The sequence below is a fragment of the Agromyces sp. NPDC127015 genome (assembly GCF_042725165.1).
GTDB classification, from domain to species: domain Bacteria; phylum Actinomycetota; class Actinomycetes; order Actinomycetales; family Microbacteriaceae; genus Agromyces; species Agromyces chromiiresistens.
In genome coordinates this window covers 226,766-280,933 of record NZ_JBHXDI010000005.1, presented here as the reverse complement: position 1 = coordinate 280,933, position 54,168 = coordinate 226,766, and the positions used below count along the sequence as shown (strand labels likewise).

54 protein-coding genes and 1 tRNA gene (2 of these 55 only partly in view) are annotated in these 54,168 nt (G+C 72.3%); 20 read left to right on the top strand and 35 right to left on the bottom strand.

Going from position 1 to position 54,168, the window contains the following annotated elements; genetic code table 11:
* Positions 1 to 1,331, bottom strand: the beginning of a protein-coding gene (gene mfd, locus ACFWGP_RS16080; protein ID WP_275505628.1) for a transcription-repair coupling factor. The gene continues 2,305 nt to the left of window position 1, outside the view; only the first 1,331 of its 3,636 coding nucleotides appear in the window; it begins with the start codon at positions 1,329 to 1,331; its stop codon lies off the left edge, out of view.
* A 79-nt stretch (positions 1,332 to 1,410) separates the two neighbouring features.
* On the opposite strand from mfd, the gene ACFWGP_RS16075 reads away from it, so the two are divergent.
* Positions 1,411 to 2,160 carry an RNase H family protein gene (locus ACFWGP_RS16075; protein ID WP_275505627.1) on the top strand — a complete coding sequence of 250 codons (750 nt, stop codon included), beginning with the start codon at positions 1,411 to 1,413 and terminating at the stop codon, positions 2,158 to 2,160.
* 27 nt (positions 2,161 to 2,187) lie between these two features.
* Here the strand turns inward: ACFWGP_RS16075 and pth are convergent, their stop codons facing one another.
* The 4 genes from pth to ACFWGP_RS16055 form a co-directional block, all read right to left on the bottom strand.
* Positions 2,188 to 2,769 (bottom strand): aminoacyl-tRNA hydrolase, encoded by a 582-nt coding sequence (pth, locus tag ACFWGP_RS16070; protein ID WP_231430360.1) that lies wholly within the window; start codon positions 2,767 to 2,769, stop codon positions 2,188 to 2,190.
* A gap of 98 nt (positions 2,770 to 2,867) precedes the next feature.
* The gene (locus tag ACFWGP_RS16065; RefSeq protein ID WP_376931350.1) at positions 2,868 to 3,632 is read right to left on the bottom strand and encodes a hypothetical protein; all 765 of its coding nucleotides are present in this window, start codon (positions 3,630 to 3,632) and stop codon (positions 2,868 to 2,870) included.
* A complete protein-coding gene (locus ACFWGP_RS16060) occupies positions 3,629 to 4,201 on the bottom strand; it encodes a DUF6114 domain-containing protein (protein WP_376931349.1) in 573 nt (190 codons plus the stop codon). The genes ACFWGP_RS16065 and ACFWGP_RS16060 overlap by 4 nt, the downstream gene beginning before the upstream one ends.
* A gap of 116 nt (positions 4,202 to 4,317) precedes the next feature.
* Positions 4,318 to 4,911 (bottom strand): DUF6230 family protein, encoded by a 594-nt coding sequence (locus ACFWGP_RS16055; RefSeq protein WP_231430357.1) that lies wholly within the window; start codon positions 4,909 to 4,911, stop codon positions 4,318 to 4,320.
* A gap of 158 nt (positions 4,912 to 5,069) precedes the next feature.
* On the opposite strand from ACFWGP_RS16055, the gene ACFWGP_RS16050 reads away from it, so the two are divergent.
* The gene (locus tag ACFWGP_RS16050; protein WP_231430356.1) at positions 5,070 to 5,708 is read left to right on the top strand and encodes a TetR/AcrR family transcriptional regulator; all 639 of its coding nucleotides are present in this window, start codon (positions 5,070 to 5,072) and stop codon (positions 5,706 to 5,708) included.
* A gap of 120 nt (positions 5,709 to 5,828) precedes the next feature.
* Here the strand turns inward: ACFWGP_RS16050 and ACFWGP_RS16045 are convergent, their stop codons facing one another.
* Positions 5,829 to 6,452 (bottom strand): 50S ribosomal protein L25/general stress protein Ctc, encoded by a 624-nt coding sequence (locus tag ACFWGP_RS16045; RefSeq protein ID WP_231430355.1) that lies wholly within the window; start codon positions 6,450 to 6,452, stop codon positions 5,829 to 5,831.
* Between the two features lie 364 nt (positions 6,453 to 6,816).
* On the opposite strand from ACFWGP_RS16045, the gene gndA reads away from it, so the two are divergent.
* From gndA to ACFWGP_RS16025, 4 genes are all read left to right on the top strand, one after another.
* A complete protein-coding gene (gndA, locus tag ACFWGP_RS16040) occupies positions 6,817 to 8,229 on the top strand; it encodes an NADP-dependent phosphogluconate dehydrogenase (protein WP_376931463.1) in 1,413 nt (470 codons plus the stop codon).
* Positions 8,230 to 8,351: 122 nt separating this feature from the next.
* Positions 8,352 to 8,705 carry a YidH family protein gene (locus tag ACFWGP_RS16035; RefSeq protein WP_231430354.1) on the top strand — a complete coding sequence of 118 codons (354 nt, stop codon included), beginning with the start codon at positions 8,352 to 8,354 and terminating at the stop codon, positions 8,703 to 8,705.
* Entirely contained in the window at positions 8,702 to 9,025 is a 324-nt protein-coding gene (locus tag ACFWGP_RS16030) for a DUF202 domain-containing protein (RefSeq protein WP_231430353.1), read from the top strand. Before ACFWGP_RS16035 ends, ACFWGP_RS16030 begins: the two co-directional genes overlap by 4 nt.
* Complete coding sequence (locus tag ACFWGP_RS16025) at positions 9,022 to 9,384, top strand: hypothetical protein (RefSeq protein ID WP_231430352.1); 363 nt, start codon at positions 9,022 to 9,024, stop codon at positions 9,382 to 9,384. The genes ACFWGP_RS16030 and ACFWGP_RS16025 overlap by 4 nt, the downstream gene beginning before the upstream one ends.
* 16 nt (positions 9,385 to 9,400) lie before the next feature.
* Here ACFWGP_RS16025 and ACFWGP_RS16020 read toward each other — a convergent pair whose 3' ends face one another.
* Positions 9,401 to 10,498: a DUF998 domain-containing protein gene (locus ACFWGP_RS16020; protein WP_376931348.1), complete on the bottom strand. Its 1,098-nt coding sequence runs from the start codon at positions 10,496 to 10,498 to the stop codon at positions 9,401 to 9,403.
* Positions 10,499 to 10,697: 199 nt separating this feature from the next.
* Here ACFWGP_RS16020 and ACFWGP_RS16015 point away from each other — a divergent pair, with 199 nt between their 5' ends.
* Complete coding sequence (locus tag ACFWGP_RS16015; protein WP_231430350.1) at positions 10,698 to 11,051, top strand: VOC family protein; 354 nt, start codon at positions 10,698 to 10,700, stop codon at positions 11,049 to 11,051.
* A gap of 21 nt (positions 11,052 to 11,072) precedes the next feature.
* Here the strand turns inward: ACFWGP_RS16015 and ACFWGP_RS16010 are convergent, their stop codons facing one another.
* From ACFWGP_RS16010 to ACFWGP_RS15990, 5 genes are all read right to left on the bottom strand, one after another.
* Positions 11,073 to 11,573 carry a helix-turn-helix domain-containing protein gene (locus ACFWGP_RS16010; RefSeq protein ID WP_231430349.1) on the bottom strand — a complete coding sequence of 167 codons (501 nt, stop codon included), beginning with the start codon at positions 11,571 to 11,573 and terminating at the stop codon, positions 11,073 to 11,075.
* 10 nt (positions 11,574 to 11,583) lie between these two features.
* Entirely contained in the window at positions 11,584 to 13,287 is a 1,704-nt protein-coding gene (locus tag ACFWGP_RS16005) for a long-chain-fatty-acid--CoA ligase (RefSeq protein WP_231430348.1), read from the bottom strand.
* A gap of 2 nt (positions 13,288 to 13,289) precedes the next feature.
* Complete coding sequence (locus ACFWGP_RS16000; protein ID WP_231430347.1) at positions 13,290 to 14,324, bottom strand: ribose-phosphate diphosphokinase; 1,035 nt, start codon at positions 14,322 to 14,324, stop codon at positions 13,290 to 13,292.
* 14 nt (positions 14,325 to 14,338) lie between these two features.
* Positions 14,339 to 15,778 (bottom strand): bifunctional UDP-N-acetylglucosamine diphosphorylase/glucosamine-1-phosphate N-acetyltransferase GlmU, encoded by a 1,440-nt coding sequence (gene glmU, locus ACFWGP_RS15995; protein WP_231430346.1) that lies wholly within the window; start codon positions 15,776 to 15,778, stop codon positions 14,339 to 14,341.
* A gap of 79 nt (positions 15,779 to 15,857) precedes the next feature.
* Positions 15,858 to 15,929, bottom strand: a tRNA-Gln gene (locus ACFWGP_RS15990).
* A gap of 138 nt (positions 15,930 to 16,067) precedes the next feature.
* Between ACFWGP_RS15990 and ACFWGP_RS15985 the strand changes: the two genes are divergently transcribed.
* Positions 16,068 to 16,565, top strand: a complete 498-nt coding sequence (locus ACFWGP_RS15985) for a MarR family winged helix-turn-helix transcriptional regulator (RefSeq protein WP_376931347.1) — start codon at positions 16,068 to 16,070, stop codon at positions 16,563 to 16,565.
* 37 nt (positions 16,566 to 16,602) lie between these two features.
* Here the strand turns inward: ACFWGP_RS15985 and ACFWGP_RS15980 are convergent, their stop codons facing one another.
* Complete coding sequence (locus ACFWGP_RS15980) at positions 16,603 to 17,067, bottom strand: hypothetical protein (RefSeq protein WP_376931346.1); 465 nt, start codon at positions 17,065 to 17,067, stop codon at positions 16,603 to 16,605.
* A 277-nt stretch (positions 17,068 to 17,344) separates the two neighbouring features.
* On the opposite strand from ACFWGP_RS15980, the gene ACFWGP_RS15975 reads away from it, so the two are divergent.
* Positions 17,345 to 18,856: a DUF222 domain-containing protein gene (locus ACFWGP_RS15975; RefSeq protein ID WP_376931345.1), complete on the top strand. Its 1,512-nt coding sequence runs from the start codon at positions 17,345 to 17,347 to the stop codon at positions 18,854 to 18,856.
* 259 nt (positions 18,857 to 19,115) lie between these two features.
* Here ACFWGP_RS15975 and ACFWGP_RS15970 read toward each other — a convergent pair whose 3' ends face one another.
* The 11 genes from ACFWGP_RS15970 to rsmI all read right to left on the bottom strand — a co-directional run bounded on the left by ACFWGP_RS15970 (position 19,116) and on the right by rsmI (position 31,517).
* Positions 19,116 to 19,775 carry a methionine ABC transporter permease gene (locus ACFWGP_RS15970; protein ID WP_231430340.1) on the bottom strand — a complete coding sequence of 220 codons (660 nt, stop codon included), beginning with the start codon at positions 19,773 to 19,775 and terminating at the stop codon, positions 19,116 to 19,118.
* A complete protein-coding gene (locus tag ACFWGP_RS15965) occupies positions 19,775 to 20,803 on the bottom strand; it encodes a methionine ABC transporter ATP-binding protein (protein ID WP_231430339.1) in 1,029 nt (342 codons plus the stop codon). Before ACFWGP_RS15965 ends, ACFWGP_RS15970 begins: the two co-directional genes overlap by 1 nt.
* 121 nt (positions 20,804 to 20,924) lie before the next feature.
* Positions 20,925 to 21,833: a MetQ/NlpA family ABC transporter substrate-binding protein gene (locus ACFWGP_RS15960; RefSeq protein ID WP_275505619.1), complete on the bottom strand. Its 909-nt coding sequence runs from the start codon at positions 21,831 to 21,833 to the stop codon at positions 20,925 to 20,927.
* 183 nt (positions 21,834 to 22,016) lie between these two features.
* Complete coding sequence (locus ACFWGP_RS15955) at positions 22,017 to 23,879, bottom strand: ABC-F family ATP-binding cassette domain-containing protein (RefSeq protein ID WP_231430337.1); 1,863 nt, start codon at positions 23,877 to 23,879, stop codon at positions 22,017 to 22,019.
* 149 nt (positions 23,880 to 24,028) lie between these two features.
* On the bottom strand, positions 24,029 to 24,961 hold the full coding sequence (locus ACFWGP_RS15950; RefSeq protein ID WP_231430336.1) for a 4-(cytidine 5'-diphospho)-2-C-methyl-D-erythritol kinase: 933 nt from the start codon (positions 24,959 to 24,961) through the stop codon (positions 24,029 to 24,031).
* Between the two features lie 49 nt (positions 24,962 to 25,010).
* Positions 25,011 to 25,553, bottom strand: coding sequence for a hypothetical protein (locus ACFWGP_RS15945; protein ID WP_275505617.1), 543 nt, complete (start codon positions 25,551 to 25,553; stop codon positions 25,011 to 25,013).
* Between the two features lie 201 nt (positions 25,554 to 25,754).
* The gene (gene rsmA / locus ACFWGP_RS15940) at positions 25,755 to 26,642 is read right to left on the bottom strand and encodes a 16S rRNA (adenine(1518)-N(6)/adenine(1519)-N(6))-dimethyltransferase RsmA (protein WP_231430334.1); all 888 of its coding nucleotides are present in this window, start codon (positions 26,640 to 26,642) and stop codon (positions 25,755 to 25,757) included.
* Positions 26,623 to 27,519 carry a TatD family hydrolase gene (locus ACFWGP_RS15935; RefSeq protein WP_231430333.1) on the bottom strand — a complete coding sequence of 299 codons (897 nt, stop codon included), beginning with the start codon at positions 27,517 to 27,519 and terminating at the stop codon, positions 26,623 to 26,625. The genes rsmA and ACFWGP_RS15935 overlap by 20 nt, the downstream gene beginning before the upstream one ends.
* 4 nt (positions 27,520 to 27,523) lie before the next feature.
* Positions 27,524 to 29,083: a methionine--tRNA ligase gene (gene metG / locus ACFWGP_RS15930; protein WP_376931344.1), complete on the bottom strand. Its 1,560-nt coding sequence runs from the start codon at positions 29,081 to 29,083 to the stop codon at positions 27,524 to 27,526.
* Between the two features lie 359 nt (positions 29,084 to 29,442).
* Positions 29,443 to 30,582, bottom strand: a complete 1,140-nt coding sequence (locus tag ACFWGP_RS15925; protein WP_231430331.1) for an NADP-dependent oxidoreductase — start codon at positions 30,580 to 30,582, stop codon at positions 29,443 to 29,445.
* Between the two features lie 110 nt (positions 30,583 to 30,692).
* Positions 30,693 to 31,517: a 16S rRNA (cytidine(1402)-2'-O)-methyltransferase gene (gene rsmI / locus ACFWGP_RS15920; protein ID WP_231430330.1), complete on the bottom strand. Its 825-nt coding sequence runs from the start codon at positions 31,515 to 31,517 to the stop codon at positions 30,693 to 30,695.
* A gap of 29 nt (positions 31,518 to 31,546) precedes the next feature.
* On the opposite strand from rsmI, the gene ACFWGP_RS15915 reads away from it, so the two are divergent.
* Entirely contained in the window at positions 31,547 to 33,151 is a 1,605-nt protein-coding gene (locus ACFWGP_RS15915; protein WP_376931343.1) for a dolichyl-phosphate-mannose--protein mannosyltransferase, read from the top strand.
* Positions 33,152 to 33,157: 6 nt separating this feature from the next.
* Here the strand turns inward: ACFWGP_RS15915 and ACFWGP_RS15910 are convergent, their stop codons facing one another.
* On the bottom strand, positions 33,158 to 33,838 hold the full coding sequence (locus ACFWGP_RS15910; RefSeq protein ID WP_376931342.1) for a TetR/AcrR family transcriptional regulator: 681 nt from the start codon (positions 33,836 to 33,838) through the stop codon (positions 33,158 to 33,160).
* Between the two features lie 59 nt (positions 33,839 to 33,897).
* Between ACFWGP_RS15910 and ACFWGP_RS15905 the strand changes: the two genes are divergently transcribed.
* Positions 33,898 to 34,947 (top strand): NAD(P)-dependent alcohol dehydrogenase, encoded by a 1,050-nt coding sequence (locus ACFWGP_RS15905; protein ID WP_376931341.1) that lies wholly within the window; start codon positions 33,898 to 33,900, stop codon positions 34,945 to 34,947.
* A 2-nt stretch (positions 34,948 to 34,949) separates the two neighbouring features.
* Positions 34,950 to 35,327: a hypothetical protein gene (locus ACFWGP_RS15900; RefSeq protein ID WP_275505610.1), complete on the top strand. Its 378-nt coding sequence runs from the start codon at positions 34,950 to 34,952 to the stop codon at positions 35,325 to 35,327.
* Positions 35,328 to 35,342: 15 nt separating this feature from the next.
* Here the strand turns inward: ACFWGP_RS15900 and ACFWGP_RS15895 are convergent, their stop codons facing one another.
* Positions 35,343 to 35,672 (bottom strand): multidrug efflux SMR transporter, encoded by a 330-nt coding sequence (locus ACFWGP_RS15895; protein WP_231430325.1) that lies wholly within the window; start codon positions 35,670 to 35,672, stop codon positions 35,343 to 35,345.
* A gap of 263 nt (positions 35,673 to 35,935) precedes the next feature.
* Between ACFWGP_RS15895 and ACFWGP_RS15890 the strand changes: the two genes are divergently transcribed.
* The 3 genes from ACFWGP_RS15890 (at position 35,936) to ACFWGP_RS15880 (ending at position 38,342) form a co-directional block, all read left to right on the top strand.
* Complete coding sequence (locus ACFWGP_RS15890; RefSeq protein WP_231430324.1) at positions 35,936 to 37,231, top strand: O-acetylhomoserine aminocarboxypropyltransferase/cysteine synthase family protein; 1,296 nt, start codon at positions 35,936 to 35,938, stop codon at positions 37,229 to 37,231.
* Complete coding sequence (locus ACFWGP_RS15885) at positions 37,228 to 37,842, top strand: CoA-binding protein (protein WP_231430323.1); 615 nt, start codon at positions 37,228 to 37,230, stop codon at positions 37,840 to 37,842. The genes ACFWGP_RS15890 and ACFWGP_RS15885 overlap by 4 nt, the downstream gene beginning before the upstream one ends.
* Before the next feature lie 68 nt (positions 37,843 to 37,910).
* Complete coding sequence (locus tag ACFWGP_RS15880) at positions 37,911 to 38,342, top strand: GNAT family N-acetyltransferase (protein ID WP_231430322.1); 432 nt, start codon at positions 37,911 to 37,913, stop codon at positions 38,340 to 38,342.
* A 205-nt stretch (positions 38,343 to 38,547) separates the two neighbouring features.
* Here the strand turns inward: ACFWGP_RS15880 and ACFWGP_RS15875 are convergent, their stop codons facing one another.
* Complete coding sequence (locus ACFWGP_RS15875) at positions 38,548 to 39,582, bottom strand: GNAT family N-acetyltransferase (protein ID WP_231430321.1); 1,035 nt, start codon at positions 39,580 to 39,582, stop codon at positions 38,548 to 38,550.
* A gap of 69 nt (positions 39,583 to 39,651) precedes the next feature.
* On the opposite strand from ACFWGP_RS15875, the gene ACFWGP_RS15870 reads away from it, so the two are divergent.
* The gene (locus tag ACFWGP_RS15870) at positions 39,652 to 43,002 is read left to right on the top strand and encodes a BTAD domain-containing putative transcriptional regulator (RefSeq protein WP_376931340.1); all 3,351 of its coding nucleotides are present in this window, start codon (positions 39,652 to 39,654) and stop codon (positions 43,000 to 43,002) included.
* 63 nt (positions 43,003 to 43,065) lie between these two features.
* On the opposite strand, the gene ACFWGP_RS15865 is transcribed toward ACFWGP_RS15870, so the two are convergent.
* Together ACFWGP_RS15865 and ACFWGP_RS15860 are read right to left on the bottom strand one after the other, a co-directional pair.
* Complete coding sequence (locus ACFWGP_RS15865; RefSeq protein WP_376931339.1) at positions 43,066 to 43,881, bottom strand: ABC transporter permease; 816 nt, start codon at positions 43,879 to 43,881, stop codon at positions 43,066 to 43,068.
* The gene (locus ACFWGP_RS15860) at positions 43,878 to 44,897 is read right to left on the bottom strand and encodes an ATP-binding cassette domain-containing protein (protein WP_376931338.1); all 1,020 of its coding nucleotides are present in this window, start codon (positions 44,895 to 44,897) and stop codon (positions 43,878 to 43,880) included. Before ACFWGP_RS15860 ends, ACFWGP_RS15865 begins: the two co-directional genes overlap by 4 nt.
* A 192-nt stretch (positions 44,898 to 45,089) precedes the next feature.
* On the opposite strand from ACFWGP_RS15860, the gene ACFWGP_RS15855 reads away from it, so the two are divergent.
* The 3 genes from ACFWGP_RS15855 to ACFWGP_RS15845 all read left to right on the top strand — a co-directional run bounded on the left by ACFWGP_RS15855 (position 45,090) and on the right by ACFWGP_RS15845 (position 47,777).
* Positions 45,090 to 46,484: an L-serine ammonia-lyase gene (locus tag ACFWGP_RS15855; protein ID WP_376931337.1), complete on the top strand. Its 1,395-nt coding sequence runs from the start codon at positions 45,090 to 45,092 to the stop codon at positions 46,482 to 46,484.
* Between the two features lie 61 nt (positions 46,485 to 46,545).
* Complete coding sequence (locus ACFWGP_RS15850; protein WP_231430316.1) at positions 46,546 to 46,743, top strand: hypothetical protein; 198 nt, start codon at positions 46,546 to 46,548, stop codon at positions 46,741 to 46,743.
* Positions 46,744 to 46,871: 128 nt separating this feature from the next.
* On the top strand, positions 46,872 to 47,777 hold the full coding sequence (locus ACFWGP_RS15845; RefSeq protein WP_376931336.1) for a sulfurtransferase: 906 nt from the start codon (positions 46,872 to 46,874) through the stop codon (positions 47,775 to 47,777).
* Positions 47,778 to 47,833: 56 nt separating this feature from the next.
* Here the strand turns inward: ACFWGP_RS15845 and ACFWGP_RS15840 are convergent, their stop codons facing one another.
* The 5 genes from ACFWGP_RS15840 to ACFWGP_RS15820 all read right to left on the bottom strand — a co-directional run bounded on the left by ACFWGP_RS15840 (position 47,834) and on the right by ACFWGP_RS15820 (position 53,095).
* A complete protein-coding gene (locus ACFWGP_RS15840; protein WP_231430314.1) occupies positions 47,834 to 48,349 on the bottom strand; it encodes a rhodanese-like domain-containing protein in 516 nt (171 codons plus the stop codon).
* Between the two features lie 86 nt (positions 48,350 to 48,435).
* Positions 48,436 to 49,737 (bottom strand): M18 family aminopeptidase, encoded by a 1,302-nt coding sequence (locus ACFWGP_RS15835; RefSeq protein ID WP_231430313.1) that lies wholly within the window; start codon positions 49,735 to 49,737, stop codon positions 48,436 to 48,438.
* Positions 49,738 to 49,793: 56 nt separating this feature from the next.
* Positions 49,794 to 50,726, bottom strand: coding sequence for a DnaJ domain-containing protein (locus ACFWGP_RS15830; protein ID WP_231430312.1), 933 nt, complete (start codon positions 50,724 to 50,726; stop codon positions 49,794 to 49,796).
* A gap of 133 nt (positions 50,727 to 50,859) precedes the next feature.
* The gene (locus ACFWGP_RS15825; RefSeq protein WP_376931335.1) at positions 50,860 to 52,422 is read right to left on the bottom strand and encodes a methyltransferase; all 1,563 of its coding nucleotides are present in this window, start codon (positions 52,420 to 52,422) and stop codon (positions 50,860 to 50,862) included.
* A 70-nt stretch (positions 52,423 to 52,492) separates the two neighbouring features.
* Positions 52,493 to 53,095: an RBBP9/YdeN family alpha/beta hydrolase gene (locus ACFWGP_RS15820; protein ID WP_376931334.1), complete on the bottom strand. Its 603-nt coding sequence runs from the start codon at positions 53,093 to 53,095 to the stop codon at positions 52,493 to 52,495.
* Positions 53,096 to 53,289: 194 nt separating this feature from the next.
* Here ACFWGP_RS15820 and ACFWGP_RS15815 point away from each other — a divergent pair, with 194 nt between their 5' ends.
* Complete coding sequence (locus ACFWGP_RS15815; RefSeq protein WP_231430309.1) at positions 53,290 to 53,622, top strand: hypothetical protein; 333 nt, start codon at positions 53,290 to 53,292, stop codon at positions 53,620 to 53,622.
* A gap of 23 nt (positions 53,623 to 53,645) precedes the next feature.
* On the opposite strand, the gene pnuC is transcribed toward ACFWGP_RS15815, so the two are convergent.
* Positions 53,646 to 54,168 carry the 3' portion of a nicotinamide riboside transporter PnuC gene (gene pnuC / locus ACFWGP_RS15810; RefSeq protein ID WP_376931333.1) on the bottom strand. It continues 170 nt past the right edge of the window, so the window shows 523 of its 693 coding nt (coding positions 171-693); its start codon lies beyond the right edge, outside the window; the stop codon is at positions 53,646 to 53,648.

The window sequence follows — 54,168 nt, the reverse complement described above, 5'->3', positions numbered from 1 at the left end:
AGCCCGGCGTCGGCGAGCACGTCGCGGGCGCGCTCGACGAGGCCATGACCGGCCGCGGCGACGACGAGCGACCAGCCGTCGCGCAGGCGTTCGGCGACGTGGTCGACGGCGCCCGAGACGTTGCCCTGGAAGCTCGGCATCGCGTTCGCCGCGATGCGCACGTACGAGGCATCCAGCTCGAGGTCTTCGGATGCCTCGCCCGCGTCGAACGCCGAGAGGGTCCACCAGACTCGGCCCGGGTCGGCCTCGCCCGGGGCGCTGAACAGCGTCGCCTCGCGCAGTCGAGCGACCGTCAGGAAGTCGCCGGCGTCGAGGTCGATCGGCGCACCCGCGCCGACGGTCGCGGCGTTCCATGCTGCGGCGAGGAACTCGCGGTTGGTCTCTGCGAGGCTCGTGGCGCGACCGGTGACGCGCTCGGGCGCGATCACCGCGACCGCCGCCTCACGGGGCAGGTAGTCGACGAGCGGCACGAGCCGCTCGGTCAGGGCGGGCGCCAGCGATTCCATGCCCTCGACCGGGATGCCCTCGGCGATCTTCTCGAGCATGGCCGAGAGGCTCGGGAACTCGTGCACCATCTCGCGGGCCCGCTGCCGAACCGCCGGCGTGAGCAGCAGCTCGCGGCTCGGCGAGAGGCTCACGCGTTCGACCGGGTCGGGCAGCGATCGCTGGTCGGCGACCGAGAACGCCCGGAGCTCTTCGACCTCGTCGCCGAAGAACTCGACGCGCACGGGGTGGTCGGCCGTCGGCGGGAAGACGTCGAGGATGCCGCCGCGCACCGCGAACTCGCCGCGCCGCGACACCATGTCGACACGGGCGTACGCGAGGTCGACGAGCCGCAGCGCGATCTGGGACAGGTCGTGGCCGCGGCCGCCCCGGGTGAGCTCGATCGGCTCGATCGCCGCGAGGTTGTCGGCGAGCGGCTGCAGCGCCGCGCGCACCGATGCGACGACCACGAGCGGATGCCTCGGGCCGGCCTCGCCGGCCCACTCGTGCATGCGGCGGAGGGCGTGCAGGCGCCGGCCGACCGTCTCGGCGCTCGGCGACAGGCGCTCGTGCGGCAGGGTCTCCCACGCGGGGAACTCGAGGAGCTCGGCGTCGGGAAGGTACGGCTCGAGCGACGCCCGCAGGGCCTCGCCCTCGCGGCTCGTGGCCGTGACGACGAGCATCGCCGGGGCGAGCCCGGCGGCGGCGCGGCGCTCGAGGAGCGCGGCGAGCATCGGCGCATCGAGGCCCGACGGCGCCGAGAAGTCGGCGTTGCGCTGAGCCTCGGCCAGGGCGCGATCGATCGTGGAGGCGCGCGAAAGCACCGTGTTCAGACCCTTGAGGCTCACCGGAGAAGTCTATGCCGCGCCCCCGACACCTCGGCCCGGGCCGATACGATTGCCCCGCCCCGACGGAAGGACCCACCGCATGATCATCGCCGCCGCAGACGGATCGGCCCTCGGCAATCCCGGCCCCGCCGGGTGGGCCTGGTACGTCGCCGACGACTGCTGGGCGGCCGGCGGGTGGAAGCACAGCACGAACAACGTCGGCGAGCTCACCGCGGTGCTCGAGCTCTTCCGCGCGACCGCCCACCTCGACGACGAGCTGCTCGTGCAGTGCGACAGCCAGTACGTCATCAACTCGGTGACGAAGTGGATGCCGGGGTGGAAGCGCAAGGGCTGGCGCAAGGCCGACGGCAAGCCGGTCATGAACGTCGAGATCCTGAAGGAGATCGACGCCGCCATCGCCGGGCGCCGCTATCGCTTCGAGTGGGTGAAGGGCCATGTCGGCCATCCGATGAACGAGGCCGCCGACGAGCGGGCCCGCGCCGCCGCCGAGGCCTTCCGCAGCGGCCTCCCGGTGCCCGCAGGACCCGGTTGGTCGGGCGCGTGCGAGAGCGATGCCGCGGTCGCGACCGCCGTGGTCGAGGGGCTGCCGGCGGCCGGGGCCGACGACGGATCGGTGGTTCCGGCCCGGGCCGATGCGTCCGCCGCCGTCGAGACCGCGCCGCACGACGACCGGTCGCCGGCCGACGCGACGCTCTTCGACTTCGACGACCCGACCGCCGACTGGCTCACGATGACGCTCGACCTCACGGTCGACGAGCACTCGCGACTCGTCGAGCGCGCCCGAGCCGCGGGCACGAGCCCCGAGGAGTTCCTCCGCGGGCTGATCTGAGCGAACCGGCGCCCGCGCCCGTCGCCCTCAGCTCGGCGAGTGGAACCGCTGCTGCGCGGCGAGCAGCCCGTCGCTCGCGACCGCCTCGACGGCGTCCGCGGCGTCCGAGATCAGGTTCGGCAGCGCCTGCCGCTCGGTGCCGGAGAAGTCCTTGAGCACGAAGTCCGCCGGGTCCTGCCGGCCGGGCGGGCGGCCGATCCCGACCCGCACCCTGACGAACTCGGGCCCCTGCGACTTCGCGATGTCGCGCAGTCCGTTGTGGCCGCCGTGCCCGCCGCCCTGCTTGAGCTTCACCGTGTCGAACGGCAGGTCGAGCTCGTCGTGCACGACGATGATGCGCTCGGGCGGCACCCCGTAGAACTTCACGAGCGCCGACACCGGCCCGCCAGAGGTGTTCATGTACGAGTTGGGCTTGGCCACGACGAGCTTCGGGCCTCCGGGGCGCACGAATCCCTCGGCGACGCGCGAGGGGGTCTTGTGGCTCTTGAACGCCGCGCCGAGGCGCGTCGCGAGCTCGTCGGCGACCATCTGGCCGACGTTGTGGCGGTTGCCGGCGTACTGCGCGCCGGGGTTGCCGAGTCCGACGACGAGCCAGGTGTTCTCGGCCATGCCGTCGTCCTCTCGTGCGCGCGCCCGCCTGAACCACGCCATCCGTGCTCCGCCCGGGTCGAATCAGGGCCGCTCCGGCCCGCAACGAGCGTACCCGCTCAGAACGTCGCCTGATGCGAGTCGTCGTACGTGATGCGGTCGGCGAGCATGCCGCGCAGCGGCAGCCTCAGGCGGGTGAGGCCGGCGAGCCGCTCGGGCGTCGGCGCGGTGAGCGTGTCGATGAGCCGCTCGGTTCCGTCGGCGAGGATGCCGCGGATCGACGGGGTGTAGACGACGACGTTCCCCTCGATCGTGAGGGTCGTCGCGGTGTTGCGGAGGCCGCCGTCGCCGGCCGGCACGTCGAGCTGGAACCCGTCGATCACGATGCGGTCGGCGCTGATCCGGATCGCCCGCTCGGTCGACCCGTCGGCGAGCTTCACCGAGACGATCGCGAGCCCCGAGAGCCCCTCGATCGCGAGGCCGTCGGCCGAGAGGGTCGCCGGGTCGCCGGTGAACACGGGCGCATCCTCGTCGAGGGGTGCGAGCACCGGGGTCTTCGGAGTCGGGGATGCCCCGGGCTCGCCGCCGGGCACGACCGGGCCGGGCGTTGCCGGCGGATCGGTGGGCACGGGCGTGGGCGTCGGTTCGGGAGCCGGGGTCGGCTCGGGGGTGGGCGTCGGCTCGGGGGTGGGCGTCGGCTCGGGCGTCGGGTCGCCGCACTCGCCGAGTCCGAAGAACTGCTCGAGCGGCGTCGGCTCCGGGCAGCCGTCGGTCGCCGAGGCACGCAGGCCGGGCGTCGCCGAGGCGCCCTGCGCGGTACCCGTGACGAGCAGCAGCGCGAGCGCGGCGATCGCGCCCGCGCGCAGGCGGCGCGCGCGGCTCATTCGGCGTCCTCCGAGGCGTCGGCGGGCGAATCGGCGGAGCCGCCGGCGTCCGCGTCGGGGGCCGCGTCCGTCGCTGCCGGGTCGTCCACGCCGTCGACGCGTTCACGCCGCGGCGCCCATGAGACGACCATGATGCCGCCGACGCAGCCGAGGAGGAACCCCACGAAGAAGCCGCCGAGGTTCACCGCGACGAGCGAGTACACCGAGGCGGCGAGCACGATCACGCCGTAGAAGATGCGGTGGGCGGGCATCGCGACGGCGAGCACGCCGGCGAGGGCGACGACGATCGGCAGGATCGTCGCCTGCATGCCCTCGATGCCGACGTGGATCGTGAGGTTGCCGAGGTCGAGCTGGCTCGACAGGAACAGCGCGGCTCCCGCGAGCACCGTGATGATGCCGCCGATGAGCGGGCGGGATCGGTACCACGCGCCGAATCCGCCCGGGCGGGCTGCATCGTCGCGGTCCGATCGGTCGTCGTCGTCGTCGCGCGTCGTCGCTCCGAGGGCGGCGAGCACGTCGGTGCCGGCGGTCTCCTCGAGGTCGGTCTGCTGGTCGTGGGTCGCGGGCATCGGTGACTCCTTCGTCGTGTGCTGGCGCGTCGTGGTGCTGGCTGTGAGGGTCGCGGGGCGGGTGTCGTCGGGTCGCACCCGCCCCGCGGGTCATCCGGCGTCGCGGCCGGCGCGGCTCAGAAGCATTCCTTGCCGTTGGTCAGCTGCAGGTGCAGCCCGTTGAGCGTGAACACCCCCGCCTGCGTGCTCCAGGCGGTCTGCTTGAGCCCGGCGATCTTGATCGTGTCGGCGTCCTGGGCGAAGCCGCCGGCCTCGCCCTTCGCCGGGGTCTTGACCGTCGAGGCATCCACGCCGATGCGGATGTTGCCGAACGTGGCGTCTCCCTGCAGGTCGGTGAGCCCGATCTGCAGGTCGCTCGCGGTGGCGGGCTTGCCGCCGCCGCCCGCCGAGATCAGCATGCCGAGCTTGCCGAGCGGCGTGTCGGTGACGACCGACTGGCAGAGGTCGGAGAGCGAGGCCTCGCCGATGTTCGAGATCGCGACGGGGTGCGGCGTGCCGTTCTTCTCGGCGGCCACACCGGCGTACTGCGAGAACGCGCTGCCGTCGAGCGAGGACGCCGCGATCTTGAACTGGCTGCCCGAGACGGCGAACGAGACCGGCACGGCGCCGTTCGCGACACCGGCCATGACGAGACTGGCTGCGACGCCGACCGGCACCGCGGCGATCGCGACCCGGCCGAGGCGCGAGCCAGTGAGTGAGCGGAACTTCATGGATCCTCCTTGATGCACTGAAGCGGGCGGCGGTTTCGCCGCCACGCCGACTGTACGGAGGCTATTGACTTGTCGTCAACAGTTGTTCACTCGAAGTCAATAACGATCGGGTCACCGACGTCCCGCCCGGTGCGCACCGGCGCCGTTAGGCTCGGAGCATGGCCGCCCGAGTCGACGAGATCCCCGCATCGCGGCGGGCACGGCTCTCGCCCGACGAACGTCGCGCCCAACTCATCGCACTCGGCGTCGCCGCCCTCGCCGAGCACCCGCTCGGCGAGCTCAACATCGAGCGCCTCGCCGCCGATGCGGGCGTCTCGCGGGCGCTCCTGTTCCACTACTTCGGCTCCCGCCACGGCTTCCAGCGCGAGCTCGTGAAGACGGCGCGCGACAGCATGCTGCTCGCCACCGAACCCGACCAGTCGCTCGCCCCCCTCCCCCGGCTCACCGACACCCTGCGCCGCACCGTCGGGTTCGTGCGCGCGCACGGCGGCACGTTCTTCTCGCTCGTGCGCGGCCCCGCGAGCGGCGACCCGCAGATCCGCGAGGTCGTCGAGCAGGCGCGCGTGCTGCAGACCGAGCGCGTCGTCGTGCTATTCCGCGAGCTCGGCGTCGAGCCGTCGTCGAAGCTCCGCATCGGACTGCGCGGCTGGCTCGCGTTCACCGAACAGGCGCTCGTCGACGCGGCGCTCGCCGACGAGCTCGGCGACGACGAGATCGTCGAGCTGCTCGAGCATGCGCTGCGCGGCATCGCCTCGGAGATCGCGCCCGAGGCGTCGCGCGTGCTGTTCGAAGCCTGACCGCGCACCACCCGCCCTTCTCGTCTTCCCGGAGGCGGAGGGCGCCGGGACGACGAAGGCCCGCCGGCGACCTTCCGGTCGCGGGCGGGCCCTCGTGAGCGCGGCGTACGCGCGGCGCGATTACTCGGCGGCAGCCTCTTCGGCGGGCGCCTCGGCCTCGGCCTCCGCCTCGGCGGCGGGAGCGGCCTCTTCACCGAGGTCGACCTTCTGCGGCGTGTGCACGTTGACGACGAGCGCCTCGGCGTCGGTCAGGAGCGTCGCGCCCTTGGGCAGCTCGACGTCCTTCGCGTGGATCTGCGTGCCCTCCTCGAGGCCCTCGACCGAGACGACGACGTTCTCGGGGATGTGGGTCGCCTCGACCTCGAGCGAGAGGGTGTGGTGGTCGAGGTCCGCGACGGTGCCCGCGGCCGACTCGCCCTCGAGGTGCACGGGCACCTCGACCTGGACCTTCTCACCCTTCTTCACGACGATGAGGTCGAGGTGCTCGATGATCTGGTGCACCGGGTCCTTCTGCACGTCCTTGACGAGCACGAGCTGGCTCTTGCCGCCGACCTGCAGGTCGAGCACGGCGTTCGCCTTGCGGATGAGCAGGCCCACCTGGTGCGCGGGCACGGTGACGTGCTGCGGGTCGGTGCCGTGGCCGTAGATGACCGCGGGGATCTTGCCGGCGGCACGGATCTTGCGGGCCGCACCCTTGCCGAAGCTCTCGCGAGCCTCGGCGATGACCTTGTTGTCGTCGTCCATGATGTTCTCCTTGCGGGGCCGGGCGCTTCGCCCTGACGGCCCAGATCGTGTGTCTGTTGTTTTCGACTCGAACGCGCGCAGCGTGCTGCGCAGAGCGTGAGGAAAAGCCGTGGAGCCTGCCCCTACCGCGTCGATCACGGATGCCTCGCCCGCCGTTCGCACGGCGACGCGGCGTCCCTCGCCGAAGTCCAATCGGCAAGTCTACCAGCCCGGACGACGGCCACGAGGCATCCACCTCACCGCAACACCGTGCAACCGTGAGGCCGGCTCACAGTACGCTGGAAGCCGACCCCACACCTTCTCGAGGAGAAACTCCGTGCCTGTCACCCCTTCAGCAAACATCGGCGTCGTCGGACTCGCGGTCATGGGGTCGAACCTCGCCCGCAACCTCGCGAGCCGCGAGGGCAACACGGTCGCCGTGTTCAACCGCTCGCCCGAGCGCACCCGCACGCTCGTCGCCGAGCACCCCGAGGCCGAGTTCGTCGCGAGCGAGTCGTACGACGACTTCGTCGCGTCGCTCGTCAAGCCGCGCACCGCGATCATCATGGTCCAGGCGGGCAAGGGCACCGACGCGGTCATCTCCGAGCTGGCCGCGCGCTTCGAGCCGGGCGACATCATCGTCGACGGCGGCAACGCGAACTTCCACGACACGATCCGCCGCGAGGCGGAGATCTCCCCCACCGGGATCCACTTCGTCGGCACCGGCATCTCGGGCGGCGAGGAGGGCGCGCTCAACGGACCCTCGATCATGCCCGGCGGCACGGCCCAGTCGTACGAGACGCTCGGACCGATCCTCGCGTCGATCGCCGCCCGCGCCCCTGAAGACGGCGCACCCTGCGTCACGCACGTCGGCACCGACGGGGCCGGCCACTTCGTGAAGATGGTGCACAACGGCATCGAGTACGCCGACATGCAGCTCATCGCCGAGGCCTACGACCTCATCCGCCAGGCCACCGGCAAGACGCCCGCGGAGATCGCCGACATCTTCGCCGAGTGGAACGCCGGCGAGCTCGAGAGCTACCTCATCGAGATCACGGCCGAGGTGCTGCGTCAGGTCGACGCCGAGACGGGCGAGCCGCTCGTCGACGTCATCCTCGACTCGGCCGGCGCGAAGGGCACCGGCGCATGGACGGTGCAGAACGCGCTCGACCTCGGCGTGCCCGTCTCCGGCATCGCCGAAGCCGTGTTCGCGCGCAGTCTCTCGTCGCAGCGCGGCCAGCGCGCGGCGGCGACCGACCTGCCCGGCCCGTCGGGCGCGTTCACGGTCGCCGACCCCGACGCGTTCATCGAGGACGTGCGCCAGGCGCTCTACGCCTCGAAGATCATCGCCTACTCGCAGGGCTTCGACGAGATCATCGCCGGTGCCGCGCAGTTCGGCTGGGACGTCAAGAAGGGCGACATCGCCCGCATCTGGCGCGCCGGCTGCATCATCCGCGCCCGCTTCCTCAACCGCATCGCCGACGCCTACGCCGAGAACCCCGAGCTCGTCGCGCTCGTCGTCGCCCCGTACTTCCGCGACGCCGTCACGGGCGCGCAGGAGGCCTGGCGGCGCGTCGTCGTCGCGGCCGCCCAGTCGGGCATCCCGGCGCCCGCGTTCAGCTCGTCGCTCGCGTACTACGACGGCCTGCGCGCCGAGCGCCTGCCCGCCGCGCTCGTGCAGGGCCAGCGCGACTTCTTCGGCGCGCACACCTACCAGCGCGTCGACAAGCCCGGCGTCTTCCACACGCTGTGGTCGGGCGATCGCACCGAGATCGAGACCACGCCCTCGTCGCACTGACGACACGAGGCATCCACGGATGCCTCGGACCCGAGATGCCCGCTCCCGCACGGAAGCGGGCATCTCGCGTCTCATGCGTCCGCCGCTCCTCGGCCCGGCGCAGTCGCGGTTAGGCTCGACGCATGGCCGAACCGAAGTGGCGCAGCGAGGGCCACGACCCCGACTACCGCTTCACGCTCGCGAACGAGCGCACGTTCCTCGCCTGGATCCGCACCGCGCTCGCCCTCATCGCCGGCGGCGTGCTGCTGCACGAGTTCGCGGCGAACGTCGGCCCCGGCCCCGTCATCACGCTGCTCGCCGTCCTGCTCGGCCTCGCGGCGGCGGCCCTCGCACTGCTCTCGTACTTCCGGTGGCGCAGCAACGAGATCGCGATGCGCCACGGCGGCCGCCTCGGCTACAGCTGGGCGCTTCCCGTGCTTGCGGGCGTCTGCCTCATCGCGGCGGTCGTCCTCACCGTCTTCCTGGCCCTGCCATGAGCGACCAGGCCGCCCGCGATCCCGGGCTGCAACCGGAGCGGACCTCGCTGTCGTGGAGCCGCACGGCGCTCATCGTCGCCGTGAACGCCCTGCTCGCCCTCCGAACCGGCTTCGTCGAAGGCGAGGACTGGCTCGTGGTCGCGGGTGTCGTGCTCGTCGGCGCAGCGGCCGCCGTCGCCGCGGTCGGCACGGTCCGGCGGCGGCAGCTCGATGCCGGGCGGTTCGCGCCGCCCGCGTCGCTCATCGTCGCGATCGCGGCCGTGACGGTCGTGGCCGCAGCCGCCGGCATCGGTTCGATCCTCGGCAGGAGCCTGCCATGACCGACGACCACCCCGAGCTCGACGACCGGCCGCACGACGACGGGCCGGTCTACGGCGGGCGCCGGCGCCGGGCGCTGCGCATCACCGTGCTCATCGCGCTCGGCGCCCTCGTGCTGCCCCTCGTGCTCTCGCTCGTCGGCCAGGCGCAGTCGGCCGCGGCCCGCGCCTGCGCCGTCTACGTCGAGCGGTTCGACATCGAGGCCGAGGGCTCGCAGGTGTCGTTCGAGCTGTTCGGCGCGGGCGGGCCCGGTTGGCAGTGCTCCGCCATCGCGCCCGGCGGCGTCGCGACGCCGCTCGCGAATCTCGGGCTGCTGCCGTCGGCACCGACGCCGGTGCAGCCCGACGAGCGCGGGACGTGATCGGGCGCCCCGGTCGTCAGAGCGCGTTCGTCGCGGGATCGGGATCCGGCGAGGGATCGCCCGGGTTGCGGAGGAACACGATCACCCAGCTGAACACGAGCACCGCGACCACGAGCTCGACGGCGGTGAGGTTGTAGTAGCCGTTGATGAAGAACACCGCCATGACCACGATCACGGCGACGTCCACGTAGCCGAGGATCACGAACGGGCGAGGCGCCGACGGCAGCCACCGATGCAGCGCGAGCACGAGCACGGTGAACACGATCGCCATGCCGGTCGCGGCGAGATTGTGCGCATGGAGGTACTCGTCGACCGGGAAGACGCCGACGCACGCGAGCAGGATGCCGAGCAGGGCGAGCAGTGCGGTGACCTTGCGACGCCCCTTCACCTCCTTCGGCGTCACGGCCGTGATCGACGCGACGGCGTAGTGCGCGATCGTGGTGACGAGCACGCCCGCGATGATGAGCGTCAGGTTGAACGCGAGCGCCGAGATGTCGTCGGTCATGCCGAGCGAGCTCAGGTTCATCTTCCACCAGTACGGGTCTGAGGCGCTCAGCATGCTCGCGAGCGCCCCGAGCACGAGGAAGACGGCGAGCACGAGCGACAGCAGCAACGGGTTCATGTGCACCGACGAGAGGAATACCGCATAGGCGGTGAGCGCGACGGCGACGCCAGTGAGCGCCGCAGCCGGCACTGCGAACACGACGGCGTCGACGAAGCTCAGGCTGAGCACGGAGGCCAGGCCGGTCCAGCCGAGCAGCACGACGACGGCGTGCGCGATGGCCAGGGCCGCGACGTCGAACCAGCGCAGGCGCCCGCGCAGCTCGGTCGGGTCGTCGCCGCTCGTCGCTGAGCCCGTCGAGCGGGAGGCGCGGGTCGCGACGACGGCTCGCCCGAAGACGAAGACGGCCGCCGCCACGACGGCCGCGGTGATCGCGATCGCCTGACCGAGCGACCCCGGCCCGGAGATCGGCAGCTCACTGTCGCGGTAGAGCAGCCACGAGACGGGTGCGACGACGACGAACACCGCGCCGGCGATCAGGAGTGCCACGGATTCGAGCGACTGGGTGTTCGCGGCCGGGTGGCGCAGCAACCTGGTGATCGACGTGGACATCGCACTCCCTCACCTCGGCGCCCGGGAGCTCGATCGAGCGATCCGTCCCGGTCGTTCGCGGCGGCCCGCCGTGGGCCTCAGCCGCAACCTAGCACCCCCGCGAACACGTGCCCGAGAGCCCCGATCGAGCGTCGCGAAACGGGCTGGCGTGCGGAGCGTCGTCGAAGTATCTTGATATCAAGATACTTCGGAGGTCGGCATGCTGCATCACGTCCAACTCGCCTGTCCGCCCGACAGCGAGAGGGCGCTCCGCGACTTCTACACCGGCGTGCTCGGCTTCGCCGAGCTCGAGAAACCGGCCGCCCTCGCCGCGCGCGGCGGGTGCTGGTTCCGAGGGCACGGCATCGAGCTGCACCTCGGCGTCGAACCCGAATTCAGGCCCGCGACCAAGGCGCACCCGGGCCTGCTCGTGACCCGCCTCGACGAGTGGGCGGTCCGACTGCAGGGCGCCGGCTGCCCCGTGCGGTTCGACGACGACTTCCCGGGGATGCGCCGCTTCTACAGCGAGGACTGCCACGGCAACCGACTCGAGTTCCTCGAGCCGGTCGGCTGAGCGCCGTCGTCGCCCTCCGCCTCACTCCGCGAGGTCGTCGGGGAAGACCCGCTTGTACTTGCGGCCGTCGGACAGCTCGACGGTGCGCGCCTCGAGCTGTCCGCGGTTCACCCGCTGGTAGATCGCCTGTGCCGTGACCCCGAGCTTCGCCGCCGCCTCGGCGACCGAGAGCCCCGGCAGGTCGGTCGGCACGCTCGACGGTCGCTCGCGCTTACGGCGCCGGCTCGCCTCCTGGCGTTCGGCGATCGCAGCGTCGTCGCCGGCCCAGCGGTACTTGGCGGCCGAGGGACTCAGCCCCGCGGCGTCGGCGATCTCCTCCCACCCGGTGCCGGCGGCGACGGCCTCACGCACGGCAGCCAGCACGGCCGGCTCGGCTTCGAGGGCGGACACGAGCGTGCGGATGCCTCGGAGCCGCTCGAGCGGCGAGGCATCCCCCTCGTCGTCGCCGTCGCCCGTGGTGAGCGCATCGAGGGTCGCGAGCTCGGCGAGCGCCCTCGCGGTCTCGGCGGAGAGGAACGACACGGCGCCCTGCTCAGCCGTTGATGAGGCCGTTGCGCACCTCGCGGCGCAGCACCTTGCCGATGAGCGAGCGCGGCAGGTCGTCGGCCTGCACGATGCGCTTGGGCACCTTGTAGGGCGTCAGCCCGTCGCGCGCGAAGTCGCGGAGCGCGCGCTCGTCGAACACGGCGCCGTCGCGCAGGACGACGACCGCGACGACCTGCTCGCCCGAATGCTCGTCGGGCAGGCCGACGACGGCGGCGTCCTCGACGTCGTCGTGCGCGCGCAGGGCCTCCTCGACCTCGCTCGGCGACACGTTGAAGCCGCCAGTGATGATCAGCTCCTTGATGCGGTCGACGATGCGCACGAAGCCCTCGTCGTCGATCGCGACGATGTCGCCCGTGCGGAACCAGGGCGCACCGCCGGCGGGGTCGTCGACGAACACGGCCTCGGTCTCGTCGGGCTTCAGCCAGTAGCCCGAGAACACCTGCGGGCCGCGCACGACGAGCTCGCCCTCCGCGCCGGGCGCGACGTCGGTCATGGGGTCGTCGGGGTCGACGACGCGGCACTCGGTCGACGGCAGCGGCAGGCCGACCGTTCCGGCCCTGCGGTTCTGCGCGACCGGGTTCGCCATGAGCACCGGCGAGCACTCGGAGAGTCCGTAGCCCTCCACCAGGAAGCCGCCGGTCGCCGCCTCCCAGGGCTCGACGACCTCGGCCGAGAGCGGCATGGCGCCGGAGATCGCGATCTGGATGCCGTCGAGCGACACCCCGGCGGCCGCGGCCGCCTTGGTGAGCCGGTCGTAGATGGGCGGCACCGCGGGCAGGAACGTGGCGGGCCGCTTCTTGACGACCTTGAGCACGAGCTCGGGGTCGAACTTGGGGAACAGCACGAGGCGCGCGCCCATGCTCATCGCGAACGTGAGGCACAGCGTCAGTCCGTAGGCGTGGAACATCGGCAGCACCGCGTAGACGACCGCACTGCCGCGCGGCACGTCGGGCACCCAGGCGCGCGCCTGCGCCGCATTGACCTCGAGGTTGGCGTGCGTGAGGGTCGCGCCCTTCGGGCTGCCGGTCGTGCCGCTCGTGTACTGGATGAGGGCGACGTCGTCGACGCCCGGCGCGATGATGTGCGGGTCGATCGGCGCCGAGGAGGCGAGGTCCTCCCAGCGGATCGCGCCGCGCACCTTCGTCGTGAGCGCCGCACGAGACTCGCGGGCCTTCGCGATCGGCAGGCGCAGCATCGCCCGCATCGCGAACGGCATCGCCCGGGTCACGTCGACCGAGATCAGGTGCGGCACCGCGACGTCGTCGGGGAAGGCCTGGATCGTCTCGACGACGTTGCTCCAGGCGATCGCGACGCGGGCGCCGTGGTCCTCGAACTGATGGCGCAGCTCGCGCGGCGTGTAGAGCGGGTTGTGCTCGACGACGATCGCGCCGAGCCGCAGTACCGCGTAGAACGCGACGATGTGCTGCGGGCAGTTCGGCAACACGATGGCGACCGGGTCGCCCTTCTGCACGCCGAGCAGGCGGAGCCCTTCGGCGACGCGCTCGATCTCATCGCCGAGTTCGCGGTACGTCATCGTGCGCTCGAAGAACTCGAGCGCGACGTGGTCGGGGTACTGCTCGACCGACGCGCGGATCAGGTCGTAGAGCGAGCCCTCGGGCGTCTCGACCTCATCGGGCACGCCGTCGGCATAGCTCGCGACCCACGGCCGGCCGGGAAGGGCCGAGCGCACGATCAGGCCTCGCCGTTGAACATGCTCGTGACCGAGCCGTCTTCGAACACCTCGCGGATCGCGCGGCCGAGCAGCGGTGCGATCGGCAGGATCGTGAGGCCGGCCCAGCGTCGCTCGGGCGGGAGCGGAATCGTGTCGGTCACGACGACCTGGTCGATCGCCGGGTCCTGCAGGCGCTCGGTCGCGGGGTCGCTGAAGATCGGGTGCGTCGCCGCGACGATGACCTTCTCGGCGCCGTTCTCCTTCAGGGCCTGCGCGGCCTTCACGATCGTGCCGCCGGTGTCGATCATGTCGTCGACGAGCAGGCACACGCGGCCCTCGACGTTGCCGACGATCTCGTGGACGGTGACCTGGTTGGCGACCTTCGGGTCGCGGCGCTTGTGGATGATCGCGAGCGGAGCGCCGAGCTCGTCGGCCCACGTGTCGGCGACGCGGACGCGACCCATGTCGGGCGAGACCACCGTGAGCTTGGTGCGGTCGTCGGCCGACAGGCTCTCTTGGAAGTGGCGCAGCAGCACCGGCTTCGCGAAGAGGTGGTCGACGGGGCCGTCGAAGAAGCCCTGGATCTGCGCGGCGTGCAGGTCGACGCTCATGATGCGGTCGGCCCCCGCCGTCTTCAGCAGGTCGGCGACGAGGCGCGCCGAGATCGGCTCGCGGCCGCGACCCTTCTTGTCCTGCCGGGAGTACGGGAAGTACGGGGCGACGACGGTGATGCGCTTCGCCGAGGCGCGCTTCAGCGCGTCGAGCATGATGAGCAGCTCCATGAGCCACTCGTTGACGGGCGGGCCGAACGACTGCACCACGAAGACGTCGCACCCGCGGACCGACACCTCGAAGCGGGTGTAGATCTCACCGCTCGCGAACGTGCGGTGCTCGGTCGGGGCGAGTTCGGTGCCGAGCGTCGCGGCGACCTGTGCGGCGAGCGCGGGATCGCTGCGACCCGACACGACGACGAGACGCTTCTTGGTCTTCGCCTGCAGCCCCGGTGCGATGTTGTTCTCTCGGTCGAGGTCAACGACCTTCTTCTTGCGCCCCATGGTTCGCCTTCTGCTCACTCGCCTCGTTCGACGGACCGCGCCTCGGCGGCGACACGAGCCGCCTCCGTACCGGGCCGATGTTCTTCGACCCACCCCTCGATGTTGCGCTGAGGGGCGACGCTGAGGGCCAGTGCCCCCGCGGGAACGTCCTTCCGGACGATCGCGCCTGCGCCGGTCTTCGCTCCGGGACCAAGCCTAACGGGCGCGACGAGCACGGTGTGCGAACTCGTGTGCACCTCGTCGGCGATCTCGGTGCGGTGCTTGTTGACGTCGTCGTAGTTCGCGGTGATCGTGCCGGCGCCGAGGTTCACGCCGCGGCCGATGGTCGCGTCGCCGACGTACGAGAGGTGCGGCACCTTGCTGCCCTCGCCGATCGTCGTGTTCTTCGACTCGACGAACGCCCCGATCTTGCCGTCGGCGCCGAGCACCGTGCCGGGGCGCAGGTACGACCACGGGCCGACGGTCGCGCCGGCGCCGATCACGGCGAGCGTGGCGTCGGTGCGCTTCACGTGGGCGCCGGCACCGACCTCGCAGTCGACGAGGGTCGAGTCGGGACCCACGATCGCGCCGGTCTCGATGAGGGTCGCCCCCTTGAGCTGGGTGCCGGGGCGGATCGTCACGTCGGGTTCGATCTTCACGGCCAGGTCGATCCACGTCGTCGCGGGGTCGTCGATCGTGACGCCGGCGAGCTGCCAGCCGCGAACGATGAGCGCGTTGAGCCGTGCCGCGGTCTCCGACAGCTGTGCGCGGTCGTTGACGCCCGCGACGAGCCACGGCTCGGACACGGGCACTGCCTCGACTTCCGAGCCCGCCGCGCGGAGCAGCCCGATGACGTCGGTCAGGTACTTCTCGCCCTGCGCGTTGTCGGTCGTGAGGTTCGCGAGCTGGTCGCGCAGCGCCGAGGCGCCGAAGGCGTAGATGCCGGCGTTGATCTCGGCGATCGCCCGCTCGGCCTCGCTGGCGTCCTTCTGCTCCACGATGCGGTCGAAGGCACCCGAGTCGCCGCGCACGATGCGACCGTAGCCCGTGGGGTCGTCGTAGACGGCCGAGAGCACGGACGCGGCGGAGGCCGTGCCGCGGTGCTGCTCGAGGAACCCGGCGAGGGTGTCGGCGTCGAGCAGCGGCACGTCGCCGTTCAGGACGAGCACGTCGCCGTCGAAGTCGTCGGGCAGGGCGGCGACGGCGAGCTCCACGGCGCGGCCGGTACCGTCGACCTCGTCCTGGTCGACGATGACGATGCCCGGGAACTCGGCCTCGACGGCGGCGGCGACGCGGTCGCGCTCGTGCCGCACGACGGCGAGCACGTGCGCCGCGTCGAGCGCCTTCGCCGTGGCGAGCACGTGGCCGACGAGCGGCGTGCCCGCGATCGGGTGCAGCATCTTCGGCAGGGACGACTTCATGCGGGTGCCCTGGCCGGCGGCGAGGACGATGATCGCGAGGTTCTGGTCGGTCATTCGGGCTTCCTGTCGGTTGCTGGCGGATGTCTCGGCGTCGGCCGCGGTGTCACGGGTAACCCGATCGCGGCCGGGCGGGCTCCGCCACCAGGATTCGAACCTGGTCCTCACAGCTCCAAAGGCTGTCGTGCTGCCGTTACACCATGGCGGAACGCGCGGGCGGCTCGGCTCGCGCGACATCAAGTCTGCCATGGCGGCCGGGGCCCGAGCGGCGCCGGCCGCGGCCGTCAGAACGCCCGCCCGAGGCATCCGCACCGGCTGACGCCCCGACCGGCGGGATAATGGCGGGGTGAGAGATGCTGACGAGGTCGACCGGATCGTCGACGACTGGGAGCGGGAGCGCCCCGATCTCAACTTCGCCCCGCTGCAGGTGCTCTCCCGGGTCGCGCGGCTCTCGAAGCACCTCGATCGCGCCCGCCGCCAGGCGTTCGCCCGGTCCGAGCTCGAGGCCAGCGAATTCGACGTGCTCTCGGCGCTGCGCCGTGCCGGGGCGCCGTACCGGCTCTCCCCCAAGCAACTGCTGCAGCAGACGCTCGTGTCGAGCGGCACGATGACGAACCGCATCGACCGGCTCGTCGAGCGCGGGCTGGTCACCCGCCAGACCGACCCCAACGACGGCCGCGGCATCCTCGTCGAGATGAGCCCCGCGGGGCTCACCCGTGTCGACGCCGCGATCACCCGGCTCGTCGACGCCGAGGCCGAGCTGCTGGCGCGACTGCCCGCGGCCGAGCAGAAGCGGCTCGCAGGCCTCCTGCGCAAGCTCAGCCTCGGGTTCGACGCGGGCTGAGCGCAGTCCGCCGGCGCCCTCGCCCGGAGGCACCCGGTCAGGCGTCGTCGTCGCGCGCGAACCAGCGGACGCCGCCGTCGTGCACGATGAACTGCGACCACACCTCGACGTGCTCGTTCCGGCAGGCCGCTGCCAGTCCGCACGCCCATTCGCGGTCGACAGGAGTGCTCTGCTCGGGACCGCGGCGCTCCCAGGCGAAGGCGACCCGCGTCGCCCCGATGAAGTCGCAGACGTACGCCACGCGGTTCGCCAGCAGCTGCGCGGCGGTGCCCTCGGGGGTCGGCCCGTCGGGGGCACCGGGGTAGTCGGCCATCGGCATCATGAGCAACTGGTAGCCCTCGTCATCGAAGAAGAGCGTCCACAATTGACGGCGGAACGCCCGCTGGATGAGCTCCTCGACCCGGTCCTGCAGTGCAGCGTCGGTCATCACGGGCACGTCGGGCAGGTGCGGGTCGGTGCTGCACTGCCTCGTCGGTTCGGTGTCGGCGTCTCGGTCGGTCATGCGTCGATCCTGCGGGCGCGCCGGGGTGGTGCCGCCCGCGACGGCCCGATTCGTGACGGATGCCGCGGAGCAGCGCCTGTGGAGGATGGGTCGTGCGCCCGACTCCTCGGCGCATGCTCGAGGTGCCGTCTGCCGTGTGGGCCCTGGGCGGACCGGCGTCTCGCACCGACGTCCGGCCGCGTCCCGGGCCCGAACGTTCGCATTCGCATCGCGTCGCGGCCGCGCATTCACTCGGCGAAACACTCGAACATTCGTTCGAATCTTGATACGATGGGGCATGGCCTTCGACGAGCACACCACCTCCGTTCCCGGAGGACTCGCGGTGCCCGTCGCGCCGTCACCCGCAGCGTTCCCACCCCCCTCCGAGATGTCCCCGTTCGCTCGTGCGCAAGAGAGCCTCGCCGTCCTCGTCGACGCCGCCGTGCGAGCGCAACGCATCGAGGCGATGCATCGCGCCATGCACATCGACGTGATCGCGATGACCGTCGCCTTCGCACTGCGCCATGCCGGCGCATTCGTGTCGGCGTCGCTGTCGCCCGCGCGTCGCGACGAGATGGCGCGCCGCAGCGTCGTGGCCGAACTCGCGGCCGCGCTGCGAACCCCGGAGCGCACGATGCAGCGCGAGATCGACGAAGCGTGGGTGCTGTCGAACCAGCTGCCGGCCACCCTGTCGGCGCTGCGACGCGGCGAACTCACGATGCAGCACGCTCGGGTCATCGTCGGCGCCGGCTGCGATCTCGCCGACCGGCCGCGCGTGCGTGCCGAGCTCGACGAGCGCCTCGCCGCGCTCGGGGCCGACCTCACTGCGGCGAAACTGCGGGTCAAGGCCCGCCGACTTCGTGAAGAGCTCCTCGCCGAGACGACGTCAGAACGGCATCGGGCCGCCCGCGAGACCCGGCGAGTCGAATTCGAGCCCGCCACCGACGGCATGGCCTGGCTGCACGTGCTCCTGCCGGCGGCCGATGCGTTGAGCATCTTCGTGCGGCTCGACGACACCGCACACACCGCCGCCGGCGCCGACGTCAGGGGCGTGAGCGGTCGGGTTGGCGGCGCCGGCCGCGGTGATGAAGACCGCAACCACGAGCAACTTCGCGCCGACTTCGCCGGCGACCTCCTCCGTTTCGGCCTTCTCCCCGCTGGCGACCGCGGGGCGGAGGCGATCGCGTCGGCGCGTGCGACGGTGCATGTCACCGTTCCGGTTTTCACGCTCATGGGGCTCGACGAGACGCCGGGGCACCTCGACGGCTACGGGCCGATCGACGCCGACACCGCACGACGCCTCACCGCGACCGCTCCCTCGTTCACCCGGTTGCTCACGCACCCCGTGACGGGCGCGGTGCTCGATGTCGACCGTGCGAGCTACCGACCGCCGGCCGACCTGCGCCGCTGGCTGCGGGTGCGAGACGGCACCTGCCGGTTCCCCGGCTGCAACAGGCCGGCGGGTCGCAGCGAGATCGATCACACCCGCGACTACGCCGACGGCAATCCGACCGCGCACGACAACCTCGCGCACCTCTGCGCCGGGCATCATCACCTGAAACACGAGACGGCCTGGTCGGTCGTGCACCGTGGCGGCGGCATCCTCGAGTGGCGCTCGTCTTCGGGGCGGGTCTACGCGACCCATCCGGCCGAACCGATACCGACGACACCACGGCCGGCCGATCACCGCGATCACCGTGATTGCCGCGATCACCGCGAGCCAACCGTGCCGGGTCGGGTTGCCGACGCATCGCGCCGGCCGAACGTCGAGCCGGACGGCGATGAGTACCCACCGAACGCGCCGTTCTGACCAGTCCCATCGACGCCACCGGGCCGATCACCGCACCGGGCCGATAACTACACCGGGCTGAGCACCGCAGGGCGCGCCACAGATCACACTGAACCGATCACCACGAGCCGATCATCACACCGGGCTGATGTCCGCAGAGCGCACCAGAGACCACACCGGGTGAAGACCGCAGAGCGCAGATCACCGCCGAGCGCCGACGAACGGCGCCCACGACCGCCCGCGACCGCTGCGAACGAACGACTCGACGCCGTCCGAGCCGCTACCGGCGCATCACCTTGCGGGCGAGCCAGTTGCCGAGGAACTGCAGCGCCTGCACGAAGACCACGATGAGCAGGAGCGCCGCCCACGTGATCGCCGGCTCGAACTGGCGGTAGCCGTAGACGAGCGCGAAGTTGCCGAGCCCGCCGCCGCCGATGAACCCCGCCATCGCGGTCATGTCGACGATCGCGACGACGATGAACGTGTACCCGAGGATGAGCGGTCCGAGCGCCTCGGGGATGACGACCGTGCGCAGGATCCTGACCGGCCCGGCGCCCATCGCCCGTGCCGCCTCGATGACGCCCGGCGACACGGTGACGAGGTTCTGCTCGACGATGCGCGAGATCGCGAACGATGCCGCGATCGAGAGGGAGAAGATCATGGCGTCGTTGCCGATGCCGATGCCGATCACGTAGCGGGCGAGCGGCTGCACGGCGGCGATGAAGATGATGAACGGGATCGGGCGGAAGAAGTTGATGACGACGTTGAGCACGTTGTAGACGATCGGGTTCGGCATGAGGCCGCCCGCACGCGACGCGTAGAGCACGATGCCGAGCACGAGCCCGATCGCGCCGCCGATGAGCAGCGTCAGTGCGACCATGTACAGCGTCTCGAAGGCGGCGGTCCAGAAATCGGGGCCGAGCTCGAACAGGCGATCCATCAGCGGGCCTCCGTCACTTCCGCGCGCGACGCGATCGAGGCGAGCACGCTGTCGATGGAGGCATCCGCCCCCCTGATCGCGAGCGTCAGGTGGCCGAACGCTCGCCCCTGGATGTCGTTGATGCCGCCGTAGACGAGCTCGAAGTCGAGCCCCGCGTTCGCGAGCTCGACGAAGACCTGTGCCTGCGAGGCGTCGCTGTCGCGGAACGAGATCGTGACGATGCGGCCCTCGTGGCGCTCGCGCAGCACCGCGAGCTCGGCGGGCGACGGCACGCCCTTCACGACCGTCGCAACGAACCGCTGCGACGACGCGTTCCGCGGCCTCGAGAACACGTCGAAGACCTCGCCGTTCTCGATCACGCGGCCGCCGTCCATGACGGCGACCTTCGTCGCGATCGACTGGATGACGTCCATCTCGTGGGTGATCACGATGATCGTGACGCCGAACTCGCGATTGACGCGCTTGAGGAGTTCGAGCACCTCCTGCGTCGTGTCGGGATCGAGTGCGCTCGTCGCCTCGTCGGCGAGCAGCAGCCGTGGCGACGTCGCGAGCGCCCGGGCGATGCCGACGCGCTGCTTCTGGCCGCCCGAGAGCTGGTCGGGGAACGCCTTCGCCTTCTCGGCGAGCCCGACGAACTCGAGCAGTTCGGCGACCCGGGGCTCGATCTCGGCCTTCGACCACCCGGCCACCTTGAGCGGGTAGGCGATGTTGCCGGCGACGGTCTTCGCGCCGAACAGGTTGAACTGCTGGAAGATCATGCCGATGCCGAGGCGGATGCCGCGCAGTTCGCGTTCGGGAAGGCCCACGATCTCGCGGCCGTCGATCTCGATCGATCCGGCGGTGGCGGGCTCGAGCGCGTTCACGAGCCGGAGCAGGGTCGACTTGCCCGCTCCCGAATAGCCGATGATGCCGTAGACGTCGCCCGGCTCGATGTCGAGGGTGACGTCGTCGACGGCGACGATCTCAGCCCCGTCACGACCTTGGGGCGGATACGCCTTGGTGACGTTCTTCAGCGCGACGAGCGCCATGGTGGTTCTCCTCCTGGGCTTGTGGCCCGCATGGAACGCCGCAGGCGGTGGGCACTGATTCGGCGCCCACCGCCCGCGGCGATCGTCGTCCCCGTCGGGAGACGAGCAGACGAGCAGACGATCAGCCCGAGTGCGCCTCGGTGTCGGCCTGGACCTTCGCGAGCGAGTCCTCGAGGTCGGCGACCGGAGTGGTCGCCGGCACACCCGTGCCGCCCGAGGCCTCGATGAGGCCGGCCTGCACGTCGGGGTCGGTCTGGAAGATCTCGACGAGCTTCTTGTACGTCGCGTTGTCCTTGTCCTCGGCGCGGGTCGCGAAGATGTTGACGTAGGGCAGCGCGTTCGGGTCGGTCGGGTCGTCCTTCGCGATCGCGTCCTCGAACTTCAGCCCGGCGTCCTCGACGAAGTCGTTGTTGATGACGGCGGCGGCCACGTCGGGCAGCGAGGTCGGGGTGAGGGCCGCGTCGAGCGCGGTGACCTTCACCTTCGACTTCGCCTCGTCGATGTCGGCGAGATCGCTGAAGATCGTGCCGCCGCTCTTCAGCTCGACGAGGCCGGCCGACTGCAGCACGAGCAGCGCGCGGGCCTGGTTCGACTCGTCGTTCGGCACGGCGACGGTCTCGCCCTTCTCGATGTCGTCGACCGACTCGTATTTCGTCGAGTAGAGGCCGAGCGGGTAGATCGCCGTCGCGCCGATCGGTGCCAGGTCCTCACCGGCCGACACGTTGTAGTCGGCGAGGTAGACGATGTGCTGGAACTGGTTGAGGTCGAGCTCGCCCTCGGTCGTCGCGGGGTTCGGCTGCGCGTAGTCGGTGAAGTTCACGATCTCGATCCTGATGCCCTCGTCGGCCGCGGCCTTCTCGAACGCGTCCCACTGGGGGTCGCCCGCGCCGACCACGCCGATCTTCACGACGTCGTCGGAGCCGGCCTCGGCGCCGGCGGCGCCGTTCGAGGCGCAGGCCGCGAGCGTGGCGACGAGGGGCACCGCGGCGAGCGCGGCGATGACTGAGGTGATGCGGGTACGGCGTGACATGGGGTTCCTCTCTCGGTGGGCGCACGCGAACGAGGGCCTGATCGGCTGGGTGCCGGCATGGCTCCGCCACGGAGGATGTCGGTGGGGGCTTCGATGCCGCGAACGCGGGCGCATCTCCACGTTAGGCGAAGCATCTTCGCCCTGTTGACCACATGGTCACACTGCGTCACAGCTTCTGCGACGTCACCCTTCGAGCAGCTCAGATACTTCGAGCCAACGCGTCTCGAGATCGGCCACGGATGCCTCGAGCTCGCGCAGCTCGTCGCCGAGCGCGCCGAGCCCCACGTAGTCGGACTGGTCATGACGGGCGAGTTGCTCGTGATGCCGGGCGATCTCGCCCTGCAGCTTCTCGAGCCGACGGTCGATCGAGGCGAGCTCCTTCTCGGCGGCCCGGCGATCGGCGCCGGCCAGGGAGGGCGCGCTCCCGGATCCCGTCGCGACCGGCTGGGCCGGTTGCGAAGCGTGCGCCTCGTAACCTCGGCGCTCGGATGCGGACGGCGTCGGCCGCGAGGCATCCGCCGTCTTGCGCAGCTCCAGGTACTGCTCAACTCCGCGCGGCAGGTCGCGCAGGTGACCGTCGATCACCGCGAGCTGCCGGTCGGTGACGCGCTCGATGAGGTAGCGGTCGTGGGAGACCACGAGCAGCGTGCCCGGCCAGGAGTCGAGCAGGTCCTCGATGGCAGCGAGCATGTCGGTGTCGAGGTCGTTGGTGGGCTCGTCGAGGATGAGCACGTTGGGTTCCTGCAGCAGGATCAGCAACAGCTGGAGCCGCCGCTTCTGCCCGCCCGAGAGGTTCTTCACCGGGGTCGACAGCTGCTGGCTCGAGAACCCGAGGCGCTCGAGCAGCTGCCCGGGCGTGAGCTCGACGGCCTTCGAGCCCTGTCCGATCGTGTAGCTCGCCCGTTGCTCGGCCACGACCGCCGACACGCGTTCGTCGCCCCACTCGGCGAGTTCGGCGAGTTCCTGGCTGAGCGTCGCGATCTTGACCGTCTTGCCGCGCTTGACGCGGCCCGAGGTCGGCGTCACCGCGCCGGTGACCAGGCCGAGCAGCGTCGACTTGCCGGCGCCGTTGACGCCGAGGATGCCGGTGCGTTCCCCCGGCGCGATCCGCCACTCGACATCGCGGAGCACCGTGCGCGGCGCCCCGTCGAGTCCGGGGTACTCGACCGTCGCGTCGAGCAGGTCGACCACGTCCTTGCCGAGCCGCGAGACCGCGAGCCGGCTGAGCTCGACGGTGTCGCGCACGGGCGGCTCGTTCTCGATGAGCTGGTTCGCCGCCTCGATCCGGAACTTCGGCTTCGAGGTGCGGGCAGGGGCGCCGCGGCGCAGCCACGCGAGCTCCTTGCGCATGAGGTTCTGGCGCTTCGCCTCGCTCGCCGCGGCCATCCGGTCGCGCTCGACCCGCTGCAGGATGTACGCGGCGTACCCGCCCTCGAAGGGCTCGACGATGCCGTCGTGCACCTCCCAGGTCGCGGTGCAGACCTCGTCGAGGAACCAGCGGTCGTGGGTCACGACGACGACCGCTCCGGCGGTCGCCGTCCAGCGCTGCTTCAGGTGGCGTGCGAGCCAGGCGATGCCCTCGACGTCGAGGTGGTTCGTCGGCTCGTCGAGGAACAGCACGTCCCAATCGCCCACGAGGAGTGCCGCGAGCCCGACCCTGCGCCGCTGCCCGCCCGAGAGGCTTGCGATGGGCGCCTGCCACGGGACATCCGCGAGCAGGCCCGAGATGACGTCGCGCACCTTCGCGTCGCCGGCCCACACGTGCTCGTCGATGCCGCCGACGACTGCCTCGGCCACGGTCTTGCCCGGGTCGACGATGTCGGCCTGGTCGAGCATGCCGATGCGCAGGCCGCGCCGCTGGGTGACGCGGCCGCCGTCGGGTTCGAGGCGCCCGGCGAGCAGCTTCAGGAGCGTCGACTTGCCGTCGCCGTTGCGGCCGACGATGCCGATGCGGTCGCCCTCGTCGATGCCGAGGGTCACCTCGTCGAAGACGGTACGCGTCGGGAACTCGAGATGCAGGCGCTCGGCGCCGAGGAGGTGTGCCATGACCGAACGAGCCTAGCCGCCCGTCGCTCGGGCGGCGACGCACGACGTCTCCGCGGTCGGCGCAGTGGCGACGCGGGCGGCGGGTCGAACCGGCGCCCGGGCGCCGTCTCGAGATGAGCGCACCGGGACCACGGTCCCGATCCGGTTCCCTACCCGGCGACCAGGCGCGCGCCGTGCACGGCGCCGTGCACGTGCACGGCGTTGAGCCGCGCGGCCGACAGCGCGACCTGCAGCTCGATCGCCGAATCGGCGTCCTCGACGAGGAACGCCACCGTCGGGCCGGATCCGGAGACGATCCCGGCCAGTGCTCCGTGCGCCTCGCCGAGCTCGAGGATGCCGCCGAGCCCGGGCGCCAGCCCGAGCGCCGCCGCCTGCAGGTCGTTGTGCAGCGCGTCGGCGAGCATGCGCGCGTCGCCCGCTCGCAGAGCGTGCAGCACCTCCGCGTCGACGGCGGGGGTCACGTCGCCCGGGTCGGTCTCGGGGTGCGCCTCGCGCCGGCGGTCGAGTTCGCGGTAGACCCCCGGCGTCGAGAGGCCGAACTCGGCGACCGCGAGGACCCAGTGGAACGAACCGGTCGCGAGCGCCGGGCTCAGCCGGTCGCCGCGGCCGGTGCCGATGGCCGTGCCGCCGGAGAGGGCGAACGGCACGTCGGCGCCGAGCTTGGCCGCGAGCGCGTGCAGTTCCTCCTTGGTGAGGCCTGTGCCCCAGAGGGCGTCGCACGCGACGAGGGTCGCCGCCGCGTCGGCGCTGCCGCCGCCCATGCCGCCGGCGATCGGCACGTGCTTCTCGATCTCGAGCCGCACGCCGCCCGGCACGCCGACGGTGCGCGCCAGCAGCTTCGCCGCCTTGATCGCGAGGTTCGAGCCGTCGGTCGGGAGGCCGGAGACGTCGATCGAGCCGCCGAACGCGACGCTGAACTCGTCGTCGGGCCAGGCGCGCACGTCCTCGTAGAGCGAGACGGCCTGGTACGCGGTCGCGACATCGTGGTAGCCGTCGGACTGCACCGCGCCGACGCGCATGAACAGATTGATCTTGCCGGGCGCCCGAACGTGCACTGCCTCGTCGGCCCAGGCGATCGTCATGCCCCCACGCTACCCGACGGCGTCCGGGCGCCGACCGCGCGCGCCGCGCTCAGCCGACCTCGGCGAGCCACGCCCGCATGCGCGACTTCACGTCCGCGAGGCGCTCGTCGTCGGGCATGCGACCCCAGGTGAGGCCGATCGAGCTGCGTCCGCCGGCGCGCTCGCTCGCCGAGGCGAGCACGAACTCGCCGCTCTCGAGCGGGAAACGGGCGGTGGGATGCTTCGCACCGAGGTTGAGCGCGAGCGGGGCCACCCCGAGCTCGCGTTCGACGAGCGTCGCGAGCGCACGCAGACCGTCGGCCTTCTCGAGGTCGACGGTGCGGGTGACGCTCGCCTCGTAGGTGCCGTCCTGCCGTTGCCCTGGACGGCGGATGCCGCGGGCCTGCTCGTAGGCCACGGTCACGTTCTGCGCCCACCAGGGGTCGACCCCGTGCAGGGTGGCCAACCGGGTCGCGATCTGCTGGTGCGTCAACTGTTCGGCGCCCGCCTCGTCGAGCACCGCGAACCACTCCTCTCGCGGCCGCCCCGTCGCCGCGCCCACCGCGTCGTCGCCGACGCCATCGGCGTTCGCCCCCACCGTCGTCTTCGCCATGCGACGAGAATAACGGCCGTCTGCGTCACCCGTCCGCGTCGCGCTCACCCCAACCCGGCCGACGGCAGGCGTGTCGGAAGAACCGTGCGATATGCCGCTCGGCGCCCGCTTGCGCCCGGAATCTCCGACATCTCGCCGGGGCGCGCGGCCGCGCGTGCGGACGGCGCCGCCACGTCGAGACCCGACGCAGTCGCCGAGACGTCAGGCGGATGCCGCGGTGCGCGCGACGCGCAGGAAGTCGTCGACGTTCAACTGCTCGCCGCGCGCCTGCGGGTCGACACCGGCCGCCGTCAGCACCTCGGCCGCGGCGGACGAGCTGCCGCCGAGCACGCCGGAGAGCGACTGACGCAGCATCTTGCGCCGCTGCTGGAAGGCGGCGTCGACGAGTGCGAACGTCGCGACGCGCTCGACCTCGGTGCCCGGTTGCTCGGCGCGCTCGAAGCCCACGAGCACCGAATCGACGTTCGGCACGGGCCAGAACACCATGCGCGACACCTGGCCGGCCGTTCGCCAGCGCCCGTACCAGGCGGCCTTGACGCTCGGCGCGCCGTAGACCTTCGACCCGGGCTCGGCCGCGAGCCGGTGACCGACCTCGGCCTGCACCATGACGATGCCCGACACGAGCGACGGGAAGTGCTCGAGCAGGTGCAGCAGCACCGGCACCGAGACGTTGTAGGGCAGGTTCGCGACGAGTCGCACCGGGTCGGCCGGCAGTTCGACGACCTTGAGCGCGTCTTGGTGCACGACGGTGAGCGAGGTGCCCGGCTGCATGATCGCGACGGTGTGCGGCAACTGCTCGGCGAGGCGCCCGTCGATCTCGACGGCGACGACCTCGGCGCCGGCCTCGAGGAGGCCCAGCGTGAGCGAGCCGAGCCCGGGCCCGATCTCGAGCACGGTCTCGCCGCGCTGCACGCCGGCGGTCTGCACGATGCGGCGCACCGTGTTCGCGTCGTGGACGAAGTTCTGCCCGAGCTTCTTCGTGGGCGTGACGTCGAGGAGCTCGGCGAGGTCGCGGATCTCGGCCGGGCCGAGCAGGCGCGGCGTCGCGGCCTCGGCGCCGTCGGCGGGCTCAGCCTCGTGGCGGTGCATGCCGCTCATCCTCCCACGAGCCGTACACCGCGACCGTGTTCGCCGCGAGCTGCGCGCAGAACTCGTCGAGCGGGGCCCCGAGGGTCTCGGCCATGAACCGCACCGTGTGCGGCACGAGATAGGGGGCGTTCGGCCGGCCGCGCAGCGGCACCGGGGTGAGGTAGGGCGCGTCGGTCTCGACGAGGATGCGGTCGCGGGGCACCGCACGCAGCGCGTCGCGCAGGTTCTCGGCGTTCTTGAACGTCACGTTGCCCGCGAACGAGCAGTACCAGCCCTCGTCGGCCGCGAGGCCGGCGAGCTCCTCGCCGCCCGAGAAGCAGTGGAAGACGGTGCGCTCGGGAGCGCCGACCCGGCGCAGCGTTGCGACGACCTCGTCATGCGCGTCTCGATCGTGGATCTGCAGCGCGATGCCGTGCCGCTTCGCGATGTCGATGTGCGCCTCGAACGAGCGGAACTGCGCCGGCCGCCCCTCGTCGCCGGTGCGGAAGAAGTCGAGTCCCGTCTCGCCGACGGCCCGCACTCGCGGCTCCGCCGCCAGCTCGTCGATCACGGCGAGGGCGTCGTCGAGCGTTCCGGATGCCTCGAGCTCGGGCGCCTCGTTGGGGTGCAGCGCCACCGCGGCGAGGAGCCGCGCTTCGCGCGCGGCGGCCGCGGCCGACCAGCGGCTCGTCGCCACATCGGTGCCGACCTGCACGGCCCCGGCGACGCCGACCGCTGCGGCCCGCTCGAGGTGCTCATGCACGTCGAGCAGCGTCTCGGGACGCCCGGGCGGTGCGTCGTCGCTCGGTTCGAGGTGCGTGTGGTTGTCATAGACCGCGACGGGCAGCGGCTCGGGCAGCGGCGGGTAGCCCTGACCGGACGTCTTCGAGGGCGGCACCGACCTACTCCGCGACCTCGACCCGCGGGAACAGCGCCTCGAGCGGGGCGACGCGTTCGCCGAGCTCCGCCTCGTACGCAAGGTCGACGCGCGCGTCCTGCACCGTGCCGGGCGCGCCGAGCGCCGTCCACAGCTTCGCCGTCGCCTTCGGCAGCACCGGCGAGAGCAGCACCGCGAGGGTGCCGAGCCCGCGGTAGGCCGTCGCGAGCACGGTCTCGAGCCGGTCGCGCCGCTCGGGGTCCTTCGCAAGCGCCCAGGGCTCCTCGGCCGTGAGGTAGCCGTTGAGCGCGTCGACGAGCTCCCACGCCGCACCGATCGCCTCATGGATCGCGATGCGGTCGATGGCCTGCCACGAGGCATCCGTCGCCCGTCGTTCGACCGCACCGATCTCGATGTCGGCCGCCTCGAGCGCGCCCTGCCGAGGCACGACGCCGTCGCAGTACCGGTTGATCATCGCGACGACGCGCGAGGCGAGGTTGCCGAAGCCGTTCGCGAGTTCGGCCTGGTAGCGGGCGGCGAGGTCCTCCCAGGAGAACGAGCCGTCCTGGCCGAACGCGATCGCGCGCATGAAGTAGTAGCGGAACGCATCGGAGCCGAAGGTCGACGTGATCTGCTCGGGCGCGATGCCCGTGAGCTTCGACTTCGACATCTTCTCGCCGCCGACGAGCAGCCAGCCGTGGCCGAAGACGCCCTTCGGCACCTCGAGGCCGGCGGCCATCAGCATCGCCGGCCAGATGACGGCGTGGAAGCGCAGGATGTCCTTGCCGACGATGTGCTGCGCGGGCCAGCGCCGCGAGAACTCGTCGTCGTCCTGCCCGTAGCCCACGGCGGTGATGTAGTTGAGCAGGGCGTCGAACCAGACGTAGACGACGTGGGTCTCGTCCCACGGCACCTTGACGCCCCAGTCGAACGTCGACCGCGAGATCGAGAGGTCGGCGAGGCCCGAGCGCACCCAGCCGAGCACCTCGTTGCGCGCCGACTCGGGCTGCACGAAGTCGGGGTGCTCCTCGTAGAGCGCGAGCAGCCGCTCGGCGAACGCCGAGGTGCGGAAGAAGTAGTTCTTCTCGTGCAGCAGCTCGACGGGCTTCGAATGGATGGCGCAGACCTGCTGCCCCTCGTACTCGCCGGTGCCCGCGACGAGGTCGGACTCCTGCTTGTACTCCTCGCAGCCGACGCAGTAGTAGCCCTCGTACTCGCCCGTGTAGATGTGACCGTCGTCGTAGAGCTTCTGCAGGAACTTCTGCACGTTCGCCTCGTGGCGCGCGTCGGTCGTGCGGATGAAGTCGTCGTTCGCGATGTCGACCGTCTCGAGCAGCGGGATCCAGGCGTCGGCGACGAGCTTGTCGGCCCACTCCTGCGGGGTGACGCCGTTCGCGGTCGCGGTGCGCAGGATCTTCTGGCCGTGCTCGTCGGTGCCCGTGAGCATCCACGTGTCGTCGCCCGCCTGCCGGTGCCAGCGCGCGAGCACGTCGGCGGCGACCTCGGTGTACGCGTGCCCGATGTGGGGCACGTCGTTCACGTAGAAAATGGGCGTGGTGATGTAGAACGAGGAGGCTTCGGCCATGCGCTCAATCCTATGGGCGCACGAAGCAGCATTACTGCGGAGGCTTCGGACTCGACCCACAGGGCCGCTCAACCCCATGGGCGCACGACGCAGCATTACTGCGGAGGCCTCGGACTCGACCCACAGGGCCGCTCAATCCCATGGGCGCACGAAGCAGCAGTACTGCGGAGGCCTCGGACTCGACCCACAGGGCCGCTCAACCCCACGGGCGCACGACGCAGCAGTACTGCGGAGGCCTCGGACTCGACCCACAGGGCCGCTCAACCCCATGGGCGCACGGGATGCCTCCACGTCTGCGTTACTCGCCTCCGCTGTTGAGCGGCGACCGGCGAAGGAGGAGGCATCGCGAAACCCCCGCACTACTCGGCCGCCGCCGCCTGCTCCCGCTCGTGCTCCTCGCGGTGACGGCGCCGCACGCTGCCGTCGCCGATCGCGGGCGGGATCGCCTCGGTCACCTCCATGTGGGCGTGCGGGGTCGGCACGCCGAGGGTGACGTCCTGCTCCTTGATCGCGGGTTCGCGCACCTTCTGGCCCGGATAGTCGACCACCCTGAGGCCGAGCACGATCTTGCCCGGCGCGTCGCGCCGGTCGAGCGCCCGGTACGCGTCGACGATGCCGTCGAGCCCGAACACGTCGGCGATCGGCAATCGCACCCGGCGGGCCGCGACGAGCGCGGCCACCCGCCCCATCGCGACGACGTCGCCCGTGCCCGCCGCGACCGCATCGTCGGCTTCGACCGCCTCGTGGTCGAGCACGGTCAGCGTGCGGGAACTCGCCACCCCGAGCTCGGCGGCGGCGTCGGTCTCGCCGCCGAGGAAGTCGAGGAAGGCGCTCACGGGTCGCGCATGCTCGGTCTCCTCGACGATCGCCCGCACCCGCTCGGCGAGCCCCGGTCCGTATCGCGTGGGGATCACGCCGAACTGCCGCAGGAAGTCGAAGCGCTCCTGGGTCGTCGTGCCGATGACGGTCGCGCCGCGCATCCGTGCGAACTGCACGGCGAGGCAGCCCACCCCGCCGGCGGCGGCGGTGACGACGACCGTGTCGTCGGGGCCGAGGGCGAGGCCCTCGACGGCGTTCCATGCGGTCGTGCCGGCGACGTAGAGCGAACCGGCGACCTCCCACGAGAGCCCGGCCGGCTTCGGCAGCAGCTGGCGCTCGGGTACCGCGACGTGCGTGGCCTGCGCGCCGCGCTCGACGAAACCCATGACCTCGTCGCCGCGGCCGAACCGCCCGACGTCGGGGCCGGTCGCGATGACCACCCCGGCAAGGTCGCGCCCCTGCATCGCCGGGAGGGCGATCGGGCCCTGGCCGTCGTGCTCGCCGCGCCTCGTCGCGCTCTCTGCGGGGTTGAGCCCCGCCGCGAAGACCTCGACGAGCACCTCGCCGTCGCCGGGCACCGGCATCGGCACCTCGTCGACGTGCAGCACCTCGGGGCCGCCGAACTCGGCGTATCGCACCGCCCGGGCCGTGAAGGCCCGCGACTCGTCTCTGGTTGCCATCTCGCACCTCCTGGATCGTGCGAACGGTTCCATTGTCCCCCAATCGGGGGCCGACCGACAGGGGTTGCGCGCGGGGTGAGCGTTCTGCGACGGCGGCTGCGGCGCGCGGTTCAGCGCCCGTCGCGGCTCGCGAGCGCGGCCTCGTAGAGCTCGCGCTTGCCGAGGCCGGTCTCAGCGGCGACGAGCGAGGCGGCGTCCTTCAGCCGGGTGCCCGATGCCGCGAGGCCGAGCACCCGTTCGAGCGCGGCATCGGCGTCGACCACGACGTCGCCCGCTCCCCCGACGACGATGACGATCTCGCCGCGCACGCCGTCGGCCGCCCAGGCCGCGAGCTCGCCGAGCGGGCCGCGGCGCACCTCCTCATGGAGCTTCGTGAGTTCTCGGCACACGGCCGCCGGCCGGTCGGCTCCGAAGGCCTCCGCGAGCGCTTCGAGGCTCGCGGCGACCCGCGACGGGCCCTCGAAGAAGACGAGCGTGCGCCGGTCGCCCGCGAGCTCCGCGAGCCGGCGGCCGCGCTCGCCGGCCTTGCGGGGCAGGAAGCCCTCGAACGCGAACCGATCGGTGGGCAGCCCCGAGACGGCGAGTGCCGTGACCACGGCCGAAGGCCCGGGGATCACCGTGACGACGACACCGGCGGCGGCGGCCGCGGCCACGAGCGGGAAGCCGGGGTCGGAGACGGTCGGCATACCGGCGTCGCTCAGCACGAGGAGATCGTCGTCGCGGGCGAGCTCCACGAGTTCGGCCGCCTTCTGCCGCTCGTTGTGCTCGTGCAGGGCGATGAGGCGCGGCCGGTTGTCGATGCCGAGCGCCGCGAGCAGGCGCTGGGTCACGCGGGTGTCCTCCGAGGCGATCACGGTCGCCGTCCCGAGCGCCTCGCGCAGTCGCGTCGACGCATCGCCGAGATTGCCGATGGGGGTCGCCGCGAGGATGATCATGGGTTCCAGTCTGTCCTAGGGTTGGGCGCATGAGTGTCGACGAGACGGTGGAACCCCAGGGGTCCCGACTCGACGACGCCGACGAGGCCGTCGTCGAGCCGCGTGGATCACGGCTCGACGAGTGGTGGGCCGCCGCGACCGCGACGCCGCGTCGTCGCGCACTCTGGACGTGGGGCGGCCCCCTCCTCGTCACGCTCGTCGCCGCAGTGCTGCGCTTCTGGGGGCTCGGCCACCCGCACCAGATCGTCTTCGACGAGACCTACTACGTGAAGGACGCCTGGACCCTCTGGCACAACGGCTACGAGTCGAGCTGGCCCGACGGCGCCGACGCCGATTTCGCCCGCGGCGACCCGAACGTCTACCTCGACGACCCCGCGTACGTCGTGCATCCGCCGCTCGGCAAGTGGCTCATCGGGCTCGGCATGGCCGCGTTCGGCGCGGGCGACGCGTTCTGGTGGCGCGCGACGACGGCGCTGGCCGGCACGATCGCGGTCTTCCTCCTGACGATGGTGGCGCGGCGGCTCTTCGCCTCGACCTCGCTCGCGGTGGTCGCAGGCCTCCTCTTCGCGATCGACGGCAACGCGATCGTGATGTCGCGCGTCGCGCTGCTCGACAACTGGGTCATGCTCTTCTGCCTGCTCGGGTTCTGGTTCGTCCTGATCGATCGCGAGCATGCGGAGCGGGCGCTCGACCGCCGGCTGGCGGCCGAGTGGGGCGCCGGTCGGGATCCGCATTTCGGCCCCGCGCTGTGGGCGAGGCCATGGGTCGTCGCCGCGGGCGCCGCGTTCGGGGCCGCGACGGCGGTGAAGTGGTCGGGACTCTGGTTCCTCGCGGCCTTCGGCGTCTACCTGGTGGTCGTCGACGCCCTCGCCCGCCGCCGTGCTGGCGTACCGTTCTGGGCGAGCGCGGCGCTGCTCAAGCAGGCGCCCGTCACGTTCGTGCTGCTCGTGCCGGTCGCAATGGTCGTCTACTTCGCGTCGTGGACCGGCTGGCTCACGACCGACGGCGGCTACTACCGGCACTGGGCCGACGAGGACGGCAACGCGTGGACCGGCGCGCTCGCCTGGGTGCCGAAGGCGCTGCAGAGCCTCTGGCACTACCATTCCTCGGCCTACCAGTACCACGTCGGCGTGCACAGCGAGCACCCCTGGCAGTCGAATCCGTTGACGTGGCTCTTCATGATCCGACCGACCAACATGTACTACGACGACGCGAACGGGCAGGTCTCGTCGATCATCGAGGTCGGCAACCCGCTCATCTGGTGGGCGGCGGCGCTCGCCGCGTTCTACCTCGTCTACCGCTTCGCGCGGTACCGCGAGTGGCAGGCGGCCGCGATCCTCGTCGGTCTCGCCGCCGGCTACCTGCCGTGGCTCATGTACCTGAACCGCACGGTGTTCCAGTTCTACTCGATCGCGTTCGAGCCCTTCCTCGTGCTCGCGCTCGTCTACGTCATCGGCATCGTCGCGGGCAGGCCGACCGACCCGCGCTGGCGCCGGCAGGGAGGGCTCTGGACGGTCGGGGTCTACCTCGTCGTCGTGATCGCCGTGTCGGCGTTCTTCCTGCCGATCTGGACGGGGATACCGCTCACGCCCATCGTGCGGCAGCTGCACTTCTGGCTGCCGAGCTGGGGCTGAGCGAACTCAGGCCTGGTGAGCCGCGAGCCGCAGCTCGAGCTGGTCGAGCACGAGGTCGAGGCCGTAGCCGAACTCGTCGCCGAAGTCGTAGTCGTGCCCGAGGACCATCTGCTCGAGCATCTCGGCGAGGTGCGGGTACTCGTCGGCGGGCAGTTCGAGCCCTTCGGCGAAGGCGTCGGCGCCGACGTCGGGAGTGAACGGCAGGTTGAGCTCGGTGAGCACGAAGCCGTAGATGTAGGCGTCGAGCACCGAGTAGGCGTGTGCGGCGAGCGCGAGGTCGAAGCCGTCGCGCCGCAGCACTCCGAGCACGCGGTCGTGGTGCCGCATGACGGCCGGTCCGGGATCCGACCGCGACTCGAGGAGGCCGAGCGCCCAGGAGTGCTTCTTGAGCACGGCGCGCATGGTGTCGGCGCGGGCGGTCATCGCGGCGCGCCACGGCGTGCCGATCTCGAGCAGCGGAATCTCGTCGAACGCCGCGTCGGCGAGGAGATCGAGGAGTTCCTCCTTGCCGGAGACGTGGTGGTAGAGCGACATCGCCTCGGCGCCGAGTGCCTTGCCGACGCTGCGCATGCTGACGGCCGCGAGGCCGCCGTCGTCGGCGACCTGCATCGCGGCGGCGATGATGCGCTCGCGGCTGAGCGGGGTGCGCTGGGCCATGCCGACTCCGTTCTCGGGCGATGCTTGCATCCTTACGACTGTAAGGCTATCGTGATCGACACAGGGACTTACAGGTGTAAGGGAGCAACATGCGTGCAGGAGTGGTCGATCGGTACGGTCCGCCGTCGGTCGTACGGGTCGACACGGTGCCCGATCCCGTCGCGGGCCGCGGCGAGGCGCTCGTGCGCGTCATGGCGGCGACCGTCAACTCGGGCGACGCCCGCATCCGCGGCGCCCGGTTCCCGCGCGGCTTCGCCCTGCCGGGCAGGCTCGCGCTCGGGGTGAACGGCCCGCGCGCCAGGGTGCTCGGCGTGGTCTTCGCCGGGGTCGTCGAGACGATCGGTGGTGATGCCACGGGCGGTGCCCCGCACGCGGGCGGCATCGCCTCAGCGGCATCCGGGTTCGCCGTCGGCGACCGCGTCTGCGGCATGACGGGCGCGCGCATGGGCGCGCACGCCGAACTCGTCGCGGTCCCCGCCTCGCGGCTCGCGCGCATCCCCGACGGGGTGTCGTTCGACGACGCGGCCGGGGTGCTGTTCGGCGGCGCGACGGCGCTGCACTACCTGCGCGACAAGGCCGCGGTGCGGCCGGGCGAGCACGTGCTCGTCGTCGGAGCCTCGGGCGCGGTCGGCACGAACGCCGTGCAACTCGCGAAGCACTTCGGGGCGAGGGTCACGGCCGTCACGAGCGCACCGAACGCCGAACTGGTCACCGCGCTCGGCGCCGACCGGGTCGTCGACTACCGCGCGACGCCGCTCGAGTCGCTCGAGTCACGCGGCGAGCGCTTCGACGTCGTGTTCGACACGGTGGGCGTGCTGAGCCCGGCGACCGGGCGACCGCTCCTCGCCGAGGGCGGGCGACTGCTGCTCGCCGTCGCGAGCCTCGGCGAGATGATCACCGCCCACGGTCCGGTGAAGACGGGCACCTCACCCGAGCGACCCGAGGACTTCTCGACCCTGCTCGACCTCGTCGAGGCGGACGCACTGCGGGTCGTCATCGACGAGACGATGCCGCTCGACCGCCTCGCCGAGGCGCACGCCCGCGTCGACTCGGGCCGCAAGGTCGGCAACCTCGTGCTGCATCCGCAGGAGGCCGCGGGCGCGGGCGCGGCGGGCGGGTCGGCCGAGGCGGCGGCTTGACCATGGACCCGACCCGTGTCATCCTCGCCGGCGGCTGGATCTCGCTCATGCTGGTCTACCTGCTCGGCGACGTGCTGCGCATCTTCGCCGGTGATGCCGAGCCGGGCAGGATCGGCGACAGGGCGGCCGCGAGCTGGATGTGGGTGCTGGCCGCACTCATCATGCTCGTGCCGATCGCGATGATCACGATCTCGCTCATGGTGCCGGCGACCCCGCTCAAGTGGATCACCGTCATCGTCTCGGCCGCGCTCGTGCTGTTCAACCTCGCAGCGCTGCCCTACAAGGGCCTCTACGACAACGTGCTCATCGTCGTGGGCTTCGGGTTCAACGCGCTCCTCATCTGGGTCGCGCTCGCCTGGCACCCGGCCCAGGAGGCGTGAGCACCCGGCGCATCGCTAGTGGCCGGCGCCTCCGTCGACGAACTTGAGCCCGATGACGCAGCCGACGAGGCCGGCGATGAGGGCGAGCTTCAGCCACGAGACATCCGAATCGCCCGTGATCATCGCCCAGACGACCGTGAGTGCCGCGCCGATGCCGACCCAGACCGCGTAGGCGGTACCGGTCGAGATGTCTCGCATGGCCCACGCGAGCCCGCCCATGGAGAGGGCGAGGGCGCCGAAGAAGATCACGCTCGGCCAGAGCTTCGTGAAGCCCTCGCTCTTGCCGAGTGCGGTGGCCCAGACGGCTTCGAGCACGCCCGAGACGATGAGGATGACCCATGCCATGACTGTTCACTCCCGACCAGATCGACATCGAGAAGGATGTCGCGTGCCAGTCGTCGTGTCCGGGTACTGGGTGCCCTCGTCCGGTGGCCGCCGGGGTGGGCGACCTGATCACAGGATAGCGAACCGGCCTGATCAACCCCTGTGCACCCTGGCCCGACCGACCCCCTCCGCCGACGGGTGCACGGGGCGGGTGCGAGGCATCCGTTGCCGTAGGTTACGCCGCGGGCGCGAGGCCGACGCCGGGTGCGCGTAGCGTTCTCGGCATGGCAGACCGCGAATACGGCTTCAAGACCCGCGCCATCCACGCGGGCAACATCCCCGACCAGGTGACGGGCGCCCGCGCGCTGCCGATCTACCAGACGAGTGCGTTCGTCTTCGACGACACCGCCGACGCCGCGGCACGGTTCGCCCTCCAGAAGTACGGCAACATCTACTCACGCCTCGCGAACCCGACGGTCGCGAGCTTCGAGGAGCGCATCGCGAGCCTCGAGGGCGGCCTGGGCGCCGTCGCGACCGCCTCCGGACTCGCCGCGCAGTACATCACCTTCGCATCGCTCGCGGGAGCCGGCGACCACATCGTCGCCTCCGCGCAGCTCTACGGCGGCTCGATCACCCAACTCGACGTGACGCTCCGCCGCTTCGGCATCGAGACGACCTTCGTCGCCGGTTCCGACGCCGACGACTACGCCGCGGCCATCCGCGAGAACACGAAGGCCCTCTTCGTCGAGACGATCGCGAACCCCTCGGGCGAGATCGCCGACCTCGAGGCGCTCGCCGACGTCGCCCACGCCCACGGCATCCCGTTCATCGTCGACTCGACGATCGCGACCCCGTACCTCAACCGCCCGATCGAATGGGGCGCCGACATCGTCACCCACTCGGCGACCAAGTTCCTCGGCGGGCACGGCACGACCCTCGGCGGCGTCGTGGTCGAGTCGGGCCGGTTCCACTGGCACTCGGAGAAGTTCCCGCTGTTCGGCCAGCCGGTGCCGAGCTACGGCGGCCTCGAGTGGTCGGGCAACTTCGGCGAGTACGCCTTCTTGACGCGCCTCCGCGCCGAGCAGCTGCGCGACATCGGCCCGACGCTCGCGCCGCACTCGGCGTTCCTCCTCGCGCAGGGCGTCGAGACCCTGCCGTACCGCATCCAGGCGCACGTCGACAATGCCCGCGCCGTCGCCCGGTGGCTCGCCGAGGACCCGCGGGTCGAGCGCGTGTTCTGGGCGGGCCTCGAGGGCCACCCGCACCACGACCGCGCGAAGAAGTACCTGCCGCAAGGCCCGGGCTCGGTGTTCAGCTTCGAGGTGAAGGGCGGCCGGCAGGTGGGCCAGGCGCTCATCGAGAACGTGAACCTCGCGTCGCACCTCGCGAACATCGGCGACGCGAAGACGCTCATCATCCACCCGGCGTCGACCACGCACGCCCAGCTCACCGAGCAGCAGCTCGTCGACGCGGGCGTGCTGCCCGGCGTCGTGCGGCTCTCGATCGGCATCGAGGACGTCGACGACATCATCTACGATCTCGACCAGGCGCTCGCCGCCGCGACAGGAGGCACGCGATGACCGACACCATCACCGGGCAGGCGACGCAGACGGATGCCTCGGCGGCGGCCGAGCTCGAGACCGTGCGCCTCGTCAACGGCCTGAGCTGCGACCTGCCCGCCGACTCGCCGCTCGCGAAGCTGCTGCGCTCGCAGCGCACGTGGACGGGTCCCGACGCGAAGGCTCGCCTGCGCATCCTCGACGCGGCGAAGTCGGTCGCGATCGTCGGCGCCTCGCCGAAGCCGCAGCGCTCGAGCTACTTCGTGGGCACGTACCTGCAGCAGTCGAGCGACTACCGCCTCTACTTCGTGAACCCGATGGAGACCGAGATCCTCGGCCAGCCGGCGTACGCGAGCCTCACGGACCTGCCCGAGGTGCCCGACGTCGTCGTCGTGTTCCGCCGGGGCAGCGACATCCCGAAGGTCGTCGACGAGGTCGTCGCGGCCGGTGCGAAGACCATCTGGGTGCAGCTCGGCATCTGGAACGAGGAGGCCGCGTACTACGGCGAGGAGCAGGGGCTCACCGTCGTCATGGACCGCTGCATCAAGGTGGAGCACGCCCGCTTCCACGGAGGCCTCCACCTGCTCGGATTCGACACGGGTCAGATCACGTCGCGCAAGACCGTGCGCTGACGTGCTCCCGTCGAGCGGATGCCTCGGTGGAGGCATCCGCTCGAACCGCGCCCCGATACGCTGGACCGATGCCCCGCGACCTCGATTTCTCGACCGACCCCGCCCGGCTCGACCGCGAACGCGTGCACCGCTGGCTCTCCGAGCACGCCTACTGGGCGCTCGGCCGACCTCGCGAGACGCAGGATGCGGCGATCGACGGGTCGATGAACTTCGGCGTGTACGACCGCGACTCGGGCGGGCAGCTGGCCTACGCCCGCGTCGTCACCGACGGCGTCACCTTCGCCTGGCTCTGCGATGTCATCGTCGACCCCGAGAGCCGCGGCGAGCGCCTCGGCGTCTCGCTGATGGAGTACGTGCTCGCGACGCTCGACCCGCTGCGCCTGAAGCGCGTGGTGCTCATCACGGGCGACGCCCACGGCCTCTACGAGAAGTTCGGGTTCGCGCCGATCGACCGAGCGGCGGACTGGATGTCGCGGGTCGGGCCCGACCCGATCGTCTGAGCGGGGGCGACCCGGCCACGCTCCCGACCGACCGCGGCAGGGGCGCCGCTTCGCTGCCGTCAGGCGGCGTCGCGTCCATAGGCGAGCATCCGGAAGCCCGACCCACCACCGGGGCGGCGGCGCACGAAGCGGTCACGCGGCGTCGCGTCCACAGGCGAGCATCCGGAACCCCGACCCACCACCGGGGCGGCGGCGCACGAAGCGGTCACGCGGCGTCGCGTCCATAGGCGAGCATCTGGAAGCCCGACCCGTCTGGGCGCACGAAGCGGTACTCGCGCTCGTGCAGGCGGGCGAACCCGAGCCGGTCGTAGAGCCGCTGCGCGTCGAGCATGTCGGGGCCGGTGTTGAGCACCACCCGGTCCATCCCGCGGATGCGCGCGAGTCGCAGCACGTGCCGCACGAGCGTCTCGCCGATGCCGCGCCGCCGGGCACCCGGTGCGACGCCGAGGAAGCGGAAGTCGAGCTCGCCGGCCCGCGCGACCGGCGACATCGTCGCGCCTGCTCGCGGCGTCGACGCCGTGCCGAGGAGCTCGCCGGTCGCCGAGTCGACGGCGACCCACACCCGATGGTCGCGCGCACGCTCGGCCACGGCGACGATGTCGGCGCGATACCCCGCGTTCAGCTCGAAGTCGGCGGCGTACGCCGACTCGACGAGCCGGGCGACGTGATCGGCCTCGCCGTCCCGCATCGATCGCACCACGACGTCGTCGCGCTGCTGAAGCGGGTATCGGTACACGACCGAGTCGACGTCGGCCCCGACCGCCGCGTCGCGCTCGGGCGCGCGCTCGAAGCCGAGTCGTTCGTAGAGCGCCTGGGCCCTGGTGTTGCGGCTGCCCGTGTCGAGCACGAGCGCCGACGCACCCCACTCGAGCGCCGCCTCGAGGCTCGCCCGCGTGAGCGCGGCGCCGAGTCCGCCGCCCTGCACGGCTGGGTCGACGGAGATGAGGCGCACCTCGGCCTCGCCGGGCCGGGCGACCCGCGAGTAGCGAGTGCCGGCGCGCAGCACGCTCGCCGTGCCGACGACGCCGCTTTGGGCGTCGAGCGCGACGAGCACGGCGCCGTCGGCGGCACGCCCCGCCGTGTCGGCCTCGAACGCGGCGCGCTCGGCGCCTTTCGGCAGGTGACCGTACGGCCCTGCGGCGAAGGCGCGCCCGATCAGGGCGGCCTCGGCGGCGGACTCCTCGGCGCGGATCGGACGGATGGTCGGGGATGCGGGCGGGGTTCCGGCGGCGTTCGACATCGTCATCCAGCCTAGGCCCGCCCGCCGGCGCGGCGGCCTGGCGACGGTCGCCGCCGGTAGGCTCGACGCGTGCTGACCGACCGCCGCGATCTCCGCGTCGCGCTGCTCGGCCCGGTCCTCGTCGAGGGTCGGTCGGGCGAGCAGATCGAGCCCGCGGGCGCGCTCGCGAAGGCGCTGTTCGCCGCGCTTGCGGGGGTCGACGGGCGTGCCTCGGGTCGCACGCACGGGCTCGAGGCGATCTCCGACGACCTGTGGGGCGACGACCGGCCCGAGAACGAGCGGGCGGCACTGCAGTCGCTCGTGTCACGGGTGCGCGCCACGAGCGCGACCGGGCTCATCGCGTCGCGCCCCGGCGGGTACGCGCTCGACGTGACCCCGGTGCAGACCGATCTCGGACTCGCCGGCGAACTCGGCGGGCGCGCCGCGGAGCTCGCCCGTGGCGGCGACCACCGCGCCGCGATCGGCGTGCTCGACGAGGCGCTCGCCCTCTGGCGCGGCGAGCCGGGGCTCGACCTCGGCCAGGCGCCGATCGGCGCCGAGCTCGCCGACCGTGCGTCGTCGCGTCGCATCGGATTGCTCGAGTTCCGTGCGCGCTGCCTGCTCGACGCCGGTGACGCCGAAGCGGCGATCACCGCCCTCGCTCCGCTCGCGGCGGCCAGCCCGCTCGACGAGCGACTGCACACCTCGCTCATCGCCGCGCTCGCGAGCGCCGGCCGGCGCACCGAGGCGCTCGCGACCTTCGCGCGCGTGCGAGCGACGCTGCGCGACGAGCTCGGGGTCTCGCCCGGCCCCGAACTCGTCGAGCTCAACGCGCGACTGCTCGCCGATCCCGACACGGGCATCGCGCCCGTGGTCGGCGTCGACCCGGTCGCGGACGTCCGGCCCGGGGCATCCGTCACGATCGAGCTGACGCGACCGACGGCCGATGAGGTCCCGTCGCCCGCGGAGACGGTCGATTCCCCCCGACTCCCCGAAGAACCCACCCGGATCGGCCTGCGCGCCGCCCCGAACCGGCTCATCGGCCGCGACGACGACCTGCCGGCGATCCTCGCACTGCTCGACCGGCACCGGCTGGTCACCATCCTCGGCGCAGGCGGGCTCGGAAAGACCCGGCTCGCCCAGGCGGTCGCGGCGCGAGCCGACGCGCCGGCGGTGGTGGTCGCCGAGCTCGCGGGCGTCCGCGACGACGACGACGTCGAGCTCGCGCTCGGCTCGGCGCTCGGCCTCAGGGAGGCCCGTGCCTCGAGGCTCTCCGACGCCGCGAGCCGGCCCGACCTTCGTCAGCGCATCGAGGCGCGCCTCGCCGACACGCCGACCCTGCTCGTGCTCGACAACTGCGAGCAGGTCGTCGACGGCGTCGCCGCCTGCACGGACGAGCTGCTGTCAGCGGTGCCGACCCTGCGCGTGCTCGCGACGAGCCGGAGCCCGATCGCGATCGGCGCCGAGCAGGTGTATCCGCTCGAACCGCTGCCGGCGCGCGTCGGCGACGAAGCCGGGCCCGGCTCGCAGCTCTTCATCGAACGGGCGCTCGCCGTGCGCCCCGATGCCGCCCTCCCCCTCGACGTGGTCGAGCGGCTGTGCGCGCGCCTCGACGGCCTGCCGCTCGCGATCGAGCTCGCCGCGGCGCGCACCCGCGGCATGACCGTCGCCGAGATCGAGGCCCGCCTCGACAATCGTTTCGCACTGCTCGCCGGGCGCGACCGCAGCGCGCCGCCCCGTCAGCGCACCCTCGAGGCCGTCATCGAGTGGAGCTGGGCGCTGCTCACCCCCGGCGAGCAACGCGGGCTCGTCCGGCTCTCGACCTTCGCCGACGGCTTCGGGATCGAGGCGGCACAGGAGGTGCTCGGCGCGGGCGCGATCGACGTGCTCGTGGGTCTCGTCGACCAGTCGCTGCTCACCGTGCGCGACGACCGGCTGACGGGTGCCACCCGGTACCGCATGCTCGAGACGGTGCGCGAGTTCGGCCAGCTCCGACTCGCGCAGGCCGGCGAGCTCGCCGACGTGCACGATGCGATGGCCCGGTGGGCCGAGCGGCTCGCCGACGTGCACTTCGTCGGCGGCGGCTCGACGCAGCTCCACGACCTGCGGGTGCTGCGCCTCGAGGAGGAGAACCTCGTCGAGATCCTGCGCCGAGCCAACGCCGAGCGTCGCGTGCCGACCGCGCTGCGGCTCTACGCCGCGCTCGGCTACCTCTGGAACGTGCGCAGCGCGCACGAGGAGGTGCTCGTGTTCGGTGAGGCGATGCTCGAGGCGACCCGCCACGGCGCGCACGAACGCGACCTCGCGGTGCCGGCGATGATCTCGGCGGTGTTCGCAGCCGGCACGTCGCTCGCCTACGGTGCACCGGCCGCGACGCGCGCGCTCGCACGGCTCCGCTCGCATCTCGCCGATCGCTGGCCGCTGCCCGAATGGCTGGCCGCGGTCGCGCGGGTCATCGGCGCGCGCGACCTCGACGCCGCGCTCGCCGACCTCGTGGTCATGTCCGAATCCGCCGACGAGGCGACGGCGCTCATCGGCGCGCTGCTGCGCTGCCAGTTCGATGAGAACGCCGGCGAACCCGCACTCGCCATCGAGCACGCCCAGCGCGCGCACCGGCTCGCGCGGCGCCTCGGCGACGGATGGGCCGAGTCGATGAGCTCGATGATGATGGCGCAGCTCGCCAGCCAGTCGGGCGACCCCGAGCGCGCGTTGCACTGGTCGGCGGTCGCGGTCGACGGCCTCGCCGCCCTCGACGCGGAGCCAGACCTGCTCCAGCTCGAGTGGATGCGCGCGGGCAACCTGCTCTCGGCGGGCCGGTTCGACGAGGTGCGCCCGCTGCTCGACGAACTCGCGGCGAGCGAGCGTCGCACGGCCGACGGCCTCGCGCTCGCAACGGTCGCCGAGCTCGGCCGCGCCGAGCTCGCACGGGCGGATCGCCGCATGGCCGACGCCCGTCGCCACGGTCGGGCGGCCGCCGACTCGTTCGGCGTCCACGAGCGGTCGACCCCGTGGTACCTGATGGTGCTCGCCGATCTCCTCTCCGCGGCGGTGTTCGACGAGCGCGACGCCGACGACGCCGACCGGTGGGCCGCCCGCATCCGGTACCGCACGATCGCGCTCCACCGCGCGTGGCCGGCGTTCACCGACAAGCCCGTGCTCGGCACGGCGGTGCTCGGCTGGTCGGCGTGGGCGATGCGCCGACCGCACCTGCGGGGTCGCGCGCTCGAGCTGCTCGCCCTCGCCGAGCGGATGCACCCCCGGCAGGACCTTCCCGCGCTCAGACTCGAGCCGCACCTCGCGGCCGCCGAGCGCATCGCCGGCGCCGCCGCCCTCGAGCGGGCGCGCGCCGACGTCGCCGACCTCACCCAGCCCGAGCGCGCGGAACGGGCGCTGCGATTGCTCGCAGCGCCCGTCGCGCCCGGTTCGGTCGGCTCGGCCTGACGGTCACCCCCGGCGGGGCGCCGACCCGACGGCCGTCGCCCGCACCGAGGCATCCGCACCGGTCTACGCCTTGCGCATGTACGCGCGCACCGTGAGCGGGGCGAAGATCGCGACCACGACCGCGGCGCCGACGAGCGTCGCCAGCAGGTCGCCCGTGACCTCGGTGCCCATCGTGATGCCGCGCGCGGCGGTCACGAGGTGCGAGACCGGGTTGATGTTCACGAACCACTGCAGCCAGTCGGGCATCGTGTCGGCCTGCACGAACGCGTTCGAGAGGAACGTCAGCGGGAACAGGATGAGGAACGAGATGCCCTGCACCGAACCGGCCGATCGCGCGATCACGCCGAAGAAGGCGAAGATCCAGCTGAGCGACCATGCTGCGACGATCACGACGAGGCTCGCCGTCACGACGCTGCCGATGCCGGCCTCGGGCCGGTAGCCCATGACGTACCCCGCGACGAAGGTGAGCACGGTCGCGATGCCGTAGCGCACCGTGTCGGCGAGCAGCGCGCCGGCGAGCGGTGCGACGCGCGCGATCGGCAGCGAGCGGAACCGGTCGAACACGCCCTTGTCCATGTCCTCCCGCAGCTGCACGCCCGTGACGACCGACGTCGTGATGACGGTCTGCACGAGGATGCCGGGCAGCAGGAACGGCAGGTACGTCATCGCATCGCCGGCGATCGCGCCGCCGAAGATGTAGGTGAACATGACGGTGAACAGGATCGGCTGCACGGTGACGTCGATGAGCTGCTCGGGCGTGCGCTTGATCTTCAGGAGACCCCGCCAGGCCATGCTGAACGAGTTGCGCACCGTCTGGCCGAAGCCGACGTGGTTCTTGAGCGTGCGGGCGGCGCCCGGCACGATGGTCGCGGTGGTCATGCGCGGCTTCCTTCGAGTTCGAGATCGGATGCCTCGTCGCCGGCCCCTTCGGGCTCGGCGCTGTGGCCGGTGAGCGTGAGGAACACCTCGTCGAGCGTGGGCTTCTGCACGCTGAGCTCGGCGAGGTGGATGCCCGCGTCGCGGAACGTGACGAGGAGCTCGGCGACGCGATCCGCGTCCTGCATGGGGGCGGTGAGGCGGGCGACCTCGGGGCTCGCGGTGGCGTGCACGCCGAGCACGCGCTCGATCGCCGCCTGGGCGTCGCCGAGGTCGCGCGGGTCGATGAGCCGCAGTTGCAGGCTCGACTCGCCGACCGAGGCCTTGAGCTCGTCGCCCGTGCCCTCGGCGACCACGCGGCCGCGGTCGATCACCGCGATGCGATCGGCGAGCTGGTCCGCCTCGTCGAGGTACTGGGTCGTGAGCAGGACCGTCGAACCGGTCGCGACGAGTCGTCGGATCGTCTCCCACATCTGCGCGCGGGTGCGCGGGTCGAGGCCGGTCGTCGGCTCGTCGAGGAAGATGAGCGGCGGCTGTGCGATGAGGCTCGACGCGAGGTCGAGCCGACGGCGCATGCCGCCCGAGAACTGCTTGAGCGGCCGCTTGGCGGCCTCGGTGAGCCCGAACTCCTCGAGGAGCTCACCGGCCTTGCGCTTCGCGTCGCGCCGGCCGAGGCCGAGCAGGCGCGAGAAGAGCACGAGGTTCTCGGTCGCCGAGAGCGTCTCGTCGACCGAGGCGTACTGCCCGGTGACGCCGATGAGCTGGCGCACGACCTGCGCCTCCCGCTGCACGTCGTGGCCGAAGACGCGGGCCGTGCCGGCGTCGGGGCGCAGCAGCGTCGCGAGCATCGAGATCGTGGTGGTCTTGCCGGCCCCGTTCGGGCCGAGCACGCCGTAGACGGTGCCGGTGGCGACCCGCAGGTCGACCCCGTCGACCGCGCGGTGCTCGCCGAAGGTCTTCACGAGGCCGTCGGCCTCGATCGCCCAGTCTCCCCGGGCTCGGGTGTTGGTGATGTCCATGCACGCCATGCTTCCGCCGCGCGCTCGCAGCGCGCTGTCGCGGTGCTGTCGGCGCACTGTCGCGGTGCCGTCGGTGCGCCGTCGCCGCGTGGTCGCGGATACTGCCGCGGATGTGCGCGAGATCGGCGGTCGACGCACGATTCTTCGAACCGCAGCGGCATCCGTGCGCGCCGTGCGACGTACCCTTGAGGGGTGACAGCGTTCGTCTCCGCCCTCGATCTGTTCTCGATCGGGATCGGCCCCTCGAGTTCGCACACCGTCGGCCCCATGCGGGCGGCTCGCATGTTCGTCGAGTCGCTCGATGCCCGCGGTGTGCTCGGCGACGTCACGCGCGTGTCGTGCTCGCTCTACGGCTCGCTCGGCGCGACCGGCCTCGGGCACGGCACGCCCGACGCCGTCGTCGCCGGCCTCGCCGGCCTCGAGCCGCACGACTGCGACCCCGCCGACGTGCGCGACGCGTGGACCCGCCTCGCCGACGCGGGCGACACCGGCGCCGACATCCGCCTCCTCGGCGCGCACCCCGTGCGGCTGCGCCAGAGCGACATCTCCCTCGAGCCGCGCACGCGCCTGCCCGGCCACCCCAACGCCATGACGCTCCAGGCGTTCGGCGAAGGGCCGCTGCCCATCGCCGAGGAGACCTACTACTCCGTCGGCGGCGGTTTCATCCGCCGCGACGGCGACCCCGCCGCCGAGGCCGAGGCCCTGCGCCATCCGCTCCCCTACTCCAACGCCGCCGAACTGCTCGCCCTCTGCGACGAGCACGGTGTCTCGTTCTGCGACGTCGCCAGGCACAACGAGATCGCCGTGCACGGCGAGGCCGGCATCGACGCAGGGCTCGACGCCATCTGGGACGCGATGGCCGAGTGCGTCGAGCACGGCCTCGAGACCGAGGGCACGCTGCCCGGCGGCCTCCGCGTCAAGCGGCGCGCACCCGACGTGCGCCGGCGCCTGGAGGCCTACGACCGCGACGAGATCGAGTCGACGGCGCACCGCGACACGTCGACCGAGTGGCTGCACGCCTTCGCACTCGCCGTCAACGAGGAGAACGCCTCCGGAGGCCGGGTGGTGACCGCGCCGACGAACGGCGCGGCCGGCATCCTGCCCGCCGTCGGCCACTACTACCTGCGCTTCGTGCCGGGCGCCGACCGGGCGGGCATCCGCCGGTTCCTGCTGACCGCGTCGGCGATCGCGAGCCTCGTCAAGAAGAACGCGTCGATCTCGGGCGCCGAGGGCGGCTGCCAGGCCGAGGTCGGCTCAGCGTGCGCGATGGCGGCGGGTGCGCTCTGCGCCGTGCTCGGCGGCACCCCCCAGCAGATCGAGAACGCGGCCGAGATCGCGATGGAGCACCACCTGGGCCTCACGTGCGACCCGGTCGCCGGACTCGTCCAGGTGCCCTGCATCGAGCGCAACGCGATCGCCGCATCGACCGCGGTCTCGGCGGCCCGGCTCGCGCTGCACGGCGACGGCACGCACCTCGTCTCGCTCGACACGGTCATCGAGACGATGCGCCAGACGGGCCTCGACATGATGACGAAGTACAAGGAGACGAGCGAGGGCGGCCTCGCCGTCAACGTCATCGAGTGCTGACCTGCGTGTCCCCCACTCGGGGACCCTCCCGGACCCGACGCGTTTCTGCCATGGTGGCCCCATGGAAAGCGACCCGACGATCGATCCGAACTTCTTCCTCGGCGCCGGCCTCATCGGCCTCATCATCGGCGTGGTGATCTACCTCGCCGTGCTCGCCCTGATGCTGTGGATCGGCTACCTCATCATCAAGGCCGCGGTGCGCAACGGCCTCCGCGAGCACACGCTCTGGCTCGAGAGCCGGCGCGGACCGCTCCGCTGAGCCGCCGCCGGCTCGTGCACCGCGCGGCCGCAGCCGTTCGCGCGGCACGCGCGTCGCCGTGCTACGCCTCGTGACGGCCTGTTGCGGTCCGGCCGCGCCGGCCGGCAGCGGCGCCTAGCGTGGCCGGCATGACTCTCGACGCGACCTCGGATCCGCTCACCGTGCCCGGCCCGCTCGTCTCGACCGGCTGGGTGGCCGAACACCACGACGACGAACGACTCGTCGTCGTCGACGCGACGGTGCTCGGCGTCGACGCGGCGACGGGATTCCACTGGCTGAGCGGGCTCGACGATCACCTCATCGCCGGGCACCTGCCCGGCGCCGTCTTCGCCGACCTGCTCGAGGAGTTCTCTGACCCGGGCAGCCCGTTCGCGTTCACCCGCCCCGACCTCGACCGCCTCACCGAGGCCGCACGCGGCCTCGGCATCGACGACGGCACCGCGGTCGCCGTGTACGACGCGTCGATCGGCCATTGGGCCGCCCGCCTCTGGTGGCTGCTCCGCTCGGCCGGCTTCGCGAACGTCGCCGTGATCGACGGCGGCTTCGAGCGGTGGCGGGCCGAGGGCCGCGAGGTCGAGACGGGGTACCGCGAGCCGCGCGCCGCCGGCCCGCTGCACCTCACGGCGCAGCCCGGCTACTGGGCCGACCGCGAGGAGGTGCGCCGCATCGTCGCGGGCGACGAGCGCTCCGCCCTCGTCTGCGCCCTGCCACGGGGCGACTTCCGCGGCGAGACCGGCAAGCGGGCGCGGCGGGGCCACATCCCGGGCAGCGTCAACGTGCCCGTGGGCTCGCTCGTCGACCGCGAGACGCGCGTCGCGCTCCACGGGGACGCCCTCGCCGAACGTCTCGCCCCGGCGGTCGACGCGGCCGACGCCGCGACGGGCCGGTTCGTCGTCTACTGCGGTGCGGGCATCGCCGCAGCGGGCACCGCGCTCGCGCTCCGGCGATCCGGCCATCCCGACGTCGCCGTCTACGACGGGTCGCTCGACGAGTGGCTCGCCGACCCCGAGGCGCCGCTCGTCGCCCTCACCTGACCCGATGTCCCGGTCGCGACCGGCGAGGGGCGACGAGCGCCGCACCGCCGTGCGCCTCAGCAGGCGCAGGTGATGCCGGCCGCCTCGGCGGCCGTCACCGGTGAACCGGCGAGCCCCGCCGAGGCGACGTTCGTGAGCGGGTCGGGCACCCGCTGCGCGAGCCCCTCGTCGGTCTCGTAGGCGAAGCCCTCGCGCACCCAGTACTCGAACCCGCCGATCATCTCCTTCACCGGATGGCCGAGCCGGGCGAACTCGAGCGCCGCTCGCGTCGCCCCGTTGCACGCCGGCCCCCAGCAGTAGACGACGACCGGAACGCCGGAGGGCACGAGCGCCGCCGCCTCCCCCGCGATGCGGCGACCCGGCAGGTGCACCGCGCCGGGCACCCGCCCCTGCGCCCACGCGGCCTCGTTGCGGGTGTCGACGAGCACGAAGCCCGGCGCGCCAGCGGCGAGCTCGGCGGCGACGTCCGAGACATCCGTCTCGAACGCGAGTCGGCCCTCGAAGTGACGGATCGCGGACTCGGAGTCGGCCGCGGTCCGGAAGATCGAGGAGGTCGTGATCGTGTCGGTCATGCGCCCAGACTGGCAGGCCCAGCGCCGTCGGCGGGACGGAAATCGCGCCAACGCGGCGCGACTTCCCGCCAACCGCTCGCGGGTGCTCAGGCTCCGGCGAAGAAGGCGGTCGCAGCGGCGCCGAGCGCCGCGAGGTCGTCGACGTGCGCGAGCTCCCGGGCCGAGTGCATCGACAGCAGCGGCACGCCCACGTCGACCGTGCGGATGCCGAGACGGGTCGCCGAGAGCGGACCGATCGTCGATCCGCACGGGATCGCGTTGTTCGACACGAACCGCTGCACGGGCACGCCCGCGGCACGGCACACGCCGGCCCAGAGCGCACCGCCGAGCGCATCGCTCGCGTAGCGCTGGTTCGCGTTGAGCTTCAGCAGCGGACCGCCACCGAGCACCGGGCGGTTCGCCGGGTCGTGACGGTCGGCGTAGTTGGGGTGCACGGCGTGTCCCGCGTCCGACGAGACGATCCAGCTCGCCGCGTGGGCGCGTCGGCGTTCGTCGTCGGAGGCGCCGAGGCCCGAGGCGATGCGGGAGAGCACGTCCTCCAGGAACGGCCCGCTCGCGCCCGAGCGCGACTCCGAGCCGAGCTCCTCGTGGTCGAAGGCGGCGAGCACGCTCACGTGCTCCGCGTCGGACGGCGCCCGCAGGAGCGCGACGAGCCCGGCGTGCACCGAGGTCAGGTTGTCCATGCGGCCCGAGGCGAACAGCTCGCCCGAGCGGCCGAAGCGGGTCGGCGCGGCCGTGTCGGCGACGAGCACGTCGTGCCCGACGATCGCCGCGCCGGGCACGCCCGCCAACGCGGCGAGCTCGTCGAGCAGGTCGGCGTCGTCACCGGTGCCGACCCCCCAGACCGGCTGCGTATGGCGCTGCTTGTCGAGCAGGAGGCCCTTGGAGTTCACCTCGCGGTCGAGGTGGATCGCGAGCTGCGGGATGCGCAGCATCGGCCCCGTTCGCACGAGGTGCACGGCGCCGTCGTCGGTCGCGATGCGGCCCGCGAGCTCGAGCTCGCGGTCGAGCCAGGAGTTCAGGAGCGGCCCGCCGTAGACCTCGACCGAGGCCTGCAGCACGCCTTCGCTGACCGTCTGCCCGTTGGGCTTCAGCTTGAACGACGGCGAATCGGTGTGCGCCCCGAGGATGCGGTACGGCGTGGTCGGCACGGCGCCGTCGGGTTGCATCCACGCGATGACCGCACCGTCGCGCACGACGACGCGACGCCCGGGACCGGTGGGCCATTCGGCGGTCTCGTCGAGCCGCTCGAACCCGCCCGCCTCGAGACGGCGGGCGACCTCGGCGGCGGCGTGGTACGACGAGGGCGAGGCCTGCACGAAGTCGGCGAAGTCGGCGATGTGGGCGTCGAGGTCGGGCACGGATGCGGCGGCGGCGTCAGCTGGCATGGTTCCATCCAACACCGCGAACGGGCGGCGGGCGAACCGGGCGGCCACCGGGGGGCTCAGGCGAACCGCACGACCGCTTGCAGGCGCGAGCGCACCTCCATGACCTCGGTGCCGCCGAGGTGCGCCGATCCGGGCAGGCCCTCGCGCACGGCGCTCGCGAGACGCGAACGCCGGACGAGCGCGACGACGGCGCCGCGCACCGACCCGCCGAGTTCGAGCGGCTCGCCGGCGTGGTCGTCGGGCACGACGATCATGAGCGCCGTCGGCTTCGCCTTCGCTGCCCGTCCGATCGCCTTGGCCCGCGCCGCGAGCGCCTTGAACGGCCGCTCGCCCGCGAGCGCCTCGCCGACGAGTTCACCGCGCTTGAGCGCGACGGGCCCGCCCCAGTCCTCCGACTGGATCGCGAAGAGCCCCGTGGGACCGAGCACGAGGTGGTCGAGTTTCGGCGGCAGGCCGTGCCCCGCGGCATCCGTCGCGACGTCGTGCCAGATCGTGTACGCGATGCCGAGCGTCGCGAGCGCCCGGGCGCTCGCCTCCTCGGCGAGCGCGTCGGCGAGGAGGTGCCGGATGCCGCGGGGCGCACCGCGCACGAGCGCCGGGTCGTACGGATCGGGAAGCGAGGCGCCCCGCCCGACCCACTCGCGGATCGACTCGAGGTACCGCTCGCGCGAGAGCCCGCCTGGGTGGCCGTACGACCGCGCGAGCGGCCGCGAGTCGCGCCGCGGCCGGGGCGCGGCGGGCGCCCATGCCTCACGACTCGGCGCGGTGCCGACCGTGCCGCGACCGCGGTCGAACGCGGCCCGCGCCGCCGGCGTGCCGACGAGCGCCCACGCCGACTGCACCGCGTGGAACTTCGCGGGGTCGCCGCCCGTGTCGGGGTGCGCCTCGCGCAGGGCCCGGCGGTAGGCGGCGCGCAGGGTCGCCTCGTCGGCGTCGGCTGCGACGCCGAGCAGTTCATAGGGCGACGCTGACAGGGGGCTCTCGGGCATTGGCTCGCTTTCGTTGCGAGCACGAGAATACCGCGCACGAATCGGCCGGCCCTCTGAATTCGTCGGTGTCGGCGCCGTGCGCAGGTCGGCCCGGAGGAGCATGCCGCTGCTCCGATCCGCGCCGACCGGTGCGTCAGTCCGCCGGCAGCAGCAGGAAGCCGTCGTCGACGAGTTCCCGCACCTCCGGCAGCAGCTCTGCGGCGAGCGCCGCCCCGTCGACCTCGAGCAGCTGCGCGAGTGCGGCGACGATCGCGCCGACCGCGAGTTCGCCGTCGCAGGCGCCGACGAGTGCGGCCAGTGCCGTGCCGGGCGAGATCGTGCGCGCGAACCCGCCGCCCTGCCGCAGCAGCATCGCCGTCGGGTCCGCGTCGCCGGGCCAGTAGTGGCGCTCCTCGGTGACGTCGCCCGCGACGGTCAGGCGCAGCGCGACGAGGGCCCCGTCGTCGAGGGACGCCAGCCGGTCGTGCGCCGCGAGGCACTGCGCGAGGTGCCCGCCGAGGCCCGCGGGGTTCGACCCGATCGCGCCGTGCCGGCGCTCGACCCGGGCGAGCCCGTCGGTCGCGGATGCCGCGGCCGAGGCATCCCCGCCGACCGGCCGTCGCAGCACGACGTACCCGAAGCCGACCTCGGTGACCCCGCGCGCCGCGAAGTCGTCGAGCCACGCGTCGTAGAGGCGGTCGAAGGCCGCGGTACCCGACCTCGTGCCGCCGTCGCGGATCCACGTCTCGGCGTACTCCGTGACGGGCTGCACCTCGCGCTCGACGATCCAATGGTCGAGTCCGTGCGCCCATGCCGCGGCGCGCTCGAGCCCGTCGTCGCCGCCGCGATACTCCCAGTTGGCGAGCAGCTGCGCGGTGCCGCCGGGCTCGAGGTGCTCGGCGCAACCGCGCACGACCGCTTCGACGAGCGCGTCGCCCACCATGCCGCCGTCGCGGTAGTCGTACTCGGGAACCCCCTCGGTGCGCGGCGTGATGACGAACGGCGGGTTCGAGACGATGCGGTCGAACCGCTCGCCGGCGACCGGTTCGAACAGGCTCCCGAGGCGCAGTTCGACGCCCTCGATGCCGTTGAGCTCGAGGTTCATGCGGGCGAGCTCGAGCGCCCGCTCCGAGATGTCGGTCGCGACGACCTCGTCGGCGAATCGCGACGCGTGCATGGCCTGGATGCCGCAGCCGGTGCCGAGGTCGAGCACGCGTCGGGCGGGCGTCGGCAGCATGAGCCCCGAGAGCGTCGTCGAGGCGCCGCCGACCCCGAGCACGTGGTGCTCGCCGAGCGCGTGTCCGAGCGCGAGCTCGCCGAGATCCGAGAGGATCCACCAGTGCGCTTCGCCGTGCGCGTCGCCGAACGCGTAGGGGCGCAGGTCGAGGGCGGCGACGACGAGATCGCCGTCGCGCCTGATCAGCCCGAGCTCGACCGCGTCGTCGAGACCGAGTCGCGGCAGGGCCTCGGCCGCCTCGTCGGCCGGCACCGGCAGCCCGAGCACGAAGAGCTCGGCGAGGGTCGCGAGCACCGCACCGCCGGCGTGCGCGCGACGGCGGCCGTCGAGCACTCGCCGGGCGGGCACGCGTTCGCCCCGGTGCAGCGCCGCAGCCGCAGCCCCGCCCCAGAGGCCGTCGAGCGCGTCGACCGTGAAGTCGACGGCGCGCAGGTCCTCGGCGAGGCGGCTGAGGGGTTTCGGGGTGCGTGCGGTGTCCACCGGACCATTCAAGCAGCGGAGACCGCACGGGTGCGGTGACGGCGCTCATCGCGGTCGCGTGCCGCGCCGGTCATCCGGTGGGCGAGCCGGGGTCGAGCACGAGGTCGAGCACGAGCGGGAACGGACCGTACCCGTCGCCGATCGTGAGGTGGCCGCCGCCCGGCACCGTCACGCGCTCGAGCCCGAAGACCTCGGCGAAGGCGACCGTTCCAGCCGGGTTGACCGGGTCGTCATCGCCCTGCACCACCATCGGTGCCGCGATGCTCGCCGCCGCGAGCGCCGCCGCGACCGCGTCATCCTCACCGGTGTCGGCGGTGAGGAACCCGGAGATCTCGGGCGTCCGCTCGAGGAATCCGTCGGAGGGCGGTGAGACCAGGATGACGCGAGCCGCCGCCGGGTCGTCGAGCCCCGACTCGCGCCGGGCGACCGCGTACGCGAGCCACAACGCGCAGCCGAGGCTGTGCGCGACGACGGTGAGCTGCGACGGCGTCGTGCTGACGAGCTCGGCCTCGAGTGCGGCCAGCCAGCCGGCACGGACCGGGGTGTCGGCATCGGGCAGCTGCGGGTACCGCACGTCGTGGCCGCGGGCGTCGAGCTCTTCGGCGAGCCAGCGCTGCCAATGCCCCTCGGGTCGATGGTTCTGCCAGCCGTGCAGGATGAGCACCTCGCCCACGTCGTCTCCCGTCGTTCGTCCGGCCGTGATCGCCGGCCGCGGCCATCAGTCAAGCGCCTCGCGCGGCGACGTGCACGGGCGAATGTCACAGAGCCGTCATCTGCGGGTCATCTGGCATTGCGCCCCGTAACCCGCCCGTCACACGGTGCGCGTAGCGTGGGCTTACGATCGTGGAAGGCGAGGGGAGGGCGCGTATGGCGGAGTCATCGGTGCTCGAGCGCCTGCGTCGAGACGCACGCGACGAGCTCGCCGCGCTCATCGAACTGCGCTGCCGGCTCGGCGAAGACCCGTGGATGTTCCTGCCCGACCTGCCCTCCGTCGACGAGCAGGTCGTCGCGACGCTGCGCGAGGAGCGCCTGCAGTCGGAGACCTGGGGTCCGGCACGGTCGCGCGCGTACCACCCGGCTGCACGCCCGGGCGAGGCGGCGAGGTTCGAGTTCGAGCTGCTGCGGGGCATCGCCCTCGAGCACCCCGAACTCAGTGGGGCGGTATGGGCGCTGCTCGACCGCGTGCCCGCGCCCTGGTGACGCGCCGCCGGCGGCACCCGCGTTCAGGCGGCCGGTGACCCCGACGCCGCCTCGCGCCGTCGCTGCACCCGCAGCCAGGTGAAGAACCCCAGCAGGGTGAACGCGCCGTAGAACAGGTACAGCAGCGCCGAGGCGTAGTAGCCGGCCGAGACGAGCAACGGCACGCCGACGATGTCGACGGCCACCCAGATGAGCCAGAACTCCGTCCAGCCCTTCGCCATGCCCCACGTCGCGAGCAGCGACCCCATGAAGATCCACGCGTCGGCCCACACCGGCTCGAACGAACCCAGGGCGCTGAAGATGGGCGTGAGCACGAGCGTGCCCCCGATCATCGCCACGACGAGCAGCACGCGCTCGCGCCCGGTCGCCCAGCGCGGGTCGACGGCGTTCGCCGACGTGTGCCGGTGCCTCGACCACTGGATCCACCCGTAGATCGAGACGCCGATGAACATGAGCTGCCGTCCGGCCTGCCCGAGCAGGTTGACCGGGTTCGGCGTGTGGAAGACGGCGCCCATGAAGACCGTGAAGAGCAGCGCGTTGCCGATG

What these genes read in the sequence shown, in the direction of transcription:
- ACFWGP_RS15925 (WP_231430331.1), bottom strand. Translation starts at nt 30,582, where the DNA reads ATGGCAACCAGAGACGAGTCGCGGGCCTTCACGGCCCGGGCGGTGCGA.
- ACFWGP_RS16060 (WP_376931349.1), bottom strand. Translation starts at nt 4,201, where the DNA reads ATGCCCGCGACCCACGACCAGCAGACCGACCTCGAGGAGACCGCCGGC.
- ACFWGP_RS16055 (WP_231430357.1), bottom strand. Translation starts at nt 4,911, where the DNA reads ATGAAGTTCCGCTCACTCACTGGCTCGCGCCTCGGCCGGGTCGCGATC.
- ACFWGP_RS15880 (WP_231430322.1), top strand. Translation starts at nt 37,911, where the DNA reads ATGCCCCGCGACCTCGATTTCTCGACCGACCCCGCCCGGCTCGACCGC.
- ACFWGP_RS16075 (WP_275505627.1), top strand. Translation starts at nt 1,411, where the DNA reads ATGATCATCGCCGCCGCAGACGGATCGGCCCTCGGCAATCCCGGCCCC.
- ACFWGP_RS16025 (WP_231430352.1), top strand. Translation starts at nt 9,022, where the DNA reads ATGACCGACGACCACCCCGAGCTCGACGACCGGCCGCACGACGACGGG.
- pth (WP_231430360.1), bottom strand. Translation starts at nt 2,769, where the DNA reads ATGGCCGAGAACACCTGGCTCGTCGTCGGACTCGGCAACCCCGGCGCG.
- ACFWGP_RS15900 (WP_275505610.1), top strand. Translation starts at nt 34,950, where the DNA reads ATGGACCCGACCCGTGTCATCCTCGCCGGCGGCTGGATCTCGCTCATG.
- ACFWGP_RS15955 (WP_231430337.1), bottom strand. Translation starts at nt 23,879, where the DNA reads ATGGCACACCTCCTCGGCGCCGAGCGCCTGCATCTCGAGTTCCCGACG.
- rsmA (WP_231430334.1), bottom strand. Translation starts at nt 26,642, where the DNA reads ATGCACCGCCACGAGGCTGAGCCCGCCGACGGCGCCGAGGCCGCGACG.
- ACFWGP_RS16000 (WP_231430347.1), bottom strand. Translation starts at nt 14,324, where the DNA reads ATGGGGCGCAAGAAGAAGGTCGTTGACCTCGACCGAGAGAACAACATC.
- ACFWGP_RS16045 (WP_231430355.1), bottom strand. Translation starts at nt 6,452, where the DNA reads ATGGACGACGACAACAAGGTCATCGCCGAGGCTCGCGAGAGCTTCGGC.
- metG (WP_376931344.1), bottom strand. Translation starts at nt 29,083, where the DNA reads ATGGCCGAAGCCTCCTCGTTCTACATCACCACGCCCATTTTCTACGTG.
- ACFWGP_RS15970 (WP_231430340.1), bottom strand. Translation starts at nt 19,775, where the DNA reads ATGGATCGCCTGTTCGAGCTCGGCCCCGATTTCTGGACCGCCGCCTTC.
- ACFWGP_RS15980 (WP_376931346.1), bottom strand. Translation starts at nt 17,067, where the DNA reads ATGACCGACCGAGACGCCGACACCGAACCGACGAGGCAGTGCAGCACC.
- rsmI (WP_231430330.1), bottom strand. Translation starts at nt 31,517, where the DNA reads ATGATCATCCTCGCGGCGACCCCCATCGGCAATCTCGGCGATGCGTCG.
- ACFWGP_RS15830 (WP_231430312.1), bottom strand. Translation starts at nt 50,726, where the DNA reads ATGCCCGAGAGCCCCCTGTCAGCGTCGCCCTATGAACTGCTCGGCGTC.
- ACFWGP_RS15960 (WP_275505619.1), bottom strand. Translation starts at nt 21,833, where the DNA reads ATGTCACGCCGTACCCGCATCACCTCAGTCATCGCCGCGCTCGCCGCG.
- ACFWGP_RS16015 (WP_231430350.1), top strand. Translation starts at nt 10,698, where the DNA reads ATGCTGCATCACGTCCAACTCGCCTGTCCGCCCGACAGCGAGAGGGCG.
- ACFWGP_RS15915 (WP_376931343.1), top strand. Translation starts at nt 31,547, where the DNA reads ATGAGTGTCGACGAGACGGTGGAACCCCAGGGGTCCCGACTCGACGAC.
- ACFWGP_RS15815 (WP_231430309.1), top strand. Translation starts at nt 53,290, where the DNA reads ATGGCGGAGTCATCGGTGCTCGAGCGCCTGCGTCGAGACGCACGCGAC.
- ACFWGP_RS15890 (WP_231430324.1), top strand. Translation starts at nt 35,936, where the DNA reads ATGGCAGACCGCGAATACGGCTTCAAGACCCGCGCCATCCACGCGGGC.
- ACFWGP_RS15845 (WP_376931336.1), top strand. Translation starts at nt 46,872, where the DNA reads ATGACTCTCGACGCGACCTCGGATCCGCTCACCGTGCCCGGCCCGCTC.
- ACFWGP_RS15835 (WP_231430313.1), bottom strand. Translation starts at nt 49,737, where the DNA reads ATGCCAGCTGACGCCGCCGCCGCATCCGTGCCCGACCTCGACGCCCAC.
- ACFWGP_RS16050 (WP_231430356.1), top strand. Translation starts at nt 5,070, where the DNA reads ATGGCCGCCCGAGTCGACGAGATCCCCGCATCGCGGCGGGCACGGCTC.
- ACFWGP_RS15885 (WP_231430323.1), top strand. Translation starts at nt 37,228, where the DNA reads ATGACCGACACCATCACCGGGCAGGCGACGCAGACGGATGCCTCGGCG.
- ACFWGP_RS16065 (WP_376931350.1), bottom strand. Translation starts at nt 3,632, where the DNA reads ATGAGCCGCGCGCGCCGCCTGCGCGCGGGCGCGATCGCCGCGCTCGCG.
- ACFWGP_RS15965 (WP_231430339.1), bottom strand. Translation starts at nt 20,803, where the DNA reads ATGGCGCTCGTCGCGCTGAAGAACGTCACCAAGGCGTATCCGCCCCAA.
- ACFWGP_RS16020 (WP_376931348.1), bottom strand. Translation starts at nt 10,498, where the DNA reads ATGTCCACGTCGATCACCAGGTTGCTGCGCCACCCGGCCGCGAACACC.
- ACFWGP_RS15905 (WP_376931341.1), top strand. Translation starts at nt 33,898, where the DNA reads ATGCGTGCAGGAGTGGTCGATCGGTACGGTCCGCCGTCGGTCGTACGG.
- ACFWGP_RS15950 (WP_231430336.1), bottom strand. Translation starts at nt 24,961, where the DNA reads ATGACGATCGCCTGGGCCGACGAGGCAGTGCACGTTCGGGCGCCCGGC.
- ACFWGP_RS15850 (WP_231430316.1), top strand. Translation starts at nt 46,546, where the DNA reads ATGGAAAGCGACCCGACGATCGATCCGAACTTCTTCCTCGGCGCCGGC.
- ACFWGP_RS15840 (WP_231430314.1), bottom strand. Translation starts at nt 48,349, where the DNA reads ATGACCGACACGATCACGACCTCCTCGATCTTCCGGACCGCGGCCGAC.
- ACFWGP_RS16035 (WP_231430354.1), top strand. Translation starts at nt 8,352, where the DNA reads ATGGCCGAACCGAAGTGGCGCAGCGAGGGCCACGACCCCGACTACCGC.
- ACFWGP_RS15860 (WP_376931338.1), bottom strand. Translation starts at nt 44,897, where the DNA reads ATGGACATCACCAACACCCGAGCCCGGGGAGACTGGGCGATCGAGGCC.
- gndA (WP_376931463.1), top strand. Translation starts at nt 6,817, where the DNA reads ATGGGGTCGAACCTCGCCCGCAACCTCGCGAGCCGCGAGGGCAACACG.
- ACFWGP_RS15945 (WP_275505617.1), bottom strand. Translation starts at nt 25,553, where the DNA reads ATGGCGAAGACGACGGTGGGGGCGAACGCCGATGGCGTCGGCGACGAC.
- ACFWGP_RS15975 (WP_376931345.1), top strand. Translation starts at nt 17,345, where the DNA reads ATGGCCTTCGACGAGCACACCACCTCCGTTCCCGGAGGACTCGCGGTG.
- ACFWGP_RS15865 (WP_376931339.1), bottom strand. Translation starts at nt 43,881, where the DNA reads ATGACCACCGCGACCATCGTGCCGGGCGCCGCCCGCACGCTCAAGAAC.
- glmU (WP_231430346.1), bottom strand. Translation starts at nt 15,778, where the DNA reads ATGACCGACCAGAACCTCGCGATCATCGTCCTCGCCGCCGGCCAGGGC.
- ACFWGP_RS16030 (WP_231430353.1), top strand. Translation starts at nt 8,702, where the DNA reads ATGAGCGACCAGGCCGCCCGCGATCCCGGGCTGCAACCGGAGCGGACC.
- ACFWGP_RS15895 (WP_231430325.1), bottom strand. Translation starts at nt 35,672, where the DNA reads ATGGCATGGGTCATCCTCATCGTCTCGGGCGTGCTCGAAGCCGTCTGG.
- ACFWGP_RS15910 (WP_376931342.1), bottom strand. Translation starts at nt 33,838, where the DNA reads ATGCAAGCATCGCCCGAGAACGGAGTCGGCATGGCCCAGCGCACCCCG.
- ACFWGP_RS15875 (WP_231430321.1), bottom strand. Translation starts at nt 39,582, where the DNA reads ATGTCGAACGCCGCCGGAACCCCGCCCGCATCCCCGACCATCCGTCCG.